This window comes from Variovorax sp. GW822-FHT04A09, assembly GCF_058801005.1.
The window spans coordinates 1-56,219 of sequence record NZ_JBXAMV010000006.1 but is presented as its reverse complement, the minus strand read 5'-3'; the positions used below and the strand labels follow the sequence as shown (position 1 = coordinate 56,219).

Here is a 56,219-nt window from a genome sequence, read left to right as displayed (position 1 = left end):
GACACGGTGAAGGCCCCGAGTTCTTCCGGCGTGCTGCCGAACGCATCGAAGCCCAGCTTCGTCACGCGCTCGCGGAAGGCAGCGCCGTTCGCCATCTCCGACAGCGCCTTGTTGAGCTTGAGCACGACATCGCGCGGCGTGCCGGCCGGCGCGAACACGCCGTTCCACGAGGTGATGTCGAAGCCCTTGAGCTCGGGCGTGTCGGCCAGCGGCGGCAGTTCGGGAAAGAGCTTGGTGCGCTCCTGCGTGGTGACCGCAATGGCGCGCATCTTGCCGGCCTTGACCGTGGCGAGCCCCGCGGCGAGGTCGACCACCATCATCGACACCTGTCCGCCGATGAGGTCGGCGATGGCCGGCGGCGTGCTCTTGTAGGGCACGTGCAGCATCGGGATACCGCTCATGCGCGACAGCGTGGCGCCGCTCACGATGCCGGTGCTGTTGCCGCTCGCATAGGTGAGCTTGCCGGGATGCGCGCGGCCCCAGGCCAGCAGCTCGGCCACGCTCTTCACCGGCAGGTCGTTGTTCACCACCAGCATGAACGGCAGGTTGCCCATGCGGCTGACGGGCGCGAAGTCTTTCACCGGGTCGTAGGGCAGCGACTTCATCAGGCTCGGGTTGGCCGAGTGCGTGGTGTTGGTCGTCATGAAGAGCGTGTAGCCGTCGGGCGGCGCCTTGGCCACCAACTCGGCCGCGATCACGCCGCTGGCGCCGGCCCGGTTGTCGACGATCACCGAGGCCTTGAGCGCCTCGCCCAGCATCTGCGCGGTGATGCGCGCCACCGCGTCGGTGCCGCTGCCGGCGGCGAAGGGTACGACGAGCTTGATCGGCTGCTTCGGATAGCCGCCGTCCTGCGCGAAGGCCCAGGGCGCGGCGCCCACGAGGCCCGCCGCAGCGCCGATGGAAATGAAACGGCGGCGGCTTTCCACCGCGACTGTTTTTGTCGCGTTCTTCGTCTGCATGGTTGTGTCTCCGGGGTTGTCGTTCAGGGCCGGATCACGCGCTCCGGCGATTCCTCGTACGGCGGGCTGTAGATCACCAGCACGCGCACCGGCTCGTCGCTCACCACCGTGAAGGTGTGCATCGCGTCGGCCGGAAAAAAGCAGCTGTCGCCAGGATGCAGCTCCTGCCGCTGGCCGCCCACCTCGGCGACCGCGCGGCCTTCGAGCATGTAGCAGACCTGTTCGATGCCCGGGTGCGCATGCGGCAGCGCACCCTTGCCCTTCTGGATGTGCCCCACCAGCACCTCGAGCTGCTTCGCACCCACCGTCTCGGGACCGATCAGGCGCTTGTTCAGCGTGCCGGTGTGGTTGGCGGGGTGGTAGCCGGTGATCTCGTCCTCGCGGACGAAGTAGCGCGCGGCAGCAGCGGTGGTGGGTGCGGTCATCGGGGGCTCTCTGTCTTGGGTTCGATCGCCAGGCAGGCCGAGCGCAGCATCGCGGCGATGTCGTCGATGCGCGCTTCCATGCGGTAGCGCGGGCCGGCCACCGAGATTGCGTAGGCCTCGCCACCGATGCGCAGCGGCCAGGCCAGGCCGATCAGGTCGGGAATGCTTTCGCCGAGGTTGCCGTACCAGCCGCGCGCGGCGCCGCGCTGCAGCTCGGCCTCGATGGCGTCGGCGGTGGTGAGCGTGGCGTCGGTCAGCGGCGCGAGCGTCATGCCCTCGAGCAGCTTGCGGCGCGCTTCGGGCGCGAGCGTGGACAGCAGCGCGCGGCCCAGCGAGTTGGCGTACGCGGGGCGCGTTTCGCCCGACTCGGCCGTGTAGCGGATGCGCTGCGGCGCGCTCAGCACGTCGAGATAGACGACGTTTTCCGCATCACGAAACTTGCCGAACACCACCGTTTCGCAGGCGGCGTCGCGCAGTTCCTCGAGCGTGGCCTTCACCCGGTCGAGCACCGGGTCGTGCGCGGCAATGACCTGCGCCATGGCGAGCAGCCGGCCCGTCGGGTAGTAGCCCTGGCGGCGGCCGGTCTCGTACATGTAGCCCTGCTCTTCGAGCGTGCGGATCAGGCCCAGGCAGCTGGACACCGGCATGTCGAGCAGCCGCGCCATCTCGGACAGGGCCAGCGGCTGCTTCTCCCGGGCAAAGAGCTCGACGATCTCGATCACGCGGAACGCTGTTTTCACAACCATGAAAAAATTTTCTCTTATGTGAAAAACAAAAGCGTCGGGGTTTTCCCCCGCCGGCCGCATGTCAGCCGGACCGTCGTCGTCGGCGCAGGGCCGTCAGTAGCCGCGGACGGGATCGACGATGCCGGCGATCGGCAGGCCCTGCTCCATCGCGCGGATCTTCCCGGCGATCTGGGCGATGGACTCCTCGCGCAGCGTGCGCGCCGAGCCGTGCGGCGTGACGGTGATCTTGGGGTGCCGCCAGAAGGCATGGTCGGCCGGCAGCGGCTCGACCTGGAACACGTCGAGCGTGGCGCCCGCGAGTTGGCCGGCGTCGAGCATCGGGATCAGGTCGTCTTCGACCAGGTGGCCGCCGCGCGCGATGCTGATGAGGTAGCCCTCGGGCTTGAGCTTGCCCAGCGTGGTGCGGTTCAGGATGCCGCGCGTGGCCTCGGTCAGCGGCAGCAGGTTGACCAGCACGCGCGTGGAGGCCAGGAACTCGTCGAACTGCGCCTCGCCGCTGAACACCTGCACGCCGTCAATGGCCTTGGCAGAGCGGCTCCAGCCGAGCACCGGAAATTCGAACTGCGCCACCGCCTTGGCCACGCGCTCGCCGAGCACGCCCAGGCCCATGATGCCGACCGGAAAGTCGCGCCGCAGCTTCGGCTTGCGGTAGCTCCACTTGCCCTCGCGCGCATCCGCTTCGTACACGTCGAACTCGCGGAAGTGGCGGATGAGCGTGTGGCACACGTACTCGGCCATCTGCACCGACATGCCCGCGTCGTCGAGGCGCACGATGCGCGTGTGCGCCGGCACCTTGAGCTTGAGCAGCGCATCGACGCCCGCGCCGATGTTGAACAGGCCGCGCAGGTCGGGCTGCTCGTCGAGGAACTGCTGGGGCGGCGCCCACACCACGCCGTGGTCGGCCTGCGGCGCGCCGGGCGTCCAGGCTTCGATGGTGGCTTCGGGGAGTTCGGCCTTCAGGCCATCGATCCAGGGATCGGGACGGTTGTCGGTGAGGTAGACAGAGATTCGCATGGGCGCCATCTTAGAAGGCACCGGCTTGTTGCGCCGCGCGCCATCTCCTATGCTCGACCGCATTCAGCCACCCAGGAGACACCTTCCATGATCAAAGTCAGCGTGATGTACCCCCACACCCCCGGCGCGCGGTTCGACCACGACTACTACCGCGACCAGCACATGCCGATGCTCAAGGCCCGCATGGGCGACGCCTGCCTCTCGTACACCATCGACAAGGGCCTGGGCGGCGGCGCCCCGGGCTCACCGCCCACGTATGTCGGCATGTGCCACGTGTTCGCCGAGTCGGTCGAGTCCTTCCAGAAGGCCTTCGGCCCGCACGTGAAGGAGATCATGGGCGACGTGAAGAACTACACCGACATCGCGCCGGTGATGCAGATCAGCGAAGTGGTGGTGGGCTGACGGGCTCCTGCCCCAGGTCCGTCGGAACACGCGCCATCAATCCCACGCCCGGCGCGTAACCCCGGTCCGGTTCGTCGAACTGCGTCGGGTCGACACTCCACGCACCGGCGAGCGCCGTGACGTCCTCTTCGCCGGGCACGACGCTGCGGCCACTCGGGCGGACCTGCCGGTCGGCGTCGCGGTGCGACATGCCTGAGGCGACCAGCGCGTCCTTCCGCGCCCACTCTTCCTCGAGCAGTTCCGAGAGCCGATCGCGCGCATCGACCGGCGACAGTCCGCTGAGCACGGCAAAGCCCAGTGCGGCTTCCTCGGCGCTCTGTGCGCCCACGTTCGCATACACCTCGCCGCTGCTGCCTGCATAGCAGAACTGCCGCCCGGGCTCGCCGCGGCGTGCGCGCGCCCAGGTGACGAAGTCGGCGACACGGTGGCTGCCAAAGAATTGCGCTTCGCCGAAGTGGTCCTTCAGGCGCGTGAAGATCACATCGAAGGCCTGCCCGATGCCTTCGAGGCGGTCCTCCGGGTACACGGCGGGATACGGCAGGCCGTCTCCCACGAGAAGCACCCAGCCCTCGACGGGCGGTGATGCGAACACCCAGGGGGCCTGTCCGCCAGACGTCCGGCGGTAGGCCGCCGCGATGCCGGTGTGCCAGTTGGCCGGCCCTTCGGACGCCCATCCGAGGGCATCGAGCACTTGTGCGGGGTCCGAGGCTCGCACGGCAAACCAGCAGACCTTGTAGCCGAAGGGCTCCGGCAGGTCCGGTGTCGCGTCGAACTGCGGCGGAGGTGCCTCGACGGGTGGCGCGGGCGGGTTCCGTGGTGGACGCGTCAAGGGCTTCGGCGGCGTCGGGGGCGCCGAGGCCCATGGGGCGGCGATCAACCGCGCCATGGGCTGGGCGGTTTTGACGTCGAAGGTGTAGCGCAGTGCAGGGGGCGCTGCGGGCGGTGGCGCCGGTTCAGGCGCAGCCGGCACAGAGGCAGGCACCGCCCCATCGTCCTGCGCCTTCCCCAGGCCCAGTCCCGCAAGAAACTTCCGAAATCGACCCGCCATGCGGCCCCTCCTTCTTGTCGTGCGGCCGCGCTGTGTCGGGCGCGGCCGGCGCGCAGTGTCTCACGCCACCTTGGCGCGGCGACGACGCCACAGCACCCGCACCAGCCACCCCACGGGCAGCACCACCAGCAGCAGCCACGGCAGGGCAGCGGCCACGAAGGTGATGAGCGCGCCCACGCTTTCGGCCAGCACGTCGCCGGCGTTGCGCAGCGCGTGCGCCATCGGGCTGTAGCCGTCGCTGCCGCTCACCAGCGCGCGCTTGGGCGTGAACTGGATCTGGATGTGCTGCTTGCTGGTCTGCTGCGCCAGCACCTTGCGCTGGGTGGCGATGGCGTCGAGCTCGGCCTGGGTGTCCGACAGCGTGCGCTGGATCGCCAGCAGGTCGGCCATGGTGCGCTTGGTGACGGTGTCGCGCAGCATGACGCGCAGGCTGTCGCGGAACTCGGTGCGGTTCTTGATGCGGGCCTCGACGTCGATCACCTCGGAGGTCTTGTCCTCGCTGGTGGTGGTGTGCGAGACCACGTTCGCCACGCCGGCCAGGCCGCCGAGCAGCTTGTCGACGTCGGCGGGTTCCACGCGCATCTCGAGCAGGGCGTTGCCGGGCTGCTGCGGCGTCTCGCGCAGCAGCGACGACGACAGCAGCTCGCACTTCAGCGTGCCGCACAGGTCGCGCACCTTGCCCCAGGCGTCGGCCAGCTGTTCAGCCGGGACTTCGACGTTCAGGTCCTGACGCACGGCGAGGAAGCGTTGCAGCGCGGTCTCGCCGCTGCCCTGCCGCGCTTCGTCGGACTGCGACGCGGCGATCTCGGCCTGCGGCGCGCGTGCCCGCTGCTGTTCCTTCAGGGCCATGCCGCCGCCGTAGCCCATCGGAGGTGCCGGCATGGACGCGGAGGCCGGCGCGGCCGACTCGGCCCCGCGCTCGCGGCCGCAGCCGGCCAGCGACAGGGCGGCCGCCAGGGCCAGCAGGACAGCGCCCGCGCGGTGGCGCACGGCGGCGCGAGGTGTCGACAGGGAAAGGGTGCGGCGGCTCATCAGGACTCCTTGAAAAGAATGACTACCACCGCTGATACGGGCGAGCGCCCGGATCGGGGTTAAGCGGCAGCCGCCATTCGCAACAATTCGTCGCCCTCCGCCACCTGCTCGCCCGGCGAGAACATCAGTTCTTCCACCGTGCCGTCGGCCGGCGCGGCGATGGTGTGCTCCATCTTCATGGCTTCCATCACGGCCAGCGGCTGGCCGCGGCTGACCTTGTCGCCGGCCTTGACCGCGAAGGACACGACCTTGCCGGGCATCGGCGCCGTGAGGCGGCCGCCTTCGGCGTGGGTGTCGCCCGCGTGGGCGAGGCGGTCGATGGCCGTGAGGCGCGTGGCGCCCTTCGCCGCGAACACGTGGGCGGTGGCGCCGTCCAGGTGCACGTCGAGGGTCTGGCGCGTGCCGGCGAACTCGAGCTCGAATTCGCCCGTGGGAAAGCGGCCGATGGTGAGCGGGCCTTCGACACCGCCCACGGCGAGGTGCAGGCCGCCGTCGCGGCGGTAGGTCAACAGTGCGTTGTGCTCGGCGCCGCGGAATTCGAAGTCGAAGCGGCGCTTGTACTCGCCATGCGCGCGCCAGCCGTCGCGGCGTTCGAAGGGGTCGGGCAGCTGCGTCGGCCACTCGGTGACCAGCGTGCGCGTGATGGCGGCGGCCGCGGCCAGCGGCAGGCCCAGCGGCTCGCGGTCGAACAGCACGGCGCGCTCGCGCTCGATGAGCGCGGTGTCGAGGTTGGCCTTCGAGAACGACTCGGTCGCCAGGATGCCGCGCAGGAACTGCACGTTGGTCGACACGCCCACGATCTGCACCTGGGCCAGCGCGGCATCGAGCCGGGCCAGCGCCTCGGCGCGCGTGCTGCCGTGCACGATGAGCTTGGCGATCATCGAGTCGTAGAAGGGCGAGATCTCGCCGCCTTCGCGCACGCCGTCGTCGATGCGCACGCGGCTGCGCTGGAAGGCGGTGGCCTGCGGCTTGCGGTACACGCGCAGCGTGCCGGTGGCGGGCAGGAAGTTGTTGTCGGGGTTCTCGGCGCAGATGCGCGCCTCGATGGCGTGGCCGTGGATCTGCAGCTCCGATTGCTTGGCAGGCAACGGCTCGCCCGACGCCACGCGCAATTGCCATTCGACGAGGTCGAGGCCCGTGATCGCTTCGGTCACCGGGTGTTCGACCTGCAGGCGCGTGTTCATCTCCATGAAGAAGAAGTTCATCTCGCCGCCTTCGCGCTGCTCGACGATGAACTCCACCGTGCCCGCACCGACGTAGTTCACGGCGCGCGCCGCGGCCACGGCGGCCTCGCCCATCTGCTTGCGCATCGCCTCGGTCATGCCGGGCGCGGGCGCTTCTTCGAGCACCTTCTGGTGACGGCGCTGCACCGAGCAGTCGCGCTCGAACAGGTAGACGTAGTTGCCTTGCGTGTCGCCGAACACCTGGATCTCGATGTGGCGCGGGCGCTGCACGTACTTCTCGATCAGCACCGCGTCGTCGCCGAAGCTGTTGATGGCTTCGCGCTTGCACGAGGCCAGTGCGGCTTCGAAGTCGGCGGCCTTGTCGACCGCGCGCATGCCCTTGCCACCGCCGCCGGCGCTGGCCTTGATGAGCACCGGGTAGCCGATGCGGTCGGCTTCGCGCTGCAGCAGCGCCGGGTCCTGGTCGCTGCCGTGGTAGCCGGGCACGAGCGGCACGCCGGCCTTTTCCATCAGCTGCTTCGACTCGGCCTTGAGGCCCATGGCCTTGATCGCCGAGGGCGGCGGGCCGATGAAGGCCAGGCCGGCGTCGGCGCAGGCCTGCGCGAACTCTTCGTTCTCGCTGAGGAAGCCGTAGCCCGGGTGCACGGCTTCGGCGCCCGTGGCCTTGGCGGCCTCGAGGATCTTTTCCCAGCGCAGGTAGCTGTCCTTCGGGGCGCTGCCGCCGAGGTACACCGACTCGTCGCAGGCGCGCACGTGGTTGGCGTGCGCGTCGGCATCGGAGTACACCGCCACGGTGCGAACGGCCATGCGGCGAGCGGTTGCTGCGACACGGCAGGCGATCTCGCCACGGTTGGCGATGAGGATCTTCTTAAACATTCGGAGTGTCTCCCGGAGGATTCTTTTTCAGTTGAAAGGCGGACGTGACGCCCGGATCGGGCCGGCCACTGAAGATGCGTGCCACGCGGCTGAACAGCGCGCGCAAGAAACGCCAGCTCTTGCGGATGAGCCACACGCTGAGCACGAGCACGAAGACGAACAGCACGAGAAAGACCAGCGGATGCGCCACCGCGAGCCACAGCCCGGCCGGCACCATCGAGTCCTCGACCAGCGACGCACCCACGTTCGAGAACGGCTCGGGCGAGGTGTTGATGGCCGCGCGCGTGGTGGCCTTGGCCGCATGCGCGGTGGCCGCGAAGCCGCCGCCCAGCAGCGCCGCGACGACGGCCATGGTGCCATGGTCGGCACCGAACACGCTGGCCGCGAGCGCCGCGCCGGCGGGGATGCGGATGGCGGTGTGCACCACATCCCAGAGCGAATCGAGGCCCGGGATCTTGTCGGCGAAGAACTCGACGAACACCATGAAGCCGCTGACCGCGAGCACGATCGGATGCGCGAGCATCTGCAGCCCCGAAGGCAGCGGCACCCAGCCGAAGTAGCCGACCAGGCCGGTCAGCAGCACGACGAGGTACAGACGCACGCCGCTGGCCCAGCCGATGGCGGCGGCCAGTGCGAGCAGTTGCGGCATGTCGAGCGTGTTCATGGCGTGCGGCGGTGGATCAGCCGGCCAGCCAGCTCGGCTTGCGCTTCTGCAGGAAGGCCTGCACGCCCTCGCGGCCTTCGTCGCTCGCGCGGATGTCGGCGATGCCTTCGACCGTCTTGGCGATGAGCGCGCTGTCGATCTCGCGGCCCGCCACGTCGGCGATCAGCTGCTTGCAGGCGCGCACGGCGGCGGGGCTGGCGCCGGTGAGGGCCTTCAGCAGCTCGTCGACCTTGGCGTCGAGCGCGTCGGCGACCACCACTTCATGCACGAAGCCGATGCGGTGCGCCTCGGCGGCGGTGAAGCGCTCGGCCGTGAGAAAGTAGCGCTGCGACGCGCGCGGGCCCATGGCACGCAGCACGTACGGGCTGATGGTCGCGGGCACGAGGCCGATCTTCACTTCGCTGAGGCAGTACCACGCGGTGTCCACGCTCACGGCCATGTCGCACGCGGCCACGAGCCCCATGCCGCCCGCGTACACGTCGCCCTGCACGCGCGCGATGGTGGGCTTGGGGCACTCGGCGATGGTGCGCAGCATGTCGGCCAGCTTGCCCGCGTCGGCGAGGTTCTCGTCGCGCGTGTAGTCGGCCATGCGGCGCATCCAGTTGAGGTTGGCGCCCGCGCAGAAGGCCGGGCCGTTCGCGCCGAGCACGACGGCCTTGACCTGCGGCGCGGCACCGGCTTCGAGGAAGGCCTGCGTCAGCTCGGCGATCACGACGTCGTCGAAGGCGTTGCGCGCGTCGGGCTGGTCGAGCCAGATGCGGGCCACCGCGCCGTCGATGGCGAGGTTCAGCTTGGTGAAGGTGCTGCTCATGCGGTGCCCCTGGTCACATGCGGAAGATACCGAACTTCGGCTCGGGAATGGGCGCGTTGCGCGATGCGGCCAGGCCCAGGGCGAGCACGCGGCGCGTGTCGGCCGGGTCGATGATGCCGTCGTCCCACAGGCGCGCGGTGGCGTAGTAGGGGTGGCCCTGGTCTTCGTACTGCTGGCGGATCGGGGCCTTGAAGGCCTCTTCTTCGTCGGCGCTCCAGCTGCCGCCCTTCAGTTCGATGCCGTCACGCTTCACGGTGGCCAGCACGCTCGCGGCCTGCTCGCCGCCCATCACGCTGATGCGCGCGTTGGGCCACATCCAGAGGAAGCGCGGGCTGTACGCACGGCCGCACATGCCGTAGTTGCCGGCGCCGAAGCTGCCGCCGATGATGATCGTGAACTTGGGCACGTTGGCCGTGGCCACGGCCGTCACCATCTTGGCGCCGTGGCGCGCGATGCCTTCGTTCTCGTACTTGCGGCCCACCATGAAGCCGGTGATGTTCTGCAGGAACACCAGCGGGATCTTGCGCTGGCAGCACAGCTCGATGAAGTGCGCGCCCTTCTGCGCCGACTCGCTGAACAGGATGCCGTTGTTGGCGATGATGCCGACCGGCATGCCCTCGATCTCGGCGAAGCCGCACACCAGCGTGGCGCCGAAGCGGGCCTTGAACTCGTGGAACTCGCTGCCGTCGACGATGCGCGCAATGATCTCGCGCACGTCGAAGGGCTTGCGCGTGTCGGTGGGGATCACGCCGTACAGCTCTTCGCGCGGAAAGTCGGGTGCGCGCACCGCGGTGCCTTGCGGCGCGTCGGCGGCCTTTGCGTTGAGGTTGGCCACTGCCGAGCGCGCCAGCGCCAGCGCGTGCAGGTCGTTCTGTGCCAGGTGGTCGACCACGCCCGACAGGCGCGTGTGCACGTCGCCGCCGCCCAGGTCTTCGGCCGACACGACCTCGCCGGTGGCCGCCTTCACGAGCGGCGGGCCGCCCAGGAAGATGGTGCCCTGGTTCTTCACGATGATCGATTCGTCGCTCATCGCCGGCACGTACGCGCCGCCGGCCGTGCACGAGCCCATGACCACCGCGATCTGCGGAATGCCCTGGGCGCTCATGTTGGCCTGGTTGTAGAAGATGCGGCCGAAGTGATCGCGGTCGGGGAACACCTCGTCCTGGTTCGGCAGGTTGGCGCCGCCCGAGTCCACGAGGTAGATGCAGGGCAGGCGATTCTGCTCGGCGATCTCCTGCGCGCGCAGGTGCTTCTTCACCGTCATCGGGTAGTAGGTGCCGCCCTTCACGGTGGCGTCGTTGCACACGATCATGCAGTCGACACCGTTCACGCGGCCGATGCCCGCGATGATGCCAGCGCCCGGTGCCGACTCGGCGCCCTTGGCGTCGAGGTACATCGCATGCGCGGCCAGCGGCGCGATTTCGAGGAAGGGCGTGCCCGGGTCGAGCAGCTCGGCCACGCGGTCGCGCGGCAGCAGCTTGCCGCGCGCCGTGTGCTTGGCGCGCGCGGCCTCGCCGCCGCCCTGCTCCACCTTCGCGAACTGCTGCTGCAGGTCGTCGACCAGCGCGCGCATCGCGGCCGCATTGGCCTGGAAGTCGGCCGACCGTGCGTTGAGTTTGGTTTCGAGTTTGCTCATGCTGTCTTTTCTTGGCTGAGACCGAGCTGCTCGGTCATGGCGTCGCGGATCTTGAATTTCTGGATCTTGCCGGTCACCGTCATCGGGAACTCGGAGACGAACTGGATGTACTTGGGCACCTTGTAGTGCGCGATCTGCCCTTTGCAGAAATCGCGGATCTCGGCGTCGGTGGCGCTCTGGCCGGGCTTGACGATGATCCAGGCGCACAGCTCTTCGCCGTACTTCTTGTCGGGCAGGCCGACCACCTGCACGTCCTGCACCTTCGGGTGGCGGTACAGAAACTCTTCGATCTCTCGCGGGTAGATGTTCTCGCCACCGCGGATCACGAGGTCCTTGATGCGCCCGACGATGTTCACGTAGCCCTCGGCGTCCATCGTGGCGAGGTCGCCGGTGTGCATCCAGCGCTCGGCGTCGATGGCTTCGCGCGTCTTGGGCTCGTCTTCCCAGTAGCCGTGCATCACCGAGTAGCCGCGCGTGCACAGCTCGCCCGACTGGCCCGGCGGCATGATCGCGCCGGTCTCGGGGTCGATGATCTTCACCTCGAGGTGCGGCTGCACCGTGCCCACGGTCGACACGCGGCGATCGAGCGGCGTGTCGGTGCTGCTCTGGCAGCTCACGGGGCTGGTTTCGGTCATGCCGTAGGCGATGGTGATCTCGCCCAGGTGCATCTCGTTCACCACGCGCTTCATCACCTCGATGGGGCACGGCGAGCCGGCCATGATGCCGGTGCGCAAGGTCGACAGGTCGAACTCCTTGAAGCGCGGATGGTCCAGCTCGGCGATGAACATCGTGGGCACGCCGTGCAGGCCCGTGCACTTCTCGGCCTGCACGGTCTCGAGCACCGTGAGCGGGTCGAAACCGTCGTTCGGATACACGATGGCCGAGCCGTGCGTGAGGCAGGCCAGGTTGCCCAGCACCATGCCGAAGCAGTGGTACAGCGGCACCGGAATGCACAGGCGGTCGGCCGGCGTGAGCTTCATGCACTCGCCGATGAAGAAGCCGTTGTTCAGGATGTTGCGGTGCGTGAGCGTCGCGCCCTTGGGAAAGCCCGTGGTGCCGCTGGTGAACTGGATGTTGATCGGGTCGGTGGCCTTCAGCGTCTTCTGCGTGGCGGCCACGCGCGCATCGGCCGCATCGCCGCCGGCCAGCAGTTCGCTGAAGCGGCGCATGCCGGGCTGCTCGTCGCCCTGGCCGGGCTTGTCGATCCAGAAGGTGTGCTGCAGCAGCGGCAGCTTGGCCGGGCCCAGCTCGCGCAGCATGCCCAGGTAGTCGCTGGTCTTGAACTGCGCCATCGTCACCAGCGCCTTGCAGCCGACCTTGTTGAGCGCGTACTCAAGCTCCGAAGTGCGATACGCCGGGTTGATGTTGACGAGGATCAGGCCGACCTTGGCGGTGGCAATCTGCATCAGCACCCAGGGCACGTTGTTGTGCGACCAGATGCCCACGCGGTCGCCGGGCACGAGCCCCAGGCCCAGCAGTGCGCTGGCCAGCTTGTTCGACGCGGTCTGCAGTTCGCGGTAGGTGAAGCGCTGGCCTTCGTGGCGGCTGACGAGGGCTTCGCGTTCAGGCTGCTTCTCGACCATGTCGTCGAAGAAGTCGCCGATGGCTTGCTCGATGAGGGGGACGTCCGTGGCGCCTTGGGCCAGGCTCTGCGTCAGTGGCATCGTCTTGTCTCCTTGTCTGGCGCCCTCTCCCTGCGGGGAGAGGGTGGGGTGAGGGTGTGCAGCGCGGCTTATGCCGTTTCGGAGAACAGCTCGCGGCCGATGAGCATGCGGCGCACTTCGCTCGTGCCCGCGCCGATCTCGTACAGCTTGGCGTCGCGCCACAGCCGCTCGACCGGGAAGTCCTTGGTGTAGCCCACGCCGCCCAGCGTCTGGATCGCCTCGCCGGCCATCCAGGTCGCCTTCTCGGCCGAGTACAGGATGGCGCCGGCCGCGTCCTTGCGGAAGGTGCGCGCATGGTCGTTGCGGTCGCAGGCCTTGCCCACGGCGTACACGTAGGCGCGGGTGGCCTGCCAGGTCGAGTACATGTCGGCGATCTTGCCCTGCATCAGCTGGAACTCGCCGATGCTCTGGCCGAACTGCTGGCGCTCGTGGATGTAGGGGATCACGGCGTCCATGCAGGCGGCCATGATGCCCAGCGGGCCGCCCGAGAGCACGGCGCGCTCGTAGTCCAGGCCGCTCATCAGCACCTTGGCGCCCATGCCTTCGCCGCCGAGCACGTTCTCTTCGGGCACTTCGCAGTTGTCGAAGAACAGCGGGAAGGTGTTGGAGCCGCGCATGCCGAGCTTGTCGAGCTTGGTGCCGGCCGAGAAGCCCTTGAAGTTCTTCTCGACGATGAAGGCGGTCATGCCGCGCGCGCCCATTTCGGGTTCGGTCTTGGCGTAGATGACCAGCGTGTCGGCGTCGCCGCCGTTGGTGATCCACATCTTGCCGCCGTTGAGCACGTAGTAGCCGTCCTTCTTGTCGGCCTTGAGCTTCATGCTCACCACGTCGGAGCCGGCGTTGGGCTCGCTCATGGCCAGCGCGCCGACGTGCTCGCCGCTCACCAGCTTGGGCAGGTACTTCTTCTTCTGCGCTTCGCTGCCGTTGCGGTGGATCTGGTTCACGCACAGGTTGGAGTGCGCGCCGTACGACAGGCCCACCGAGGCCGAGGCGCGCGAGACTTCTTCCATGGCCACGATGTGGGCCAGGTAGCCCAGCTCGGTGCCGCCGAATTCTTCCTTCACCGTCATGCCGTGCAGGCCCAGCTCGCCGAGCTTTTGCCACAGGTCGTGCGGGAACAGGTTGTCGCGGTCGATCTCGGCGGCGCGGGGCGCGATTTCGTTGGCGGCGAAGTCCTGGATCGCGCTGCGCAGCGCGTCGATGTCGTCGCCCAGGTCGAAGTTGAGGCCGAAATCGTGCATGAGTCTTGTCTCCTCTGAAGGGGTCGGCGCGCAGGGCTGCCCGCGCGGATGGCGCTTGAAAAAACGCAGCTTACGCCTCGTGGCGCCGCAATTGGCGCCACAATGGTTGCAAATTGCGCCACGACCGATGCCCTCCACCACGTCGTCCCCCGCCTTCCTGCGACCCGCCCGCGCCGTCACGCCGATGGCCTTCGTGCGAGCCATCGTGCAAGGGTATGCCCGCTACGGCAAGGACCCGGCGCAGGCCCTGCAGGCGGCACAGATCGCGCCGCGCGAGCTGGCCCGCCCGGGTGCGCGGGTGACGGCCGCGCAGTTCGAGGCGCTGTCGGGCCACGCCATGCAGGAGCTGGACGACGAGGCGCTGGGCTGGTTCTCGCGCCGCCTGCCCTGGGGCAGCTACGGCATGCTGTGCCGCGCCTCGCTCACCTCGCCCGACCTGGGCGTGGCCATGAAACGCTGGTGCCGCCACCACCGCCTGCTGACCGAAGACATCACGCTCGCGCTGGAGGTGACGAGCGGCGTGGCCACGCTGCGCATCACCGAGAACCGCCCGCTCGACCCCGCGTTCCGCGAGTTCTGCCTGGTGACCAGCCTGCGCTTCATGCACGGCTACGTGTGCTGGGCCATCGACTCACGCATCTCGCTGCGCCAGGCCACCTTTCCGTTCGCGGCACCGCCGCACCGCGACGCCTACCCGCTGATGTTCACGCCCGACGTGCACTTCGACGCGCCGCAGGCCAGCATCAGCTTCGACGAACGCTACCTCGCGCTGCCGCTGCTGCGCGACGAGCGCGCGCTGCGCACCATGCTCAAGCGCGCCCTGCCGCTCACAGTGCTGCAGTACCGCCGCGACCGCCTGCTGGGCCAGCGCGTGCGCGAACTGCTGCGCGCGCGCGCCGGCGAGGCGACCACGGCGGAGGCACTGGCGGGGCTGCTGAATGTGTCGGGGCGCACGCTGCACCGGCAGCTGCATGAGGAAGGCACCTCGCTGCAGGTGCTGAAGAACGAGGTGCGGCACGAACTCGCGGTGGAGCAGCTGCGCCGGACCACGCGGCCGATCAAGCAGGTGGCGCTGGCAGTGGGCTTTCGCAACGAGAAGAGCTTTTCGCGTGCGTTCCTGCAGTGGACGGGGCACGCGCCCAGGGACTTTCGGCAGCTGGGGTTGTAGGGCTCCCGTTCAGGGCGCGTGCACAGGCCACCGGGTACTTCCCTCCGCGAATGTCCTCCGGCCTGCGGCCTCCCCCTTAATTTCGCTGCGGGAAGCACCCAGTGTCCTGCGCACGGGAAACAGCGCTGGTGTGCGGCCGATCAACAACCGCACTGCCCCACGCTCACGCCGATGGGGTGCCTTGCGCAGCGAAATCAAGGAGGAGGCCGCAGGCCGGGGGACATTCGCGGAGCAAGGTGCCCCGTCGGCGGGAGCGTCGCCCTGAACTCAGGCTGGCGAATCGATCAGAGCCAGCGCATCGGCGATCGACTGGCTGTCTTCCGGCCGCACCAGCTTCGCGACCTGTTGCCCGTCGCGCAGGAACACCAGCGTGGGCCACAGCCGCACATTGAACGAACGCCCCAGCGGGCGGCCGCTGCCGTCTTCCACCTTGATGCGGCGCACGTTCGGGTACTTGGCGAAGGCCTCGGCAATGTTCGGCTGCGCGGCCTTGCAGATGCCGCACCAGTTGGTGCCGAACTCCACCACAGCCGGGCCCTGGAGCGCGTCGATCTCGCTGCGGTCGGGTTGCTCGGTCTGGTACTCGGAGGTCATGGGCGGGGTCCTTGCGAATTCGTGGGAAGGAGCGCGTGCAGGCGACGGGCGCGCCACACGCTGACGGGCGTCATTGCACCAGAAACTCAGGCCGCCTGCAGGCCGTAGCCGGCCAGCAATGCGGGCAGCCCGGTCATGTCGCTGAACACGGCCACGGCGCCCGCGGCGCGCAGCGCGCCCGGGCCGCTGTGGCCCGACTCGCCCGTGCTGTAGCCGAACACCGTGGCACCCGCGGCCACGCCGGCCATCGCGCCGGTGACCGTGTCTTCGACCACCGCGCAGCGCGTCGGATCGACACCGAGCGCTTCCGCCGCGGCCAGGTACACGTCGGGATGCGGCTTGGAGCGCGGCATCTCGTGGCCGCTGAAGATGCGGCCCTCGAAGCAGTCGAGCAGGCCGACCTTGGCCAGTTGCAGCTCGACCTTGTGGCGGTCGGCGCCCGAGGCGCAGGCGATGCGGCCCTTGAGCCGCGCATGGATCTCGCGGATGGCGGCGGGCGCATGGGGAATGGCGACGAGGTCACGGTCCAGCGCCTCGTTGCGGCGGGCGCGGAAGCCGCGCAGCCAGTCGTCGGTGATCTTGAAGCCCGTCTTGGCCTCGATGAGCGCCGTCTCGTCCTTCACGGCCTTGCCGGTGAAGATGTTCATCGATTCCTCGGCCGTGAGCTGCCAGCCGAGTTCGCCGAGCATGTCGGCGAGCACGCGGTTGGTGATGGGTTCGGAATCGACGAGCACGCCGTCGCAATCGAAGAGAACGGCGGAAAAGGGGAAAGGGGTCATTGCGAGGCTGGAGTTCGGGGTCTGGCCCCATGGTAGCAACGCACCCTTTCCGCACGGGCAGACTCAGGCTATCGGGTCATCTCAAACGACTGGGCGGATCGGAATGTAGATCTCGCCGCCGCCGGCCATGAATTCTTTCGACTTCTCTTCCATGCCCTCGGCCATGGCAGCCGCCTCGGCCACGCCCTTCTTGGCCGCGTACTCACGCACCTCCTGCGTGATCTTCATCGAGCAGAACTTGGGGCCGCACATCGAGCAGAAATGCGCCACCTTGCTCGAATCTTTCGGCAGCGTCTCGTCGTGGAATTCGCGCGCCGTGTCGGGGTCCAGGCCCAGGTTGAACTGGTCTTGCCAGCGGAACTCGAAGCGCGCCTTGCTCAGCGCGTCGTCGCGCGAGCGCGCACCCGGGTGGCCCTTGGCCACGTCGGCCGCGTGCGCGGCGATCTTGTAGGCAATGATCCCCTGCTTCACGTCGTCGCGGTCGGGCAGGCCCAGGTGCTCCTTGGGCGTCACGTAGCAGAGCATTGCCGTGCCGGCCCAGCCGATCATCGCGGCGCCGATGGCGCTGGAGATGTGGTCGTAGCCCGGTGCGATGTCGATGGTCAGCGGGCCGAGCGTGTAGAACGGCGCTTCGTGGCAGTGCTTGATCTGCTCGTCCATGTTGGCCTGGATCATGTGCATCGGCACGTGGCCCGGGCCTTCGATCATGGTCTGCACGTCGTGCTTCCAGGCGATCTGCGTGAGCTCGCCCAGCGTGCGCAGTTCGGCAAACTGTGCTTCGTCGTTCGCATCGGCACCGCTGCCGGGGCGCAGGCCGTCGCCGAGCGAGAAGCTCACGTCGTAGGCCTTCATGATGTCGCAGATGTCCTCGAAGTGCGTGTAGAGGAAGCTCTCCTTGTGGTGCGCGATGCACCACTTGGCCATGATCGAGCCGCCGCGCGACACGATGCCCGTCATGCGGTTGGCCGTGAGGTGGATGAACGGCAGGCGCAGGCCGGCGTGGATGGTGAAGTAGTCGACGCCCTGCTCCGCCTGCTCGATGAGCGTGTCCCGGTAGATCTCCCAGGTGAGGTCTTCGGCCACGCCGCCCACCTTCTCGAGCGCCTGGTAGATCGGCACCGTGCCGATGGGCACCGGCGAGTTGCGCACGATCCAGTCGCGCGTGGTGTGGATGTTCTTGCCGGTCGACAGGTCCATCACGTTGTCGGCGCCCCAGCGGATGGCCCACACCAGCTTCTCGACCTCTTCCTCGATGCTCGAGGTGACAGCCGAGTTGCCGATGTTGGCGTTGATCTTCACCTTGAAGTTGCGCCCGATGGCCATCGGCTCGACCTCGGGGTGGTTGATGTTCGCCGGAATGATCGCGCGGCCGCGGGCCACTTCGTCGCGCACGAACTCGGGCGTGATGATGCGCGGAATGCTCGCGCCCATCGGGTTGCCCGCCACGCGCTTGGCGCGCTCTTCGTTGGCCAGGTACTCGGCCATCCATTCACGCTTGCCGTTCTCGCGCAGGGCCACGTATTCCATCTCGGGCGTGACGATGCCGCGGCGCGCGTAGTGCATCTGCGTGACGTTGGCGCCCGACTTGGCGCGGCGCGGCGTGCGTTGCAGCGCCGAGGCACCGGCGCGCAGCTCGGCCAGGCGCTGCGCGTCGCGGTCTTCGTTCTTGGCGCCGTCGTCCAGCGCGTGGTGCGTGCGGCCTTCGTAGCTTTCGGTGTCGCCGCGCTCGATGACCCAGGCGCTGCGCACGTCGGGCAGGCCACGGCGCACGTCGATCTCGACCTTCGGGTCGGTGTAGGGGCCCGAGGTGTCGTACAGGGAGACGGTTTCGCCGTTGGTCAGCGCCACGTCGCGCACGGGCACGAACAGGTCGGGCCGGCTGCCCGGAATGACGCACTTGTGCGAGGCGGGAAAGGGTTCGCGCGTCAGCGACAGCAGCGAAGTGAACTTGTCGGGGGCATTCATCGGGAGGCACTCCTTGTTGAGGGAAAGGGTGCTCCGCAATCGCTCGATGGACCTCGGGAGGCCCGCCACCAGAAAAGGGAGTGACGGACCGAAGTCAGGGAGTGCAGCTCTTCTTACGCCGGTATGACCCGGATCAAGTTCGCGGGTCGGCAGCTTTGCCATCTCAGCACACCACATGTGTGCACCCCGGAGCGGGGCCGATTGTGCGGGCCGAAGCCCGCCGCCGTCAACCCGGGGGCTGGTGCAGGTCGCCGTCGACGTAGAACCAGCGCTCGTCCTCGCGCACGAAACGGCTGCGCTCGTGCAGGCGGAACGCCACGCCCGTCGCGCCGCGCTGGCGGGCGACGAACTCGACCTCGGCGTGGTCGGCATCGAGCACCGAGCGCGAGCGGATGTCCAGCCCCAGCCATTTGACGCCCGGCTCGAACTCGACCGACGCCGGCCGCTTCGACGCATGCCAGGTGGCGAGCAGGTAGTCGGCACGCGCCAGCACGAAGGCCGAGTAGCGCGAACGCATCAGAGATTCGGCGTCGGGCGCCGGCGTGTTCTCGAAATCGTCGAGGTAGCGCCCACAGCACAGGGCGTAGCCGATGGGCTTGTCGCGACGGTCGGTACGGCCGCAGGGGCAGGGGCCGGGAGTGGGGTCGGTGGCGCTCATGAAGGGCTCTATTGGAACACTTGGCGCGGCGGAGGCTGAAGGTGGGGTGTGGGGGGGCTTCAGGGCATGCCCGGCTGACTTGAGGACGAGCTTGGGCTCGCATGGGTCTGCAGGCGCTGGACGCCCACCCACACGTTGCCGCAGAGAGCGAGTCGGGAGTAGAAAGCGCGTTGATATCGCAAAGGAGTGCATCGCCATGGCGAACGAAACCTCACCCAACCCGATTCAATCGGCGGCGCGAGAGCTGTTCGACCGCTATGAGCGCGAATTCAATGCGGGACTGACGGGTGAAGCCGACCTGGAAGCCGTCGCTGCGCTGTACGCGGAGGCTTTCATTGCGGCCTCGCCCGCCGGTGTCTTCGCGGGCAAGAACGACGACGACCTCAGGAAAGTGTCCGCGCAGGGTTTCAAGCACTACCGCGAGACTGGCGTGCAACGGATGAACGTGCGCAAGCTCGACGTCTCGGCGATCGACGAACTCCACGGGCTCGCCCGCGTGGAGTGGCGAGCGATCTACAAGTTCGATGGCGCGCAGAAGGTGATCGACTTCACCAATGTCTATCTGGTGCGGCTTGAAGGCGCCAGCGCGAAGGTGTTCGGGTGGATCACTGGCGATGAAGCTGAGGCGCTACGGCAGCATGGCATTGGGTAAGAGACGGCCGAGGAACTGCCATGCTGGTATTTCGATGGACTTCTTCGGTCCGCGCAGCAACCCTGGCAGAGCCCCGCCCATGCGCAAGTCAAGCCTGCCAGGGCCATGACTTGTCAGCACACGCACGGCGCGACGCTGAAAGCGAGGACGGCTCCAAAGCGCAGGCCGTCCGCACCATGCGCCGAGAGCACCGCCTTAGAACAGGAATGCCGCTCCAACGCCGATGTCCGAGCCCTTGGATTCGTCGCCTCCAATCCCGTTTCCTAGGCTCTGCTCGCCAGGCGCACCGACACCCAATGTCTTGCCGTTCCCAGAAAGAGAAACGGCTTGTCCAAGGTGCGCGTCCGTGCGCATGGGCGCAGTGGTCACCCATGCGGTCGGAGTCCAGGTCCCACTCTTGTTCGCGAACAGGAAGGCAACGCCTGAATAGGCAGGTGCCCCGAACTGCAGGAGGGGATTGATGCCCGTGCCGAGGGCGCTCATCAGCGGGGCCCCCACCGCCAAGACCATGCCGTCAGAGGACAACGAAACGGAGCGCCCAAAGTCCACGCCCGCAACTGGTCCGCCGGCTGGCGTGGTCATGTTGACGTCCGGGCCCCTCGAATAGTCAACTCCACTGAACGTGAACAAGGTGACAGCACCCGCCTTTGCAAGCCCCGTCACCGTCTTGAGTGGTGAGCCAGCCGCGACAACTCGCCCATCGGCGGACACGGCGACGGAAGCGCCAAAATTCGCACCGGCTTCCGGGGTTGCCGCCTTCAGGTAGTACATCGCAGTGATCGTCGGGATGGTCCACTTCATGACGAGCACAGCGCCAGCGCCGGGCGCCGTGGAGTCATTGGGCGAGTTGTTGAGCGCACTAGGGTCGTTGGGCAGACCTACGACAAGGGTGAGTCCATCGGCCGACACGGCCAACGAGCGAGCCGCGCCCGATGTCGCATAGCTGCCGGAGTTAAAACGACTCCACGCGCCTGCACTCTTCTGATAGCCCTGCAGTGCAAGGCCGTTTCCGGAAACCCACGCGATCGATCCGTCCGCCGAGAGCGCAACGTTCAAGCCGAAGTTTTCGTTCATCAATGCGAATCCAGACTTCAGATAGGCGGCTTCAGTCCAAGTGGATCCCGAGCGTTCGAAGACATATGCAGCTCCGGCCCCGGCTATCAGGTTGTCGAACTTGTTGCCGCCGACATTCACGGCCGAACTCGACTCGCCCGTCGCCCCAACGAGAACAGCGCTGCCGTCCTCCGAGATCGCCACAGACGTACCAAAAGCATCGCCCATGTCGGCATTGGAAGCCGTGAGGCGCGTCTCGAAAGCCCACTGGCCACTGCGGCGCGAGTAAAGCTCGACGAAACCAGCGCCCGTCCCTGCTGCACCCACCACCATCCAGTTTCCATCGCGGGACACGGCCATCGCCCGGCCGAACTCCATGTGTCCGACGGCACCGGACGAAGGCTTGAAGTACCCGATGGCTTCTTGTACGGAGGGGACCGCAAGCGTATGCGAATAGGCACTGCATCCACTTTCATTACAGGCCTGGAGCCCATACCGCTCGGCGCGAGGGGGATTCGTTAGCTCGATGTTCTGCAGCGAAAAGGCCGTCGCCTTGATGTTGTCTGCAATCAGATCGAAAGTACTCGTCCCCGTGGAATCCAAGCTGATGCGGTAGTACGTCGCTCCTGGTACGGCAGTCCACGTAAAGTTATAGGCCTTCACCGAAGCCGTGTAGCTGAGTTGATCGGGCGTCGCAGGCACGGGCACAGGAGGAATATCGCTGCAGGTAGCCACAATCGATGAAACGACTCCGGCAACAGTTCCTGTTCCATTCGAGACAATACAGGTCTGTCCCGCGGGCATGGTCTTGACGCTCACAGCGTAAGTCGCCCCATGCGGGAAGGGATCACGGAATGCAAACGGCCCGTTTGCGTTGACCGTCAGGTCGGGTTGGCCACTGCTTTGCAGCACCAGGCTACCCGTCAGACCGGTGACGTTGCCGCCGACCGCATAGGCCAGCGCAGAGCAGACCACCTGAACGTTGGTCACCGGCGCAGTGATCGTGCCTGAGCCATTGATGACCGCGCATTGCGAACCCACCGGCTGAGCAACGACAGTAATTTCGTACGGGTTGTTTGCAGCAATAGACACAGGGGCCGTGAACGCGCCATCGGCCTTGACCGTGAACTCATCAGCACCATTGAGGCGCAGATTCAGTGGTGCCTTGAGCCCGGAGGCTTTGCCGCTGATCGAGTACGACGGCGCAGGTGCCGGAGGAGGAGGTGCGGGCGGCGCCGGAGCCGGTGCTGGGGCGACAGGGAGTCCCACAAGGGGAAAACCGCTACCACTACCACCACCGCCACCACCGCCGCAGGCGGTCAGGACAGCAGCAAGGCCGATGCTCAATGCGAAGGTCACGCGAGAAAGCGCAGATGGGGTCAGCCGGCCACGGTTCATGTGTCTTAGTACAGTATTAGGTCGCGAGATATTACAGACGCGTTTTGCGGGCGAGGCAGAGAAATTTGAAGTCGTGGCGCCCTCGCGTCATTCGGCTCATATCCAAACTACGGCGTACTTGACTTGGGCGAGATTCAAATCAAGGCGACCGCCTGAGCGGCCCCTTGATGAGGGATTGCGAAGCTTGGTCTTTGAGCAACATGCAGTCGGCCTTGGATCAAGGCGAAAAAGCGGCATACAAGCGTTCTGCTATTCGTCCAACGCCTCGCACTGCATTTCAATCCGCGCATGCAGAAGCCCCAGCGAAACCGCAAGAAACCGCTGCAGCGAACTGCGCTGACATGCATCGAAAAGCGGCGCGGCGTCAGCATCAGAAGTAGCGACGTCGCGTCGATCCTCATCCCAGCCCAGCAGCTGTACCAACGTCTGAGCGCCCTGCACTAAATCACGCGCATCGTTGAGGAAAGCAGCATGGCCTTGCAGTGAAGGAGAGAGCCCTTCGCCTTCAACCCATTCAAAGGGCTTGAACAAGGCAGTGGGTCGTTGAGACGCGCAAGGGCAACCGGCGTCGGTACCCGCATTTGGAGCAGTGGCCATAGGCCTCCAAGGATGTCGATTTGCAACAACCGACGCACCCGCTGCTAAACGAGGGCGGCGGCTCGAACGGGTTAGCAGACCGGGACATCCTTGCGGAAACCGGCAGGGCGCGAGCCCTCCCATTCGAGCCGCCTAAAAAGGAGCACGAACGAAAAAGCCGCAGACCCTGTGCGGTAACTGCGGCTTTCGTCGCAGGATGTCAGCGGGCTGCTAAACCCGGCCCCGCTCATCACGAGGCGAAGGCAATGTAAGCGGTCTCGAAGAGCCTCGTCAAGCTCCAGCGATTGGCACCACCCTACCGAAACATCACCCACTCAGGCCGCATGTTGAACCGCACCGGCAGGATGCTCACGCCAAGCCCGCTGGTCACGTACATGCGCTTGTTGTCCCCGTGCGCGATCCAGCCGTAGGCCCATTCGCGCGGCGCACGCCCAGGCACCACGAGCGCGCCGTAGCCCGGCACGCTGATCTGCCCGCCATGCGTGTGCCCCGCCACCACGAGCCCCTGCGTGCGCGGCATGCCGGCGAAGCTGAAGGGGTCGTGCATCATGACCAGCGTGGCGGCGCCGGGCGGCACGCCGGCCAGGGCCTTGTCGGGCTGCGAATGGCCGGTGGAGTCGTCGCCGATGCCGACCACCCAGAGCGCGTGCCCGGGCAGGCGCACCGAGGCGTTCTCCAGCACGCGGATGCCCTGTGCGGACAGGGCCTTGGCGGTGCGTTCGCCGTCGTGCCACCAGTCGTGGTTGCCGAGCACCGCGTACACGCCCTGCGGTGCCTTCAGGCGGCCGAGCACGGCGGCCATGGCTTCGATGGAAAAGTCTTCGTCGTCGCCGGAGCCCGCAAGAAAGTCGCCGGGCAGCAGGATCACGTCGGGCTGCGCCGCGTTGATCTGGTCGACGATGGCCGCGGCGCGGTCGGCGCTGGTCACGCGCCACAGCGAGCGCGTGCTGAGGTGCCAGTCGCTGGCCACGGCGACCTTCAGGCCGGCCGGGGGTTGCCACTGCGTCGAGCCCAGGGGCTCGACACGCGCGGCCACCCAGCGCGGCTCGATGACGACGCTCCAGGCGGCCAGCGCCGCGAGCACGAGTGCCGCGGCGATCGAGCCCCAGGGTCGGCCGCGGCGTCGGCTCACGTGATCGATCAGGCGAGCGCGCGTTGAATCAGCAGCTTCTGGATGTCCGACGTGCCTTCGTAGATCTGGCACACGCGCACGTCGCGGTAGATACGCTCCAGCGGAAAGTCGTTCACGTAGCCGTAGCCGCCCAGGGTCTGGATGGCGGCGCTGCACACGCGCTCGGCCATTTCGCTGGCGAAGAGCTTGGCCATGGCGGCTTCTTTCAGGCAGGGCCGGCCGGCGTCGCGCAGGCTGGCAGCGTGCCAGATGAGCTGGCGCGCGGCTTCGATCTGCGTGGCGCATTCGGCCAGGCGAAAGCCCACGGCCTGCTGGTCGAAGATGGCGCCGCCGAAGGCTTGGCGCTCCTTGGCGTAGGCCACGGCCACGTCGAAGGCGCTGCGGGCCATGCCCACGCTTTGCGCGGCGATGCCGATGCGCCCACCTTCGAGCGCGCCGAGCGCGATCTTGTAGCCCTCGCCTTCGGCGCCGATGAGGTTCTCGGCCGGGATGCGGCAGCTGTCGAAGTTGATCTGCGCGGTGTCGCTGCTGTGCTGGCCGAGCTTGTCTTCCAAACGCGCGACGTTGTAGCCGGGCGCGTCGGTGGGCACGATGAACGCGCTCATGCCGCGCTTGCCGGCGCCCTTGTCGGTCACCGCGATGACGATGGCGACCTGACCGTTCTTGCCGCTGGTGATGAACTGCTTGACGCCGTCGATCACGTAGCCGTCGCCGTCCTTGCGCGCTGTGGTGCGCAGGCTCGAGGCATCGCTGCCGGCCTGCGGTTCGGTGAGGCAGAAGGCACCGAGCATCTGGCCTTGGGCCAGCGGCTCGAGCCACTTCTTTTTCTGCTGCGCGTTGCCGTAGCGCATGAGGATGGCGTTGACGGGGCAGTTGGTGACGCTGATGGCGGTGCTGGTGCCGCCGTCGCCGGCCGCAATCTCTTCGAGCACGAGTGCGAGCGTGAGGTAGTCGAGGCCCGCGCCGCCATGCTCTTCGGGCACGCAGATGCCGTAGGCGCCCAGTGCGGCGAGGCCCTGGTGCACTTCCTTCGGGAAGCTGTGGTCGCGGTCCCACTTCGGGGCGTTGGGCCAGAGCTCGGCCTGCGCAAAATCGCGCACGGCGTCGCGGATGGCTTCCTGGTCTGCGCTGAGCAGCATGGCGTTGTCTCCAGTTCTTTCTTGTCGGTGGGTGCGAGGCTTACTTGCCGGCGCCCAGGTCCATGATGAGACGCGCGGCCATGTACAGGCGGCGCGGAATGGCACTGATGTCGACGTACTCGGCCTTGTCGCTGTGGTAGCCGAAGCCGGGCAGGCCCAGGCTTTCGATCACGGGCTTGCCCGAGAGCGCTGCGTAGGCCGCGTCGGTGCCGCCACCGGTGCGCTCTTCGACGCCCACGCTGCCGCCGGCTTCCTTGTAGAAGCCCACGGCCTTGTCGACCAGCTTCTTGCCGCCCTCGCCCGCGTTGAAGGCTGGACGGCCGCGCGTGACGAGCACCTTGACGTCGGCCTCGGGCAGTTTTTTCTGCTGCGCCTTTTCTTCGAGGGTCTTCATGGCGGCGTCGAAGTCTTCGTTGCGTGCGTAGCGCACGTCGGCGTTCAGCGTGGCGCTGGCCGGGATGATGTTCGACACGTTGCCGGCCTTGGCGATGGTCCAGTTGAAGCGCAGGTTCTTCGACTTGTCGTCGATGCTCATGGTGCGCAGCACGAGGTCGGAGGCCTCGACCAATGCATTCACGCCCAGCTCGGGCGCGGCGCCCGCGTGCGAGGCCTTGCCGGTGATATTGACCTGCACGTAGGCGATGCCCGAGGTGCCGAGCGACATCTTTTCGTCGCCGGCGCTGGTGGGCTCGAACGAGAGCACGTAGTCGGCCAGCTTGGCTTCTTCCTGGATCAGGTCGCGCGAGCCGAAGGAGCCTTTTTCTTCGTCGGTGTTGAACAGCACGGTGATGGTGCCGTAGTCGCGCACGCCGTAGTCCTTGAGCAGCTTGAGCGTGTGCAGGATGACGGCGTTGCCGCCCTTGTCGTCGGCGATACCGGGGCCGTAAGCCTTGTCGCCTTCGATGCGGAACGGCGCCTTGGCGAGCGTGCCCTTGGTGTACACGGTGTCCATGTGCGACATGAGCAGCAGGTTCTTGCCGCCGCGGCCCTTGAGCTTGCCCACGATGTTGTCGCCGACCACGAGGCCGACCGACTTGCTGCGCGTGACGGTGAAGCCGAGGTTCTTCAGTTCGCCTTCGAGGTACGCGCCGGCGGCGGCCATGCCTTCGGCGTCACCGGTGCCGGTCTCGATGTTGACGAGCTTCTCGAGCGTCTTGATCACCGCCGGCTGCTCGTCGGTGGCGGCCTGGAACAGCACGTTGTCGCGCTTCTGGGCCCAGGCGCCACCTGCCACGAAGGCGGTAGCGAGCACGGCGGCAACGGCGGTACGGTGAATGGATGGGCGCATGAAATCTCCTGCTCTACGCATGGTTTTGTTTGAACTGTCCGGGGTGGAAACCGGCCGGCGCCCTCTCCCGGACGCCGGCGGCTCCTGGCGTTATAGCAATTCGAGCGCGACCGCGGTGCCTTCGCCGCCGCCGATGCACAGCGTGGCGACGCCGCGCTTCTTGCCGCGCGCCTTCAGCGCGTGCAGCAGCGTGACCATGATGCGCGCACCGCTGGCGCCGATGGGGTGGCCCAGCGCGCAGGCGCCGCCGTTCACGTTGACGATGTCGTGCGACACGTCGAGCTCGTGCATGAGGGCCATGGGCACGACGGCGAAGGCTTCGTTCACCTCCCACAGGTCGACGTCCTTCACGCTCCAGCCGGTCTTGGCGAAGAGCTTCTGCACGGCGCCGACCGGCGCGGTGGAGAACCACTCGGGCTGCTGTGCGTGCGTGGCGTGGCCGACGATGCGCGCCAGCGGCTTGGCGCCGATCTTCTTGGCGTGCGACTCGGTCATCATGACCAGCGCGGCGGCGCCGTCGTTGATGGACGAGCTCGAGGCGGCGGTGATGGTGCCGTTTTCTTTCTTGAACGCAGGCTTGAGCGTGGGGATCTTGTCGAGCTTGACCTTGCCCGGGCCTTCGTCGATGGAGATGACGGTGTCGCCGCCGCGGCCCTTCACGGTGACGGGCGTGATCTCGTCCTTGAAGGCGCCCGATTCGGTCGCGGCCTTGGCGCGCTGCACGCTGGCGATGGCGAAGGCGTCCTGCTGCTCGCGCGTGAAGTTGTACTTGGCGGCGCAGTCTTCGCCGAAGGTGCCCATGGAGCGGCCGGGCTGGTAGGCGTCTTCGAGGCCGTCGAGCATCATGTGGTCGTAGATCTTGTCGTGGCCCATGCGGTAGCCGCCGCGGCCCTTGAGCATGAGGTAGGGCGCGTTGGTCATGCTTTCCATGCCGCCCGCCACGATGACGTCGTGCGTGCCGGCCAGCAGCAGGTCGTGCGCGAGCATCGCGGCCTTCATGGCCGAGCCGCACATCTTGCTGAGCGTGACGGCGCCCGCGCTGTCGGGCAGACCGCCCTTGTAGGCCGCCTGGCGCGCCGGGGCCTGGCCCTGGCCGGCCATGAGGCAGTTGCCGAACAGCACTTCACCCACGCTCTCGGGCGCGATGCCGGCGCGCTCGACGGCCGCCTTGATGGCCGCGCCGCCCAGGTCGTGCGCGGAGAGGGACGAAAAGTCGCCCTGGAAGCCACCCATGGGGGTGCGGGCGGCGCCGACGATGACGATGGATTCGGACATGGGGGTCTCCTTCAGGAATGTGAAAGTGAAATCAAAGACAAAACGAAAACAGGAATCGGGAACGGGCGGTCAGAAATGCGTCGCGTGGCCTTCGTGCTGGAAGCGTTGCGACTCTTCGTACGGGAACACATCGAGCATCTGGCCGGCCTGGATGCGTTCCTTGTGGTGCTGCCAGAAGGCGGCATCGAGCAGGTCGGCGTGGTGCGCCATGAAGGCGGCGCGCACGTCCTTGTTGCCCAGCAGAAAGGGTTCGAAGGTCTCGGGGAACACGTCCTTCGGGCCGACCGAATACCAGACCTCGCCGCTCATCTCGTCTTCTTCGTTGCGCGGCGTGGGCACCTTGCGGAACTTGCAGTCGGTGACGTATTCGATTTCGTCGTAGTCGTAGAACACGACCTTGCCGCCGCGCGTGACGCCGAAGTTCTTCCACAGCATGTCGCCGGGGAAGATGTTGGCGGCCACCATGTCCTTGATGGCGTTGCCGTACTCGATGACCGCATGCTCGAGCTGGTCCTTGGCTCGCCGGGCCTGGGCCGGGCTCTCGGGGTGGGCCAGCGTGTCGAAGGCTTCCTGCAGGTAGATGTTCAGCGGAATCATGCGGCGCTCGATGTAGACGTGCTTGAGCACGACCTCCATCTCCCCGTTGCCGTCGCGGTCGCCGATCTCGAGCTGGCTGGGCGCGAACTTGCGGATCTCTTCGATGAGCTCGGGCTCGAAGCGGTCGAGCGGAAAACCGACGTTGCTGTACTCGAGCGTGTCGGCCATGCGGCCCACGCGGTCGTGCTGTTTCACGAGCATGTACTTGCCCTTGATCTGCTCGCGCGTGGTGTCCTTCTGCGGCGGGTAGAAGTCCTTGATGACCTTGAACACGAAGGGGAACGAGGGCAGGTCGAACACCAGCATGACCATGCCCTTGATGCCGGGCGCGATGCGAAAGCGGTCGCTCGAGTAGTTCAGGTGCGACAGGAAGTCGCGGTAGAACAGCGTCTTGCCCTGCTTGGCCAGGCCGAGCGCGTTGTAGATTTCGGCGCGCGGCTTGCGCGGCATGAGCGAGCGCAAAAACTGCACCCAGGCCGAGGGCACTTCCATGTCGACCATGAAGTAGGCGCGCGCAAAGCTGAACAGCATCTGCAGGTCGTCTTCGCCGAACAGCGCCGCGTCAATGTAGAACTTGCCGTGGGTGTCGTGCAGGATGGGCAGCGAGAACGGGATCTCGGTGAAGCCGTTCATGATCTTGCCGACCACGTACGCGCCCTTGTTCCGGTAGAACAGGCCCGACAGCACCTGCAGCTGGAAGTTGGCCCGCAACTTGACCTGGTGAAAGCGGTTCAGGATGACGTGCGCCACGCGCTCGGCATCGCGCCGCTTGTTGGCGTAGCTGCCCTGCAATGCGAAGTCGTCGAGCATCTGCTCGATGATGTCGGGCAGCGTGGCCTGCGAGGGGTAGTACGGCCGGTAGGTGGGTGCGCCGCGCGGCTCGATGTACTCGGTGCTGATGGCCGGGCGCACGAAGATGAAGTCGTTCTGGAAGTAGGCCCGGTGCAGGATCTTCGTGGTGACCGAGTTGAAGAAACTCTCGGCCAGCTCGGGCTGGTGGTGGTTCACCAAGAGGCCGATGAAGTGCAGCTTGACCTGGTGCCAGACCTCCATGGGCTGGTCGCCGGCCTTGAACTCTTTTTCGAGCCGGGCCACGGCCTCGTTCACGCGCAGGTCGTAGAACTCGATGCGCTCGCGCTGCGCCCGCTGCTGGCCGTGCCAGTCGGCGGTCTCGAAGCGGTGCTTGGCGCGCGCCGATTCGGCCCGGAACAGCCGGTAGTGCCGGTTGAACCCGTCGATCATCGCCTTCGCGATGTCGTAGGCCAGCGGTGAATCGAGGCGCTGCGGGAACATGGCGGCAATACCGACGGGGGCGGCGATGGCAGCGGCAGCGAACTCAGGCGGCTGGCGGCGTCTCGGTGCCTTCGGTGCCGTCGGCACCCGCCTGCGCCGACGGCGAGGCGCCTGCCGGCTTGCTCCACTTGTAGCGGATGCGCTGCACGGCGGCCTTGTAGATGGCGTCGAGCGGCTTGTCGCCCTCGACACTCAGGCCGAGGTCTTGCAGCAGGCCGTCGTGCACGCCGAAGGTCCAGCCGTGGATGCGCACCTTCTGGCCGCGCGCCCAGGCGTCGACCATGACGGTGCTGACGGCCACGTTGACCACCTGCTCGGCCACGTTGAGCTCGCACAGCGCATCGACGCGCACGTCTTCGGGCAGGCTGTCGAGCATCACGCTGTGACGGTCGCGCACGTCCTGGATGTGGCGGATCCAGTTGTCGGCCAGGCCGATGCGCTTGCCGCTGAGCGCAGCTTTCACGCCGGCGCAGCCGTAGTGGCCGACGACCATGATGTGCTCGACCTTCAGGTGCTCGACCGCGAACTGGATCGCCGAGAGCGCGTTGAGGTCGGAGTGCACCACGATGTTGGCGACGTTGCGGTGCACAAACACTTCACCCGGCTCCAGGCCGGTGATCTGGTTGGCGGGCACGCGGCTGTCGGAACAGCCGATCCACATGTAGCGCGGCGTCTGCTGCTTGACAAGGCCGGTGAAGAAGCCGGGCCGGTCACGCTCCATCTGGGCGGACCAGGCACGGTTGTGGGCAAAGAGGTCGTCGAGGTTGTCGGAGGGCATGGTGGTCTATTGTCAGTGAGTCGTCGTGTCGGGCGTGTTTTCGCCACCTCGGGCGTCCTGGACGGCCTTGGCGGCCTTCTGCGCCCTGGTCAGGGTGGCGCGACCCTTTTTCTCGTGCTCACGCACTTCGGCGAGGTTGGCCTGCAGTTCGGCCAACTGCGCCTCGAGCTGCGCGCGGTGGGCGCCGAGCACGCCCAGGAATTTTTCCAGCTGCGGCACGGTGTCGCGCGGGCTGTCGTACATGTCCAGGATGTCTTTCGCCTCGACCAGCGTCAGGCCCAGGCGCTTGGCGCGCAGCGTGAGCGTGAGCCGCGCCCGGTCGCGCGCGCTGTACACGCGCTGCAGGCCGGCCCGCTCAGGCGACAGCAGGCCCATGTCTTCATAGAAGCGGATGGCGCGCGTCGTGAGGTCGAACTCCTTGGCGAGCTGGCTGATGGTGAAGGTCTGCGCGGGCATGGGCGGCAAGGGTTGCGGGGGCGACAGCAGGTTGGCGGCGCATTCTCTACAATGTTGCCTCAACCCATGACGTTTACGTAAACGTCAATCATACATGAACCTCCTCGAACGCGAACTCCACTACCCCCTGGGCGACACCCTGCCCGCCGCTGGCGAAGCACTGGAAGTCGCGCCCGGCGTGCGCTGGATCCGCATGCGGCTGCCTTTTGCGCTGGACCACATCAACCTCTGGCTGCTGCGCGACGCGATCGACGGCGTCGAGGGCTGGACGGTGGTCGACTGCTGCATCGCGCACGACGAGGCCCGCGCGCAGTGGGAGCAGATTTTCGAGACCCAGCTGCAGGGCCTGCCGATCCTGCGCGTGATCGTGACCCACATGCACCCCGACCACATCGGCCTGGCCGACTGGCTGTGCCAGCGCTGGAACGCGCCGCTGTGGATCAGCGCCACCGACTACCACGTGGCGCGCGTGCTGTGCAGCGCCGGCGACACGCTCGCGGGCGGCGACGCGGCGGCCGACTTCTTCACCTCGCACGGCCTCACCAACCCCGAGTCGATCGCCAAGATCCGCGCGCGCACCAGCTACTACACCAACATGGTGCCCAGCGTGCCCGCCCGCTACGTGCGCATGATGGACGGCGACATCGTCCGCATCGGCGGACGCGACTGGCGCTGCATCAGCGGCTACGGCCATGCGCCCGAGCACATCGCGCTGTACTGCGCCGAGCCGAAGCTGCTGCTGGGCGGCGACATGATGCTGCCGCGCATCTCGACCAACGTGAGCGTGCACGCGGGCGAGCCCGAGGCCAATTCGCTGCGCCTGTTCCTGGACAGCATCAACAAGTTCAAGGCCCTGCCGGCCGACACGCTGGGCCTGCCCTCGCACGGCAAGCCCTTCACCGGCATCCACCGCCGCGTCGACCAGCTGCAGGAGCACCACCGCGACCGCCTGGCCGAGCTGCTCGAAGCCTGCCTCGCGCGCCCCATCACGGCGTCGGAGGGCCTGCCGATCCTGTTCAAGCGCGAGCTCGACCTGCACCAGATCACCTTCGCCATGGGCGAGACCGTGGCCCACCTGCACCTGCTGTGGTTCTCGGGGCAGGTGAAGCGCACGCTCGATGCCGACGGCATCTACCGCTTCGGCGCAGCCTGAGGCCCCCCGGCTTTTCACTTCGCTTCGCTGCGTGTAACTCCACCCCCCGAGGGGGAGGCGCGGCTCGCCTTGGGGCGGCCCGGCGGCGGCCGCATAGACTCTGGGAATGACAATGTCGAACACGCTGGCTGAGCTGCGCGCCGGCCGGCTGGCCGGCGCACGACGACTGGACCTCTCGTGCGGACTCACCGAGTTCCCGCGCGAGATCTTTGCGCTCGCCGACACCCTCGAAACGCTGAACCTCACGGGCAATGCGCTCAGCGCGCTGCCCGACGACCTTGGTCGGCTGCACCGGCTGCGCGTGCTGTTCTGCTCCGACAACCGCTTCACCGAACTGCCGGCCTCCATCGGCCAGTGCCGCCAGCTCGACATCGTGGGCTTCAAGGCCAACCGCATCGCCCACGTGCCCGCCGAGGCGCTGCCGCCCTCGCTGCGCTGGCTGATCCTGACCGACAACGCGATCGAGGCACTGCCCGACACCCTCGGCGACTGCACCCGCATGCAGAAGCTGATGCTGGCCGGCAACCGCCTGCGCGCCCTGCCGCCGTCGGTGGCCGGCTGCCGGCAGATCGAGCTGCTGCGCCTGTCGGCCAACCGCTTCGAGGCGCTGCCCGACTGGCTGTCCACCCTGCCGCGTCTGGCCTGGCTGGCCTGCGCGGGCAACCCGTTCGACACCCAGGCCGAAGACGCCGCCATCGACGCGCCCACCGTGCCGCACGTCGACTGGCGCAACCTGACGCTCGGCCCGAAGCTCGGTGAAGGCGCCTCGGGCGTGATCCACCGCGCCACGCTGGCCACACCCGATGCCGCCGCGCAGCCCGTGGCGGTGAAGCTGTTCAAGGGCGCCGTCACCAGCGACGGCTGGCCGCACAGCGAGATGGCCGCCTGCATCGCGGCCGGCGCGCACCCGACGCTGATCGCCGCGCAGGGCCGCATCGACGGCCACCCCGATGGCACCGAAGGCCTGGTGATGGCGCTGGTGCCACCCTCGTTCCGCACCCTGGCCGGTCCGCCGAGCCTGGCCTCGTGCACCCGCGATGTCTACGCCAACGACGCGCGCTGGACCACCCGCACCGCCCTGCGCATCGCGCGCGACATCGCGGCGGCCATGGCGCACCTGCATGCGCGCGGACTGCTGCACGGCGACCTGTACGCCCACAACATCCTGTGGCACGCGCAGGACGGCGGGCGGCTCGGCGACTTCGGCGCGGGCTGGATGACCGGCGCGCTCGACCCGGCACTGGCGAAGGCCCTGCAGAGCGTGGAAATGCGCGCCTTCGGCTGCCTGCTCGAAGAGCTGGCGGAGCGCTGCGACGATGCGGCTTCTTCGCCCTTGACCACGCTCGCGGCGCGCTGCCTGCAAGCCGACGTGGCGGCACGGCCATCGTTCGCCGAGGTGCTGCCGGTGCTGGACGCCGCCGAACCATGACGCGCCCCCGCTTCCCCGTTCCGATGCCCACGCGCGACGGCGTGAGCCCGAGCTGCGTTTCGCTGCCTCACGGCCCCTGGCCCACCATCGCCGACTTTCTCGTCGAGCGCTTTCCCGCCATCTCGCGCGAGGCCTGGTTGTCGCGCATTGAAGCGAACGACGTGTGCGACGAGCACGGCGTGTCCATCACCGCCACGCGGCGCTACGAGTCGCCGCTGCGCGTGTACTACTACCGCGCGCTCGACGCCGAGACGCCCATCCCTTTCGAAGAATTGGTGCTGCACCAGGACGACGACCTCGTGGTGGTCGACAAGCCGCCCTTCGTGCCTGTCACGCCCACCGGCAAGTACGTGCAGCAGAGCCTGCTGGTGCGCCTGAAGCGCAAGCTCGGGCTGGACGACCTCGTGCCGCTGCACCGCATCGACCGCAACACCTCGGGGCTGGTGCTGTTCTCGGTGCGCCGCGAGACGCGCGGCGCCTACCAGGCGATGTTTCCCGAGCGGCGCATCGACAAGCACTACGAGGCCGTCGTGCCGTGGCACGAGGGCGTGTCGTCGGTACCCGCCGTGTACCGCAGCCGGCTGGTGGACGACGACCATTTCATGCGGATGCGCGAAGCGCCTGGCGAGCCGAATTCCGAGACCCGCATCGTGCTGCGCGAGGCCCGCGACGGCCATGCGCTGCTGGAACTCTCGCCCGTCACCGGCCGCAAGCACCAGCTGCGGGTGCACTGCCAGGCGCTGGGTTTGCCGATCGTGAACGACCCGTTCTATCCCACGCTGCAGCCCGCGGGGAATGACGACTTCGACAGGCCGCTGCAGCTGCTGGCCCGGTCGCTGTCTTTTATCGACCCGCTGAATGGCGCCTTGCGCACCTTCGAGAGCCCGCGCCGGCTGGCGCTGCCTTCTGCTCCTGCTGCCGCCTAGGTGACGCGGCGCGGGCGCGTCGCGGACTAAGCTTTCTCCTGACGGGAATTGAATTTCCTCTCTTCCACCACTCAGGAGACAACCGCACATGGACACCACCCAACTCTTCTCGCTGAAGGGCCGCAGCGCCTTGATTACCGGCGGCTCGCGCGGCATCGGCCGCATGATTGCCGAAGGCTTCCTGGCGCAGGGCGCACGCGTGTACATCTCGGCGCGCAAGGCGGCGGCTTGCGATCAGACGGCGAAGGAGCTGTCGGCTTTTGGGCATTGTGTGTCGCTGCCTGCTGATGTGTCGACTGTGGAGGGGGCGCAGGCGCTGGTCGATGCTTATGCGAAGCATGAAGGGTCGCTCGATATCCTGGTCAACAACGCGGGGGCTGCTTGGGGGGCGCCGTATGAGGAGTTTCCGGAGAGTGGATGGGACAAGGTCGTCGACCTGAACCTGAAGACGCCCTTCTTCCTGACCAAGGCGCTGACGCCGATGCTCAAGAAGGCGGCTACGGATCATCTGTCGAAGGTGATCAACATTGCTTCTATCGACGGGATTTCTGTGAATCCGCAGGAGACTTATTCGTATGCGGCGAGCAAGGCTGGGTTGATTCAGCTGACGCGGCGGATGGCGCTGCGGTTGGCGCAGGATCGGATCGTGGTGAGTGCGATTGCTCCTGGGGCGTTTGCTTCGGATATGAACAAGGATGCGCGGGATCATGGGGATGAGGTCAAAGGACGGATTCCTGCTGGGCGCATTGGTACGCCTGAGGACATGGCTGGTGCCGCCATCTACCTGGCTTCGCGGGCTGGGGACTATGTGATGGGGTCTACGCTGGTGGTGGACGGTGGGGTTACGCACGCTCGCTAGGTTTTGGACTGCGTTGTGAGGTTGCTTCCCGGGGCCGGGTCTCGCCCCGGCGGGCGACCTACTTTTCTTTGCTTCGCCAAAGAAACGTAGGCAAAAGAAAGGCGACCCTGCTGTCTGCGTCCCTCCGCTTCGCTTCGGGCAACCTGCGGTGCTCACGTTTCGCGGGGTCTCGCCCAAACTCGCTTCGCTCAAACAAGGGCGAGCCCTGATCCGCGAAACGCTGCGCTCCTCGGCGCATACAGAAGGGGTTGGGATACCAACGGGCCATCGCTTCGCTCGGCCAGTGGGCCGCAGCAGGCGCTGCGCGCCTGCTGCGGCGGGGATTGGTCATAGCGCTGCTCCTTGCATGAGCGCATGCGCGTGCGTTCATACAGATGCGGGTGTGCCCACCACCACCACCACCACCACGAGCACGAGCACGAGCACGAGCACAAACGCAGGCTTCGGCTGTTGGCAGTTCCCGGGCCGAGCGAAGCGACGGCCCGCGGTCCCCTCCCCTCTGGCTGCGCCGAGGAGCGCAGCGTTTCGCGGATCAGGGCTCGCAGCTGTTTGAGCGAAGCGAGTTCTGCGAGACCCCGCGAAACGCGAGCACCGCAGGTTGCCCGTAGCGAAGCGCAGGGTCGCAGACAGTGGGGTCGCCTTTTCTTTGCTTACTTTCTTTTGGCGAAGCAAAAGAAAGTGAGTCGCCCGCCGGGGCGAGACCCGGCCTCGGGAAGCAAAAGAAAGCAGTCAGCCCCACCGAGGCACAGCCTCATCCTTCAACTGCTGCCTAAGCACCCCATAGTCAGGCACCACGCTTTCAACGGTCTCCCAGAACCGATGCGAGTGATCCATCACCCGCAGATGCGCCAACTCATGCGCCACAACGTAGTCGATCACCGGCAGGCGAAAGTGAATCAACCGCCAGTTCAGCCGAATCGACCCATCCGCACTCGCACTCCCCCACCGCGTAGCAGCGTTAGAGAGCGACAGCTTCTGCCATGACACCCCCAGCAGCGGCGCAAAGTGATCCAGCCGCTCGATAAACAGCTTGCGCGCCTGCCGCATCAACCAGGCCTGCGCCGCATCCCGAATCTGCGAAGGCGCAGCGTTCTGCGCCACAGCCAACCGCAGAGTCCGCGGCCCACCGCCTTCGACAGCAGGATCGAGCGTCCCTCCCACACTGGCAAACCCGTGCTTCGGATCGAGCCGGATCACCACCAGCTCGCCAAGAAAAGGAAACTCCGCCCCGTCTTCCCAAGCAATCCGCGTCGCCTCGACCCGTGCATTGCGTTGCTGCGTCTCCGCCAGCTTGCGCAAAATCCAGTCAGCCTTCTCACGCACCGCCGCATCGACATCGCGCAACGTGACCCACCGCGGCGCCCGCACCGACAGTCCTTCGGCACCAACCAGAAAACCGATGGTCTTGCGCTGCCCCCGCTTGAACTCGTAGGCCACCCGCGCCGACCCCAACACCACTTCACGCGTGGCCTGCGGATGTGTGAAATTCGCCAGCGTCAGTGTGTCAGCCAACGGCACCGCAGGACGCGGATCAACGGGTCCGACAGGTGAAGGCGCGACAGCCACCACCGGCGCGGGAGCAGCAGGTGGCACAGGCGCTGGCGCCTTCTTCCGCGGCCGCCGCGGCGGCGCAGCAGCAGGCGCCGGCGTGCTCCCCAGCCCCTCGAAGAGGTCCATCGTGAACTGCAGCATTCCCCGCATGTCGGGCCCGGGTCTGAGGGTGGCGCGTCAGCCCGCTTCGCGCGGCAACGTCTGCTGCGGCTGCGCCGGGGTGTCGCTGTAGGCCTCGGGGTCGAGGCGGCGCATCTCGGCCTCGATCCAGGCTTCGACTTCACGCATCAGCTCGTCGGGCTTGCGGCCCACGCTCGAGATCGCCGGGCCGATCGACACGTCGACCACGCCAGGGCGCTTGATGAAGGCCTTGCGCGGCCAGACCTTGGCCGAGGTGACGGCAATGGGGATCACGGGCACGCCGGTCTCGCAGGCCAGGCGCGTGCCGCCGCTCTTGTAGGTGCCCTTCTGGCCACGCGGAATGCGCGTGCCTTCGGGGAACATGATGATCCAGATGCCCTGCGCGAGCAGCTTGCGGCCCTGGTTCACCACCTTGTTGAACGCCTGCGCGCGCTGGCTGCGGTCGATGTGGATCATGTCCAACCGCGCCATCGCCCAGCCGAAAAACGGCACGTAGATCAGTTCCTTCTTGAAAACGAAGGCCAGCGGATGCGGCATCAGCGTGGGCATGAGGAAAGTCTCGAGCGTGGACTGGTGCTTCACCAGCAGCACCGCGCCGGCGAGTTGGTCGGTCGGCAGGTTTTCCATGCCGGTCACGCGGGTCTTGATGCCCAGCAGCACGCGCGCGCCACCGATGGCCCAGCTGAGCCATTGCTCGGCCATCCAGTACAGCGGAATGCCACGCTTCCAGAGCGAGCTGACGCACATGATGATGCCCCAGGGCACCACGGTGACAAGCATCCACAGGGCGTGGAGAACAGAACGGAGAAACGCCATCAGACAGCCACCTGCAGTGCAGCCCGCGCTTCGCGCGCGAGCAGAAAGTCGACAAAGGCGGCGAGGTCTTCATGCACCCTCGTGTCCGCCGGATATTCGGGAGGCAGCGGGTGAACCCCGCGGCACGCCGCGCCCATGCCCGTGAGCAGGAGGTGCGGTTCGCAGCCGGCCGCGGCGCCGGCCTGCAGGTCGCGCAGGCTGTCGCCCGCGGTGGGCACGCCCTTCAGGTCGATGCCGAAGCGGTCGCCGATCTGAAGGAACAGCCCTTCCTTGGGCTTGCGGCAGTCACAGCCTTCGTCGGGACTGTGCGGGCAATAGAACACCGCATCCACCTTGCCGCCCACGGCCGCGAGCATCTTGTGCATCTTGGCGTGCATGGCATTGAGCGAAGCCATGTCGAACAGCCCGCGGCCCAGGCCCGACTGGTTCGACGCCACCACCACGTGCCAGCCCGCATGGTTCAGGCGCGCCACGGCCTCGAGCGCACCGGGCAGCGGCGTCCACTCGATGTCGCTCTTGACGAAATCTTCGCGGTGCACGTTGATCGTGCCGTTGCGGTCGAGGATGACGAGCTTCATGGCGGAACCGCTCCTGGTGGAGGGATGGGGCACGGGGTCAGACAGCCAGCCGCTCGAGCTGCGCCACGCGGTTCATCGCGCTGTGCAGCGACATCAGCAGGCCCAGGCGGTTCAGCCGCAGGTCGGCCTGCTCGGCATTCACCATCACGTCCGTGAAGAACGCATCGACCGGTTCGCGCAGCGCGGCCAGCGTCTGCAGCGAGCCGGTGTAGTCGCCCGCGTCGAACTGGGCGTTGGCGGCGGGCACGACCTGCGCCATGGCGGCGTGCAGCGCCTTCTCGGCGGGCTCCTGCAGCAGCAGTTCGCTCACGTGCGCGTCGGCCTCGGGTGCCTTCTTCAGGATGTTGCCGATGCGCTTGTTAGCGGCGGCCAGCGCGGCGGCGGCGGGCAGTGCGGCAAAGGCGCGCACTGCCGCCAGCAGCTTGGGCACTTCGCCCAGGCGCTGCGGCAGCGGGGCCAGCACGGCGTCGACTTCCTGGGCGCTGGCGCCCTGCTCGCGCAGGCTGCCGGCGAGGCGGTCGAGGATGAAGTCGCGCAGCTCGACCGTGGCCTTGCTGCCGTCGAAGCCGTCGATGGCGCTGAACTGCGCGGCGGCGTCCTGCAGCAGGGCGTCGAGCCCCAGCGCGAGGTCTTTCTCGATCAGCATGCGGATCACGCCCAGCGCGTGGCGGCGCAGCGCGAACGGGTCGCGGTCGCCGGTGGGCAGGTTGCCGATGCCGAACATGCCGACCAGCGTCTCGAGCTTGTCGGCCAGCGCGACCACGAGGCCCACGCTGTTGCGCGGCAGCTCGTCGCCGGCGAAGCGCGGCTTGTAGTGGTCTTCGATGGCGTCGGCCACCGCGGCGTCGAGGCCGTCGTGCAGCGCGTAGTAGCGGCCCATGGTGCCCTGCAGCTCGGGGAACTCGCCGACCATGTCGGTCACGAGGTCGGCCTTGGCCAGTTGGGCGGCCTGGGTGGCTTGCGCGGCGAGCGTCGCGTCGCCGAGCTTCTCGGCAATGCCGCGCGCGATGTGCATCACGCGCTGCACGCGTTCGCCCTGCGTGCCGAGCTTGTTGTGATAGACCACCTTGCCCAGCGATTCGACGCGCGAGGCCAGCGATTTCTTGCGGTCCTGGTCGAAGAAGAACTTGGCGTCGGCCAGGCGCGGGCGCACCACGCGCTCGTTGCCGCCGGTCACGGCGCTCGCGTCGTCGGGGCTGATGTTGCTGACGACGAGGAACTTGTTGGTGAGCTTGGCTTGCGCGTCGAGCAGCGGGAAGTACTTCTGGTTGGCCTTCATCGTGAGGATGAGGCACTCCTGCGGCACTTCGAGGAACTCGCGCTCGAAGCTGCAGACCAGCACGTTGGGGCGTTCGACCAGCGCCGTGACTTCGTCGAGCAGCGCGTCGTCGTGGATCGGCACGGAGCCGCCGCCCACCGTCACGGCGGCGGCCGCGAGCTGGCGTGCGATTTCGGCGCGGCGCGCTTCAAAGCTGGCGATGACGGCGCCGTCGTCCTGCAGCTGCAGGGCGTAGCTGTTGGCATCGCGCAGCACCACGGGGTCGACCGCCGCTTCGAAGCGGTGGCCGTGCGTCTCGCGGCCGGCCTTCAGGCCCAGCGCCTCGATGGGCACCACGGTGTCGGCATGCAGCGCCACCAGGCCGTGCGCGGGGCGCACGAAGCTCACGCTGCTCCAGCCGGGCAGTTCGCAGCCGCTTTCGAGCTGGTAGCTCATGACCTTCGGAATCGGCAGCTTGGCGATGGCTTCGGCCAGCGCCTTCTGCAGGCCTTCGGCCAGCGTGGCGCCCTTGGCGGTGCTTTCGTAGAACAGGGCTTCGGCCTTGCCGTCCATGGCGCGCTTGAGGCCGGGCACGGCCGAGGCGTCGGCGCCGAGCGCGGCCAGGCGCTTGAGCAGCGCGGGCGTCGGTTGGCCCGAGGCGTCGAGCCCCACGGCCACGGGCATGAGCTTTTGCGACACGGCCTTGTCGGCGGCGCGCTCGGCCACGTGCGTGAGGTGGGCGGCCAGGCGGCGCGGCGAAGCGTAGGGCGTGAGCACCGAGCCGGCTTCGGCCAGGCCTTGGGCCACGAGCTGGTCGCGCAGCACGCCCGCGAAAGCCTCACCGAGCTTCTTCAGCGCCTTGGGCGGCAGCTCTTCGACAAACAGTTCAACCAGCAGGGAGTTCTTGTTGTTCATGGGGGTCGTCATCGCTCAGGCGGCTTTCTTCGGGGGCATCTGCGCGACCCATTCGCGCGGGGCCATCGGGAAGCCCAGGCGCTCGCGGCTGTCGTAGTAGCTCTGCGCCACGCTGCGCGCGAGGTTGCGGATGCGGCCGATGTAGGCCGCGCGCTCGGTCACGCTGATCGCGCCGCGCGCGTCGAGCAGGTTGAAGCTGTGCGCGGCCTTGAGCACCTGCTCGTAGGCCGGCAGCGCGAGCTGCTCGGTCATGAGGTGCTTGGCCTGCTTCTCGTGCGCGGCGAAGGCGGTGAAGAGGAATTCGGCGTCGCTGTGCTCGAAGTTGTAGGTCGACTGCTCGACCTCGTTCTGCTTGTAGACGTCGCCATAGCTCAGGCCGTCGGTCCAGGTCAGGTTGTAGACGTTGTCCACGCCCTGCAGGTACATGGCCAGACGCTCCAGGCCGTAGGTGATCTCGCCGGTGATGGGCTTGCAGTCGATGCCGCCGACCTGCTGGAAGTAGGTGAACTGGGTCACCTCCATGCCGTTGAGCCAGACCTCCCAGCCCAGGCCCCAGGCGCCGAGCGTGGGGTTCTCCCAGTCGTCTTCGACGAAGCGGATGTCGTTCTTCTTCAGGTCGAAGCCCAGGGCCTCGAGGCTGCCGAGGTAGAGCTCGAGGATGTTGCTGGGCGCGGGCTTGAGCACGACCTGGTACTGGTAGTAGTGCTGCAGGCGGTTGGGGTTCTCGCCGTAGCGGCCGTCCTTGGGGCGGCGGCTGGGCTGCACGTAGGCGGCCTTCCAGGGCTCGGGACCGAGCGCGCGCAGGAAGGTGGCGGTGTGCGAGGTGCCCGCGCCCACTTCCATGTCGTACGGTTGCAGCAGCGCACAGCCCTTGTCGGCCCAGTACGACTGCAGTTTGAGAATGATTTGCTGGAAGGTCAACATGAAGCTGGCCGGCGTCGAGGGCCGGACATTGGACGGGACGGTGGCGCGGCACACGCCGCGAAAGGCGACGATTTTACGTTCGCGGGAGGGCATCTCTCCCACAGCCGCTCGGGATGCCGGCTGCCGCGACAGCTCGCGCGGCTGTGGGACAAAGCCCGGCCCCGCACGCTTTTTTTGCGTTTCCCGCCGCTTTCGGCACTTTCCTGCGCTTTCCCCCTCTCTCACTGCATGGCATCGCCCCACATCGGCCCCGACACCCCGTTTTTCATCGTGCTCAACGCCGGCTCCGGCAGCGACGACGCCGCGCAGGCCCGGCAGGTCATCGACGACGCCTTTGCCGCGGACGGCCGCCGGCACCGCGTGTTCCTCGTGGACGGCCCCGGCCGCGTGCAGGCGCTGGCGCGCGAAGCGGTCGAACGGGCCCGGGCCGTGGGCGGCGTGGTGGTGGCCGCGGGCGGCGACGGCACCATCAACGCCGTGGCCCAGGCCACGCTGGGCAGCGGCTGCCCCTTCGGCGTGCTGCCGCAGGGCACCTTCAACTACTTCAGCCGCACCCACGGCATCCCGCGCGACACGGCGCAGGCGCTGCAGGTGCTGCTCGCGCAGCAGCCCCGGGCCGTGCAGGTGGGGCTGGTGAACGACCGCGTGTTTCTGGTGAATGCCAGCATGGGCCTGTATGCCGACCTGCTGGAGGAGCGCGAAAGCCACAAGGCACGCTTCGGCCGTCACCGCTGGATCGCCTTCTACTCGGGCCTGCTGACGGTGCTGCGCGGGCGCCATCGCCACTGGCAGCTGCGCATCGCCTCGCACGGCCACGAGCGCGACATCCGCACGCCCACGCTGTTCGTGGGCAACAACCCGTTGCAGCTGATGCAGGCGGGCGTCGACCACGCCGAGGCGCCCGAGCAGGGCCGGCTGACGGCGGTGGCGCTCAAGCCGGTCGGCCTGCTGTCGATGCCGGGGCTGCTGGTGCGCGGCGCGCTCGGGCGGCTGGGCGATGCCGACGAGGTGCTGAGTTTCCCCTTCGAGTCGATGACGGTGAAGGCCGGCCGGCTGCGCACGCCGCGCCGCGTGAAGATCGCCACCGACGGCGAGATCGACTGGGTCGACATGCCCCTGCTGTTCCGCGTGGCGCCCGACCCGCTGTGGCTGGTGCGGCCCGACAGCGCGCCCGAGCTGGAGGCGGCGCGGCCATGACCTGCCTGCTGCAAGTGTCCGACCCGCACTTCGGCACCGAACAACCCGAGGTGCTGCAGGCGCTCGAACGCCTGGCGCACGCGCTGGCGCCGCAGGCGGTGCTGCTGTCGGGCGACATCACGCAGCGCGCCACGCGCCGCCAGTTCGCGGCGGCGCGCGCCTTTGCCGAGCGGCTGACGGCGCCAGTGGTCGCGATTCCGGGCAACCACGACATCCCGCTGTTCCAGCTGGCGGCGCGCGTCTTTGCGCCCTACGGCCGCTACACGGAGGCCTTCGGCCCCGACCTGGAGCCAGTGTTCGCCTGCGACGACTGGCTGGTGGTCACGGTCAACACGACGCGCTGGTACCGGCACGAGGACGGCGAGGTGTCGCCCGCTCAGATTGAGCGTGTGGCGGCGCGGCTGGCACAGGCTTCGCCCCGGCAGGTGCGCGTGGTCGTGACGCACCAGCCGGTGCTGGTGACGCGGCCCGAAGACCGGCAGAACCGCCTGCACGGGCGCGCGGCGGCGGTGGCGCGCTGGACGGCGGCGGGCGCCGACCTGATCGTCGGCGGCCACATCCACCTGCCTTTCGTGCGCCCGCTGGACGAGCGCTTTCCGGGCTGCCCGCCCACGGCCTGGGCGGTGCAGGCCGGCACCGCCGTGTCGACGCGCGTGCGCTGGGATGCGCCGAACTCGGTGAACGTGCTGCGCGCGGAGGCGTCCGGCGACGGCGCGCAGCGCGTGTGCGTGGTCGAGCGCTGGGACCATTCGGCGGCAGACAAAGCCTTCACGCGCGTCGACCTATTGCGGCTTCCGCTTGCCAGCCGCGCGACGGCCCCTTAGGGTTGCGCCGCATGCCTCCTGCGGACACCCTTCTTCTTTCTTCTTCAGCCCCCTTGGTTCTTCTTGCACAACAGCTGGGCGAACACGCCCTGGCCTGGTTCGCGCTCGCGCTGACCGTGTCGGTGCTCGGTGCCGGCCTCGCCTGCCGGATGCTGCAACGGCGCCATCCGCTGCCCGACACCGGCGAGCCTGACGAATCGCGCCTGGCGTTCGGACTGGGACTGGGCTTCGTGCTGATCCTCGCAGCGGCTTTTCTGGTTGCATGGATCGCCTCGCACCTGGGCGACGGCCGCACCATGGGCCGCGCCGACCAGGCGCTGGCCGACGCCATCGCCGCCCATGTGCCGTGGGGCGCGCTCGTGAGCTTCAGCTGGCTCACGCACCTGGGCGACGCGCAGCTGCTCGCGCCCGTGTGCGGGCTGGTCGCGCTGCTGCTGTGGCGCAACGCGCATCGTGGGCTGGCGCTGGGCTGGGTGACCGCGCTCGGCGGCATCGTGGTGCTGAACCCCGCGCTCAAGCACATCTTTGCGCGGGCCCGGCCGGTGCACGACCACGGGCTGGCGCTGGAGACGAGCTTCAGCTTTCCCAGCGGCCACAGCGCGGGCGCGATCGTGAGCTACGGGATGCTGCTGTACCTGGCGCTGCGGCTGCTGCCGGCGCGCTGGCATGTGCCGGCTGCCATGGCCGCGGTGGCGGCCATCGTCACCATCGCCTGCAGCCGGATCTTCCTGCAGGTGCACTTCGCGAGCGATGTCGCGGCCGGCCTGCTGACCGGCCTGGGCTGGCTGCTGGTGTGCGTAAGCAGCCTGGAATACGCGCGGCACCGCAAGCGCCGCACCGCGCGCTGACCGTCGATCAGTATTCCCAGAAGATGCGCTGAAGCTCTTTGGTGTTGTTGGTCTTGGTCAAGGCCACCATCGCCAGGATGCGTGCCTTCTGCGGGCGCAGGTCGTGCGCCACCACCCAGTCGTACTTGTCGTCGGGCTGCTCGGCGTTGCGGATCACGAAGCCGTCGGGCACGCGCGAGCTGCGAATGACGATCACGCCGTCGGTGCGAGCCTTCTGCAGGTTCGGCACGATGCGGTCGGCCACCGAACCATTGCCCGTGCCGCCGTGGATCAGCGCCTTGGCGCCGCTCTTGGCGATCGCGTCGATGGCCACCGACGACACGCCTTCGTAGCCCATCGCGATCTCGACCGGCGGCAGCGCGGTGATGGTGTCGATGTTGAACTCGGAGTTGGTGGTGTGGCGCTTGACCGGCGCGCGGAACCAGTAGTTCTTGCCCTCGACGATCATGCCCAGCGGACCCCACTGGCTGGAGAACGCGCTGGTCTTGATGTTGACGTTCTTGCTCACGTCGCGGCCGGTGTCGATGTTGTCGCCCATCGTCACCAGCACACCCTTGCCCATCGCGTCCTTGCTGCCCGCCACGTTCACGGCGTCGTACAGGTTGAGCGCGCCGTCGGCCGACAGGGCCGTGCCCGGGCGCATCGAGCCGACCACCACGATCGGCTTGTTGGTGTGCACGGTGAGCGTCAGGAAGTAGGCAGTTTCTTCCAGCGTGTCGGTGCCATGGGTGATGACGATGCCGTCGACGTCCGACTGCTTGGACAGCGCCGAGACGCGCTTGGCCAGCGTCATCAGGTTGTCGTTGGTGAGGCTTTCCGATGCGACCTGGAACACCTGCTCGCCGCGCACGTTGGCGACCTTGGCCAGCTCGGGCAGGCCGGCGATCAGCTTCTCGACGCCAACCTTGGCGGCCGCATAGGTGGCGCTGTTGACGGCCGAGGCGCCAGCGCCGGCGATGGTGCCGCCGGTCGCCAGGATCACCACGTTGGGCAGCGCCTGCTGGGCCTGCGCGAGCGCGCTGGCCGCGAGCAGTGCGGCACCGGCCGCAAAGGCACGGAAATGGGTAGAAAAGTACATACGGGCTCCTTGGTTTGAGGATGATTTCTCGAGGCGGCGAGGAAGATACATGAACCATGCCCGCATGCCATGCCGCTGCATGCCGGCATGGCATGCGGTCATGCGCCGGCCTTAGAGGGCCAGCAGCCAGCCCGCCACCGCCGCCAGCCCGACGACCCACACCGGCGACAGGCGCGCGTAGACCAGCAAGCCGAACGCCGCCAGCGCCAGCCCGAAATCGGCCTTCGAGTGGATGGCGCTCGTCCACACCGGGTCGTAAAGCGCGGCGAGCAGCACGCCGACGACCGCCGCGTTGACGCCCGCCATCGCGCGCTGGACTGCATCGCGCTGGCGCAGCGTCTCCCAGAACGGCAGCGCGCCCGCCACCAGCAGGAAGGCCGGCAGGAAGATGGCCAGCAGCAGCGCCCCGCCGCCCAGCCAGCCGCCGAACGGCCCCTGCATGGCGGCGCCGAGGAAGGCCGCGAAGGTGAACAAGGGCCCCGGCACCGCCTGCGCTGCGCCGTAGCCCGCCAGGAACACGTCGTTCGAGACCAGGCCCGTCGGCACCACGCCCGCCTGCAGCAAGGGCAGCACGACGTGGCCGCCGCCGAACACCAGCGCGCCCGACCGGTAGAACGACGCAATGACGGAGAGCGGCGGCCAATCAGCCGCCGCAGCCAGCATCGGCAGTGCGACGAGCAGCGCGGCGAACAGGCCCAGCAGCGCGGCACCGGTCGCCCTGCTCACGCCGTGGTCGCGGTGCTGCGCGGCGGGCAGGTGGCCGGGCGGCAGCGCCCACCGGCCGACGACGCCCCCGGCGACGATGGCGGCGATCTGCCCCATGGCCGAAGGCACCGCGAGCACCAGCAGCGCCGCGACGATGGCCACACCCGCGCGCAGCCGATCAGGGCACAGCGACTTCGCCATGCCCCACACCGCCTGCGCGACGACGGCCACCGCGACGACCTTCAGCCCGTGCACCGCGCCCGATTGGGCCAGCCCCGCCCAGTGCGTGACGCCGGCTGCAAAGAGGATGAGCGCCACGGCGGACGGCAGCGTGAACCCGAGCCACGCCGCCAGCGCCCCGCCCCAGCCCGCGCGGCCGAGCCCCAGCGCGATGCCGACCTGGCTGCTCGCGGGTCCGGGCAGGAACTGGCACAGCGCCACGAGGTCGGAATAGCGCTTGTCGTCGAGCCACTTGCGGCGCTCCACGAACTCCGTGCGGAAGTAGCCCAGGTGCGCCACCGGCCCGCCGAAGGAGGTCAGGCCCAGCTTCAGGAAAGCGAGGAAGACTTCGAGCACCGAGCCCCTGGCGCGAAGGTCGCCTGCGCCATCAACAGCGGATGGCGCGGCGGGCTTGGGGCGGTGGTGGTGCTTCATGAACGACGACGTCGAATGTGCATCCGCCGGTGCGGCTCAGCCCTGGTTGCGCCCGGGCCGGAGGACGACAGCGCCGAGCGCGACGATCGCCAGCGCCGCGATCCACAGCGGCCACAGGCCGAAGGGCGCGACCCAGCGCGCGAAGGGCGTGAGCCCGCGCCGACCCTCGACCGGCGCTTCGAGCACGCCGCGCGTGAGGCGCGGCAGCTGGTGCGTGACGCGGCCCGCGGCGTCGATCACCACCGTGGCGCCGGTGTTGGTGGACCGCACCATCGGCCGCGCGAACTCGAGCGCGCGCATGCGCGAGATGGCCAGGTGCTGGTCGATGGCGACCGAGTCGCCGAACCAGGCGATGTTGCTGACGTTGAGCAGGACGGTCGGCGCCGTGGCCTCGTCGCGGAAGTTCGCGCCGATCTCGTCGCCGAACAAATCTTCGTAGCAGATGTTGGGTGCGATGCGCTGGCCCTGCCAGACGAAGGGCGCCTGCGCGAGGCCGCCGCGCTCGAAGTCGCCCAGCGGGATGCTCATCATGCGGATGAACCAGCGAAAGCCCGGCGGAATGAATTCGCCGAAGGGCACGAGGTGGTGCTTGCTGTAGGCGTAGGGCTGCGCCGCGCCACCGGGCATGAAGCCGAGCACGGCGTTGCGGTAGGTGCCCGGCCCGTCGCCGAGCGGCAGGCCGACGATGGCGGCCTGCTGCGAGCCCGGCTGGCCGTAGCGTTCCTGGATGCTGTCGAGGTAGCCGGCGGGCAGCTGGCGCGGCAGCAGCGGCAGCGCCGTTTCGGGCGTGACCACGAGTTGGGCCTTGGCGTCGCGCAGCTGTTCGGCGTACCAGCGCAAGGCGGTTTCGATGCCGCCGCCCGGAATGAATTTCTCGTCCTGCGGGATGTTGCCCTGCAGCAGTGCGACCTGCAGCGTGCCGGCAGTGCCCTGCGCGCCGCGCGCATCGGCAGGCAGCGGCGAGACAACGTTGGGCAGCACGAAAACCGCGGCGAGCAGCATCGCGGCCAGCGCCGTCGGCACCACGCCACGCAGCGGCAGCCGCCGCGCGACCAGCGCCACGGCCAGTGCTGCGGCGGCGCCGATGCCGTACACGCCGACCCACGGTGCCAGCGCGGCCAGCGGGCCGTCGACATGGGCGTAGCCACCCGCGCCCCAGGGAAAGCCGGTGAACCAGCTGCCGCGCACGAGCTCGGCCAGCGTCCACAGCGCGGCGAACACGAAGGCGCCCGCGACGCGCCCCGCCGGCCCGCGCACCACGAACCAGGCGCAGGCCACGGCGTAGTAGAGCCCGAGCGCCGCCGCCAGCGCGAGCACGGCGATCACCGCCAGCGGCGCCGGCAGCCCGCCGTAGGTGTGCATCGAGATGAAGAGCCACCAGAAGCTGCCGGTGAGCCAGGCGGTCGCGAACACCCAACCAAGCAGGCCGGCGCGGCGCCAGCCCGCGCCCTGCGCGCGCAGGCCGTCGAGCAGCCAGACCAGCCCGGCCAGCGACAGCAGCTGCAGCCACCACAGCGGACGGCCGTCGCCCGGCCAGGCGATGGACAGGGCCTGCGCCACGCCCGCCAGGCCGAAGCCGAGCAGGCGAAGCAGCCCGGAGGCGGCGGAGGAAGGGGGAGAGGTGGGCGAGACGCGGGCCGGGGCCGCTGCTGCGGGCGCCGGCATCAGTCGGCCGCGTCGCCGCCGCGCGCCGGCGACACCCGGAACCAGCGCACCGCGCCGCCCTTGGTGTGCAGCACGACGAAGTCGAAGCCGCCGATGGCGTGGTGCTCGCCGCGCTTGGGCACGTGGCCCATCTCGTGCGCGATGAGTCCGCCGATGGTGTCGAAGTCTTCGCTCAGCTGTTCTTCATTGAAGACGATGCCGAAGGCCTCGGCCACGCGCTCGATGGGCGTGTCGCCCGAGACGCGGTAGGTGTGGTCGGCCAGGCCGAAGATGTCGCCCTCGTCCTCGGCGATGTCGAACTCGTCCTCGATCTCGCCGACGATCTGCTCGAGCACGTCCTCGATGGTGATGAGGCCGGCCACGCGGCCGAACTCGTCGATGACGATGGCCAGGTGGTTGCGGTTGCCGCGGAACTCGCGCAGCAGGTCGTTCAGGCCCTTGCTCTCGGGCACGAAGGTGGCCGGGCGCAGCAAGGCGCGGATGTTCAGGCCCGGCGCGCGCTGCAGCTTGAGCAGGTCCTTCGCGAGCAGGATGCCGATGATGTTTTCTTTTTCGCCCTCGTAGACCGGAAAGCGCGAGTGCGCGGTCTGGATCACGGCGTGCAGCAGCGCGTCGAAGGGCGCGTCGATGTTCACGAGGTCCATGCGCGGCGCCGCGACCATCACGTCACCGGCCGTCATGTCGGCCATGCGCAGCACGCCTTCGAGCATCACGCGCGATTCGGCGCCGATCACCTCGTTGTCCTCGGCATCGGCGAGGGTTTCGATCAGCTCGTCGCGCGAATCGGGGCCGGGGTGGATGAATTCGGCGAGCTTCTGGAGAAAGCCACGCTTGTCTTCCCGTTCAACGGGAGCGCGTTCAGGGTGAGGGTCGGCCACTGCGGGAGGGCGGAGTTGAAGAGAGACAAGGATAACGGATTGCGCATGACAGGCTCTACCGTCCGGCCGGCATAGGCCGCCCTCGCCCGCTCAGGGGGCCGATTTGCTTCTTGCGTCGCGCATGCCGCTGCGCACTTCCTGCAGGCTCGCCAGGAAGGCCCAGAACTGCTTGGCGCGGCTCTTGAGCGCGAAATCGACCGCGGCGTAATGCTCCAGCGCGATCTCGCTCATGCGGCTGTCGAAGGTGGCGGTGGGCAGCTGCAGGTGGGCTTCGGACTCCGAGCCGCTGCGCACCACGGTGGCGCCGGCGTTGCGGGCGATCTTGAGCATGGCGGCGTTTTCGCTCAGCGCATGGATGAAGAGCATGCCCACGCCTTCGTTGCGCGCGGCGACCACGGCGCGCTCGAACAGGCGCGCGCCATAGCCGCGGCCGCGGGCGTGCGACGACACGGACACGCCGAACTCGGCGCAGTCGCTGTGCTGGTCGCCGGGTGCGTAGGCCACGTGCGCCATCGCGATCAGGTCGAGGCGGCGGTTGTAGATGCCGAACAGTTCGTCACGGTCGAAGTCCAGGCCTTCGACATAGCGCAGGACCTGCTCGTCGGCCGCGGCATAGCCGAAGCGCAGGTAGCGATCGTGCGGCGTCAGGTCCAGCAGGTGGCGCGCGATGCGTTCGCGCTCGCGCGGGCCGATCGAGCGGATCGGCACCATGACGGGTGGGGGCGCGCTGACGGCGCGCGGTTGCGCCTCAACCATCGGCGCCTTCAGGAAAGAGCCGAGGCCGAGAGACGCTTTGAGGAGGGTCTTGGCGGTAAGCATGGCTCCAATGTAAGGGTTTTCCCTTAATCACCAAGCCTGCAAGGACACTTTCTGGACGCATTCGTGACTCGATACCAGAGTCCGTGGTGTTTACGCAACCAATTTGTGGTTAAACGGGCACAGATGTTGTGGCTTTGACACGATCGAGCACAAAGCTGGTCTTGCAGTCTTCGACGCTGGGGTGCTTCAACAGGGTGTCCATGATGAAGCGGCTGTAGTGCGCCATGTCGGCCACCACCACGCGCAGCAGGTAGTCCATGTCGCCGGTGAGGGCCGCGCACTCGACCACCTCGGGCCAGGTCTGCACACTGGCGCGGAACAGGTCCATGGGGTTGCGCTTGTGGGTTTCGGTGTGCTTTTCGAGCCGCACGTTCAGGTAGGCCGTGAGGCCCAGGCCGACCGCCTCGGGCTGGACCAGGGCCACGTAGCGGTCGATGACCTTGTGCTCCTCGAGCCGCTTGACCCGGCGCAGCACGGCGCTGGGCGACAGGCTGACCTGCTCCGCGATCTGGTCGTAGGTGGCGCGACCGTCTGCTTGCAGCATGCGCAAAATGAGTCGATCTATCTTGTCGAGTGCTTCCATTTCGTCATTTTTGCAGTTTTACTGCGTCATGGCCACCCAGGGCGCCCAGAAACGCAGAAAACCTGAACGCCTTCCGCCCTACAGTGCAGCACGGCCCGGATCCGGGCCTTTGTTTTCCTTTCTGCACAACTTCCCCACTTTCCGGAGACAGCACCCATGAGCCACGCCGACGCCCCCGCCTTCACGCCCTGGGAGAACCCGATGGGCACCGACGGCTTCGAATTCATCGAGTACGCGGCACCCGATCCGGTCGCGATGGGCAAGGTGTTCGAGCGCATGGGCTTCGTGGCCATCGCCAAGCACCGTCACAAGAACGTGCTGCTGTACCGCCAGGGCACGATCAACTTCATCCTGAATGCCGAGCCCGATTCGTTCGCCCAGCGTTTTGCGCGCGAGCACGGCCCGAGCGTGTGCGCCATCGCCTTCCGCGTGCAGGACGCCAAGCAGGCCTACGAACGCGCCACCGCGCTGGGCGCCTGGGGCTTCGCTGACAAGGCCGGCCCGGGCGAGCTGAACATCCCCGCCATCAAGGGCATCGGCGACAGCCTGATCTACCTGGTGGACCGCTGGCCGGGCAAGAACGGCGCGCAGCCGGGCGACATCGGCAACATCGGCTTCTACGACGTGGACTTCGAGGCGCTGCCGGGCGTGTCGTCGCAGGACGCGCTGGCGCGCAAGGGCAACGGCCTGACCTACATCGACCACCTGACGCACAACGTGTACCGCGGCCGCATGGACGTGTGGGCCAATTTCTACGAGAAGCTCTTCAACTTCCGCGAAGTGAAGTACTTCGACATCGAGGGCCAGGTGACGGGCGTGAAGAGCAAGGCCATGACCAGCCCCTGCGGCAAGATCCGCATCCCGATCAACGAAGAGGGCAAGGAACAGGCCGGCCAGATCCAGGAGTACCTGGACATGTACAAGGGCGAGGGCATCCAGCACATCGCCATGGGTTCGGACAACCTGTACGAGAGCGTCGACGCGCTGCGCGCCAACGGCGTGACGCTGCTGGACACCATCGACACCTACTACGAGCTGATCGACAAGCGCATTCCCGAGCACGGCGAAAGCGTGGCCGAGCTGAAGAAGCGCAAGATCCTGATCGACGGCAAGAAGGACGCGCTGCTGCTGCAGATCTTCAGCGAGAACCAGCTGGGCCCGATCTTCTTCGAGTTCATCCAGCGCAAGGGCGACGACGGTTTCGGCAACGGCAACTTCAAGGCGCTGTTCGAGAGCATCGAGCTCGACCAGATGCGCCGGGGCGTGCTGAGCGCCGCAAAATAAGGCGCTTCACCACTGCCCTGGAGCCCGGCATGCGCCACGCGTCTTCTTCGACTGTCGTCACTTCCTTCGTCGCGGCAGCCGCCGCTGCTGTCGTGCTCTCGGGCTGCGCCTCGGCGCCGCCCGCGGCCGGCCCGGGTGCCTCGCACCTGGACACGGTGCAGAAGGCGGCCGTGCTGCGCATCTGCACGCCGGGCGACTACCGGCCCTTCAGCTTCCAGAAGGCCGACGCCTCGTTCGAAGGCATCGACGTCGACCTGATGGCGGGCTTCAGCGCCAGCCTCGGCGCCAAGCCCGAGTGGGTCAAGACGACGTGGGCCAATCTGCTGCCCGACCTGGCCGCGGGCAAGTGCGACATCGCCGTGGGCGGCGTGTCGGTGACCACCGACCGCCAGAAGCGCGCCTTCTTCAGCGCGCCCTACATGGTCAACGGCAAGACGCCCATCGCGCGCTGCGCCGACGTGGCCAAGTACCAGAGCGTGGCGGCCATCGACCAGCCGTCGACCCGCGTGATCTTCAACCCGGGCGGCAGCAACGAACGCTTCGCCCGCACCAACTTCAAGCAGGCCAGGCTCACGCTGCATGGCGAGAACGTCACGATCTTCGACGAGATCCTGGCCAACCGCGCCGACGTGTTCGTCACCGAATCGGCCGAGGCCATCACGCAGCAGAAGCTCAAGCCCGGGCTGTGCGCGGTGAACCCCGACAAGCCGCTGCAGTACGGCGAAATGGCCTGGATGCTGCCGCGCGACGACGTGGCTTTCAAATCGTATGTCGACCAATGGCTGCACTTGCAGCAAGCCGGCGGCGACTTCCAGCGCGTGATGGACCGCTGGCTCAAGTAACCCGAGAAACCGAACGCCCCATGGATTCCCCTGCCGCCGTTGTCACCCCCGCCGTCTATGGCGCCTCCGATCGCCCGCCGCGCGGCGACTACTCGCGCGGCGGTTCGGTGCAAGCCGACTACACCTGCCCGCAGGACTGGGCCAGCTACACGGCGGCCGACCATGACACCTACAAGCGGCTGTACGAACGCCAGGCCGCGCAGCTGACGGGCCTGGCCTGCGATGCCTTCATCAAGGCGCTGCCGCTGCTCGGCGTGAAGGACCGCATCCCGCGCTTCGAGGAACTCAACGAGCGCCTGCACCGCGCCACCGGCTGGGAGATCGTCGCGGTGCCGGGGCTGATTCCCGAGCTGCCCTTCTTCACGCTGCTGGCAAACCGCAAGTTCCCGGTGACCGACTGGATCCGCAAGCCCGAGGAGTTCGACTACATCGTCGAGCCGGACGTGTTCCACGACCTGTTCGGCCATGTGCCGATGCTGTTCGACCCCACCTTCGCCGACTACGTGCAGCGCTACGGCCAGGGCGGCATCAAGGCGCACGAGCTGGGCGCGGGCGAGAAGCTGGCGCGGCTGTACTGGTACACGGTCGAATTCGGCCTGATCCGCCAGCCCGAGGGCCTGCGCGCCTACGGCGCCGGCATCCTGAGCTCGGTCGGCGAACTGCAGCACGCGGTGCGCAGCCCCGAGCCGCACCGCCTCCCGCTCGACCTGCTGCGCACCATGCGCACGCAGTACAAGATCGACACCTACCAAGCCAACTACTTCGTGATCGAGAACTTCGCGCAGCTCTTCGATCTCACGGCACCCGACTTCACGCCGCTGTACCGCGCGCTCGAGGTCGAGCCCGACATCCCGGCCGGCGTGCTGCTGCCGGGCGAATCCGGCAACGCCTGATCGCATTGCAGCGACCCGGGCGCGCACGGCGGCTATCGCCTGCGCGACACCGGGCACACGCCCCTAGGACAAGCCCGCTGGCGGGTGGGAGGCATTGGCTCCCACAATCCGCGCCAAAGGAGCTTGCATGCAGACATCCGCGCGACAGAACTACCCGGCCGGCGTGCCGCACGAGATTCATCCGGAGCAGTACCGCTCCCTGCCTCACATGTTCGACGAGGCCTTCGGCCGCTACAAGGACCGGCCGTTCTCGGTCTGCATGGAGCGCTGGATGTCGTATGGCGAGCTCGACACGCTCTCGAAGGCGATGGGTGCCTGGCTGCAATCGCAGGGCCTCGCGCCCGGTGCGCGGGTGGCGATCATGCTGCCCAACGTGCCGCAGTTCGCGGTCACGATGTGCGCCGTGCTGCGCGCGGGCTACACCTGCGTCAACGTCAATCCGCTGTACACGGCGCGCGAGCTGGAGCACCAGCTCAAGGACTCCGGCGCCACCGCCATCGTCATCCTCGAGAACTTTGCCGCCACGCTCGAACAGGTGATCGAGCGCACGCCGGTCAAGCACGTGGTGATGACCGCGATGGGCGACCTGCTCGGCGGTCTGTACGGCGCCTGGATCACGGTGGCCGTGCGCCATCTGGCCAAGATGGTGCCGCCCTACAAGCTGCCGCTGAGCGACGGTCGCACGGTCACGCCGTTCAAGCAGGCGATTGCCGAAGGCCGCGGGCGCACGCTTGGGCCTGACCAGAGCACGCTCGATTCGATCGCCTTCCTGCAGTACACGGGCGGCACCACCGGCCTGTCGAAGGGCGCGGTGCTGACCCACCGCAACATCGTGGCCGCCACGCTGCAGGCCGAGGCCTGGTTCACGCCTGCGCTGGCGCGGGCCGGCGACCTGGCGAAGGTCAACAGCATCGCCGCGCTGCCGCTGTATCACATCTTCGCGCTGACCCTGTGCCTGCTCGTGATCCGCCAGGGCTCGCACATGACGCTGATTCCGAACCCGCGCGACTTCAACAAGTTCGTCGCGGTGCTGAAGAAGCGGCCCTTCCACATGCTGCCGGCAGTGAACACCTTGTTCAATGCGCTGCTGATGCACCCGGAGTTCAAGACGGTCGACTTCTCCACGCTGTTCGTGTCGCAGGCCGGTGGCATGGCCGCTTCCGAAGGCACGGCGCGCAAGTGGTTCGAAGCCACCGGCTGCCCGATGATCGAAGGCTGGGGCATGAGCGAGACCTGCGCGATCGGCACCAACAACCCGGTATCGAACACGAAGTTCACGGGCACCATCGGCTTGCCGTTGCCGAGCATTGAGATCGCGATCAAGGACGATGAAGGCCAATCGCTGCCGATCGGCCAGGCGGGCGAGCTGTGCATCAAGGGGCCGAACGTGATGACCGGTTACTACAACCAGCCCGCCGAAACGGCGGCGGCCTTCACGGCCGACGGCTTCATGCGCACCGGCGACATCGCCGTGATGCAGGAAGACGGCTACAGCCGGATCGTCGACCGCAAGAAGGACATGATCCTCGTGAGCGGTTTCAACGTGTTCCCCAACGAGCTGGAGAACGTGATTTCGCTGTGCCCTGGCGTCGTCGAGTGCGCGGCGGTGGGCGTGCCGGACGAGAAGCAGGGCGAAGCCATCAAGGTCTTCGTGGTCCGCAAGGACCCGACGCTGACGGAAGACGCCGTGCTCCAGTACTGCAACGGACAGCTCACCGGCTACAAGCGGCCGAAGCACATCGAGTTCCGCGAGTCGCTGCCCAAGACCAACGTCGGGAAGATCCTGCGGCGCGAGCTGCGCACCAGCGCCGGTGCCTGAGCGCGTGGGGCACCACGGGGGAGCCAGCGCCGGGCTGCCGGCGAATGTCGTCGTGTTCGAGCGGGGCTGGCTGTCTTCGAACAACATTCTCTTCGTCGGAGTCGAGGAAACGACGCTGGTCGACACCGGCTATGCCACGCATGCCGAGCAAACGTTGGCACTGGTCGAGTCGGTGCTGGGCGAACGTCCGCTTGATCGGGTGCTGAACACGCATCTGCACAGCGACCACTGCGGGGGGAACGCGGCGTTGCAGCAGCGTTATCCATTGTTGCGGACAGACATTCCGCCTGGAGAGGCGGCGCTGGTTGAGCGGTGGGATGCGCAGGGTCTGAGTTTTCTTGCGACGGGGCAAAGTTGTCCGCGTTTTGGTTTCACCGGACTGCTCGAGCCTGGCACTGAATGCCTATTGGGAGACAGTGCGTGGCAAGTGCATGGGGCTCCGGGTCACGATCCGCATTCGGTGATCCTCTTCGACCCGGTGTCGCGGACCCTGATTTCAGCGGATGCGCTCTGGGAGAACGGGTTTGGCATCGCCTTTCCCGAACTGATGGGCGAGCCTTCATTCGGAGATATCGCGGCGACGCTCGATTTGATCGAGAGATTAGCGCCTCGCCAGGTGATTCCAGGTCATGGCGGCGTCTTCACCGATGTGGAGCGTGCGTTGCAGACAGCGCGCAAGCGGCTGTCTGGCTTGGAGCGCGCCCCTGTGAAGCACGCGCGCCATGCGATGAAGGTGTTGATGAAGTTCAAGCTTCTGGAGCTGCACGCGGTGTCGCACGCTGAGTGGGGAGCGTGGCTTGGCGGGACGCCCTATTTCGAGCGGATCCGAGCTCGATTCTTTGCGGATGCTTCGCTTGAGACTTTGACAGGAGATCTGTTGGCAGAGCTGGTTGCAGTTGGCGCGGCGCAGTCCGATGCTTTGGGAGTTCGCAACGCCTGATTGACGGTTGTTTGCTCCAATAAAAAAGCGCTGCTTCTCTCGAGTCAGCGCTTTTTATGCGTTTGGCGTTTGCTGTGCGCAAAGCAAAAAACCCCAGTCATTGCTGACTGGGGTTT

The 56,219-nt window shown here is 67.6% G+C and carries 51 protein-coding genes and 1 riboswitch (1 of these 52 running past the window's edge); of the genes, 15 read left to right on the top strand and 36 right to left on the bottom strand.

All coding sequences use genetic code 11. The features are described 5' to 3' along the window. The 4 genes from AC1RLW_RS25920 to AC1RLW_RS25905 form a co-directional block, all read right to left on the bottom strand. On the bottom strand, positions 1-959 hold the 5' portion of the coding sequence (locus AC1RLW_RS25920; protein WP_493195617.1) for a Bug family tripartite tricarboxylate transporter substrate binding protein. The gene continues 55 nt to the left of window position 1, outside the view; only the first 959 of its 1,014 coding nucleotides appear in the window; it begins with the start codon at positions 957-959; the stop codon falls past the left edge of the window. Between the two features lie 23 nt (positions 960-982). Next, complete coding sequence (locus AC1RLW_RS25915; protein ID WP_493195616.1) at positions 983-1,384, bottom strand: cupin domain-containing protein; 402 nt, start codon at positions 1,382-1,384, stop codon at positions 983-985. Then, a complete protein-coding gene (locus AC1RLW_RS25910) occupies positions 1,381-2,130 on the bottom strand; it encodes an IclR family transcriptional regulator (protein WP_489062497.1) in 750 nt (249 codons plus the stop codon). Before AC1RLW_RS25910 ends, AC1RLW_RS25915 begins: the two co-directional genes overlap by 4 nt. A gap of 93 nt (positions 2,131-2,223) precedes the next feature. Continuing rightward, complete coding sequence (locus AC1RLW_RS25905) at positions 2,224-3,144, bottom strand: 2-hydroxyacid dehydrogenase (RefSeq protein WP_062477390.1); 921 nt, start codon at positions 3,142-3,144, stop codon at positions 2,224-2,226. Positions 3,145-3,231: 87 nt separating this feature from the next. Here AC1RLW_RS25905 and AC1RLW_RS25900 point away from each other — a divergent pair, with 87 nt between their 5' ends. Further along, the gene (locus tag AC1RLW_RS25900; protein WP_062477314.1) at positions 3,232-3,546 is read left to right on the top strand and encodes an EthD family reductase; all 315 of its coding nucleotides are present in this window, start codon (positions 3,232-3,234) and stop codon (positions 3,544-3,546) included. Here AC1RLW_RS25900 and AC1RLW_RS25895 read toward each other — a convergent pair. The 8 genes from AC1RLW_RS25895 to AC1RLW_RS25860 all read right to left on the bottom strand — a co-directional run bounded on the left by AC1RLW_RS25895 (position 3,524) and on the right by AC1RLW_RS25860 (position 13,702). Next, a complete protein-coding gene (locus tag AC1RLW_RS25895; RefSeq protein ID WP_493195615.1) occupies positions 3,524-4,375 on the bottom strand; it encodes a hypothetical protein in 852 nt (283 codons plus the stop codon). The genes AC1RLW_RS25900 and AC1RLW_RS25895 overlap by 23 nt on opposite strands. A 279-nt stretch (positions 4,376-4,654) precedes the next feature. After that, positions 4,655-5,626, bottom strand: coding sequence for a DUF4349 domain-containing protein (locus AC1RLW_RS25890; RefSeq protein ID WP_493195614.1), 972 nt, complete (start codon positions 5,624-5,626; stop codon positions 4,655-4,657). Positions 5,627-5,685: 59 nt separating this feature from the next. Continuing rightward, entirely contained in the window at positions 5,686-7,686 is a 2,001-nt protein-coding gene (locus AC1RLW_RS25885; protein WP_493195613.1) for an acetyl/propionyl/methylcrotonyl-CoA carboxylase subunit alpha, read from the bottom strand. Beyond that, entirely contained in the window at positions 7,679-8,350 is a 672-nt protein-coding gene (locus AC1RLW_RS25880; protein WP_493195612.1) for a DUF4126 domain-containing protein, read from the bottom strand. Before AC1RLW_RS25880 ends, AC1RLW_RS25885 begins: the two co-directional genes overlap by 8 nt. 16 nt (positions 8,351-8,366) lie before the next feature. Next, positions 8,367-9,161: an enoyl-CoA hydratase/isomerase family protein gene (locus AC1RLW_RS25875; protein ID WP_493195611.1), complete on the bottom strand. Its 795-nt coding sequence runs from the start codon at positions 9,159-9,161 to the stop codon at positions 8,367-8,369. Positions 9,162-9,174: 13 nt separating this feature from the next. Then, on the bottom strand, positions 9,175-10,797 hold the full coding sequence (locus tag AC1RLW_RS25870; protein ID WP_493195610.1) for a carboxyl transferase domain-containing protein: 1,623 nt from the start codon (positions 10,795-10,797) through the stop codon (positions 9,175-9,177). Continuing rightward, positions 10,794-12,461 (bottom strand): AMP-binding protein, encoded by a 1,668-nt coding sequence (locus AC1RLW_RS25865; RefSeq protein ID WP_095746924.1) that lies wholly within the window; start codon positions 12,459-12,461, stop codon positions 10,794-10,796. Before AC1RLW_RS25865 ends, AC1RLW_RS25870 begins: the two co-directional genes overlap by 4 nt. A gap of 68 nt (positions 12,462-12,529) precedes the next feature. Next, positions 12,530-13,702, bottom strand: a complete 1,173-nt coding sequence (locus AC1RLW_RS25860; protein ID WP_062478706.1) for an isovaleryl-CoA dehydrogenase — start codon at positions 13,700-13,702, stop codon at positions 12,530-12,532. A 127-nt stretch (positions 13,703-13,829) separates the two neighbouring features. Between AC1RLW_RS25860 and AC1RLW_RS25855 the strand changes: the two genes are divergently transcribed. Then, positions 13,830-14,870, top strand: a complete 1,041-nt coding sequence (locus AC1RLW_RS25855) for an AraC family transcriptional regulator (protein WP_493195609.1) — start codon at positions 13,830-13,832, stop codon at positions 14,868-14,870. A gap of 267 nt (positions 14,871-15,137) precedes the next feature. Here AC1RLW_RS25855 and AC1RLW_RS25850 read toward each other — a convergent pair whose 3' ends face one another. From AC1RLW_RS25850 to AC1RLW_RS25835, 4 genes are all read right to left on the bottom strand, one after another. Continuing rightward, complete coding sequence (locus AC1RLW_RS25850) at positions 15,138-15,464, bottom strand: thioredoxin family protein (RefSeq protein WP_354348244.1); 327 nt, start codon at positions 15,462-15,464, stop codon at positions 15,138-15,140. 86 nt (positions 15,465-15,550) lie between these two features. Continuing rightward, entirely contained in the window at positions 15,551-16,243 is a 693-nt protein-coding gene (locus AC1RLW_RS25845; protein ID WP_307584285.1) for an HAD family hydrolase, read from the bottom strand. An 81-nt stretch (positions 16,244-16,324) separates the two neighbouring features. Then, the gene (thiC, locus tag AC1RLW_RS25840) at positions 16,325-18,208 is read right to left on the bottom strand and encodes a phosphomethylpyrimidine synthase ThiC (RefSeq protein WP_493195608.1); all 1,884 of its coding nucleotides are present in this window, start codon (positions 18,206-18,208) and stop codon (positions 16,325-16,327) included. A gap of 93 nt (positions 18,209-18,301) precedes the next feature. Beyond that, positions 18,302-18,407: riboswitch (TPP riboswitch) on the bottom strand. A gap of 27 nt (positions 18,408-18,434) precedes the next feature. Further along, positions 18,435-18,866 carry a YchJ family protein gene (locus tag AC1RLW_RS25835; protein ID WP_095746929.1) on the bottom strand — a complete coding sequence of 144 codons (432 nt, stop codon included), beginning with the start codon at positions 18,864-18,866 and terminating at the stop codon, positions 18,435-18,437. A gap of 196 nt (positions 18,867-19,062) precedes the next feature. Here AC1RLW_RS25835 and AC1RLW_RS25830 point away from each other — a divergent pair, with 196 nt between their 5' ends. Beyond that, the gene (locus tag AC1RLW_RS25830) at positions 19,063-19,518 is read left to right on the top strand and encodes a DUF6841 family protein (RefSeq protein ID WP_354348246.1); all 456 of its coding nucleotides are present in this window, start codon (positions 19,063-19,065) and stop codon (positions 19,516-19,518) included. A gap of 195 nt (positions 19,519-19,713) precedes the next feature. Here the strand turns inward: AC1RLW_RS25830 and AC1RLW_RS25825 are convergent, their stop codons facing one another. The 9 genes from AC1RLW_RS25825 to AC1RLW_RS25785 form a co-directional block, all read right to left on the bottom strand. Beyond that, complete coding sequence (locus AC1RLW_RS25825) at positions 19,714-21,930, bottom strand: FG-GAP repeat protein (protein WP_493195607.1); 2,217 nt, start codon at positions 21,928-21,930, stop codon at positions 19,714-19,716. A gap of 288 nt (positions 21,931-22,218) precedes the next feature. Then, complete coding sequence (locus AC1RLW_RS25820) at positions 22,219-22,500, bottom strand: hypothetical protein (protein ID WP_354348248.1); 282 nt, start codon at positions 22,498-22,500, stop codon at positions 22,219-22,221. Positions 22,501-22,861: 361 nt separating this feature from the next. Next, positions 22,862-23,698: a metallophosphoesterase gene (locus AC1RLW_RS25815; RefSeq protein WP_493195606.1), complete on the bottom strand. Its 837-nt coding sequence runs from the start codon at positions 23,696-23,698 to the stop codon at positions 22,862-22,864. Positions 23,699-23,706: 8 nt separating this feature from the next. Next, a complete protein-coding gene (locus AC1RLW_RS25810; RefSeq protein ID WP_159272769.1) occupies positions 23,707-24,837 on the bottom strand; it encodes an acyl-CoA dehydrogenase family protein in 1,131 nt (376 codons plus the stop codon). Between the two features lie 40 nt (positions 24,838-24,877). Then, positions 24,878-26,125, bottom strand: a complete 1,248-nt coding sequence (locus AC1RLW_RS25805; protein WP_070062931.1) for a glutamate carboxypeptidase — start codon at positions 26,123-26,125, stop codon at positions 24,878-24,880. Between the two features lie 90 nt (positions 26,126-26,215). After that, the gene (locus AC1RLW_RS25800; RefSeq protein WP_095746933.1) at positions 26,216-27,400 is read right to left on the bottom strand and encodes an acetyl-CoA C-acyltransferase; all 1,185 of its coding nucleotides are present in this window, start codon (positions 27,398-27,400) and stop codon (positions 26,216-26,218) included. A gap of 69 nt (positions 27,401-27,469) precedes the next feature. Continuing rightward, complete coding sequence (gene aceK, locus AC1RLW_RS25795; RefSeq protein ID WP_062478759.1) at positions 27,470-29,290, bottom strand: bifunctional isocitrate dehydrogenase kinase/phosphatase; 1,821 nt, start codon at positions 29,288-29,290, stop codon at positions 27,470-27,472. 43 nt (positions 29,291-29,333) lie between these two features. Beyond that, positions 29,334-30,068 (bottom strand): carbonate dehydratase, encoded by a 735-nt coding sequence (gene can, locus AC1RLW_RS25790; RefSeq protein ID WP_062478745.1) that lies wholly within the window; start codon positions 30,066-30,068, stop codon positions 29,334-29,336. Positions 30,069-30,080: 12 nt separating this feature from the next. Next, positions 30,081-30,524: a MerR family transcriptional regulator gene (locus tag AC1RLW_RS25785; protein ID WP_070062936.1), complete on the bottom strand. Its 444-nt coding sequence runs from the start codon at positions 30,522-30,524 to the stop codon at positions 30,081-30,083. 94 nt (positions 30,525-30,618) lie between these two features. On the opposite strand from AC1RLW_RS25785, the gene AC1RLW_RS25780 reads away from it, so the two are divergent. The 4 genes from AC1RLW_RS25780 to AC1RLW_RS25765 all read left to right on the top strand — a co-directional run bounded on the left by AC1RLW_RS25780 (position 30,619) and on the right by AC1RLW_RS25765 (position 34,891). Beyond that, a complete protein-coding gene (locus AC1RLW_RS25780; protein WP_493195605.1) occupies positions 30,619-31,677 on the top strand; it encodes an MBL fold metallo-hydrolase in 1,059 nt (352 codons plus the stop codon). A 112-nt stretch (positions 31,678-31,789) separates the two neighbouring features. Then, the gene (locus AC1RLW_RS25775) at positions 31,790-33,106 is read left to right on the top strand and encodes a leucine-rich repeat-containing protein kinase family protein (protein WP_493195604.1); all 1,317 of its coding nucleotides are present in this window, start codon (positions 31,790-31,792) and stop codon (positions 33,104-33,106) included. Next, positions 33,103-34,032, top strand: coding sequence for a pseudouridine synthase (locus AC1RLW_RS25770; protein ID WP_493195603.1), 930 nt, complete (start codon positions 33,103-33,105; stop codon positions 34,030-34,032). Before AC1RLW_RS25775 ends, AC1RLW_RS25770 begins: the two co-directional genes overlap by 4 nt. 88 nt (positions 34,033-34,120) lie before the next feature. Further along, positions 34,121-34,891, top strand: coding sequence for an SDR family oxidoreductase (locus tag AC1RLW_RS25765; RefSeq protein ID WP_062478757.1), 771 nt, complete (start codon positions 34,121-34,123; stop codon positions 34,889-34,891). Between the two features lie 729 nt (positions 34,892-35,620). Here the strand turns inward: AC1RLW_RS25765 and AC1RLW_RS25760 are convergent. Genes AC1RLW_RS25760 through glyQ form a run of 5 tightly spaced genes read right to left on the bottom strand, consistent with a single transcriptional unit; the run spans position 35,621 to position 41,074 of the window. Next, positions 35,621-36,592, bottom strand: a complete 972-nt coding sequence (locus tag AC1RLW_RS25760) for a M48 family metallopeptidase (RefSeq protein ID WP_307638745.1) — start codon at positions 36,590-36,592, stop codon at positions 35,621-35,623. A 27-nt stretch (positions 36,593-36,619) separates the two neighbouring features. Continuing rightward, a complete protein-coding gene (locus AC1RLW_RS25755; RefSeq protein ID WP_095947897.1) occupies positions 36,620-37,399 on the bottom strand; it encodes a lysophospholipid acyltransferase family protein in 780 nt (259 codons plus the stop codon). Next, complete coding sequence (gene gmhB / locus AC1RLW_RS25750; RefSeq protein WP_070062939.1) at positions 37,399-37,977, bottom strand: D-glycero-beta-D-manno-heptose 1,7-bisphosphate 7-phosphatase; 579 nt, start codon at positions 37,975-37,977, stop codon at positions 37,399-37,401. Before gmhB ends, AC1RLW_RS25755 begins: the two co-directional genes overlap by 1 nt. A 37-nt stretch (positions 37,978-38,014) precedes the next feature. Continuing rightward, on the bottom strand, positions 38,015-40,150 hold the full coding sequence (gene glyS / locus AC1RLW_RS25745; protein ID WP_493195602.1) for a glycine--tRNA ligase subunit beta: 2,136 nt from the start codon (positions 40,148-40,150) through the stop codon (positions 38,015-38,017). Between the two features lie 15 nt (positions 40,151-40,165). Beyond that, a complete protein-coding gene (gene glyQ, locus AC1RLW_RS25740) occupies positions 40,166-41,074 on the bottom strand; it encodes a glycine--tRNA ligase subunit alpha (RefSeq protein WP_062481784.1) in 909 nt (302 codons plus the stop codon). A 228-nt stretch (positions 41,075-41,302) separates the two neighbouring features. Between glyQ and AC1RLW_RS25735 the strand changes: the two genes are divergently transcribed. Genes AC1RLW_RS25735 through AC1RLW_RS25725 form a run of 3 tightly spaced genes read left to right on the top strand, consistent with a single transcriptional unit; the run spans position 41,303 to position 43,943 of the window. Next, on the top strand, positions 41,303-42,271 hold the full coding sequence (locus tag AC1RLW_RS25735; protein ID WP_493195601.1) for a diacylglycerol/lipid kinase family protein: 969 nt from the start codon (positions 41,303-41,305) through the stop codon (positions 42,269-42,271). Then, a complete protein-coding gene (locus AC1RLW_RS25730; protein WP_493195600.1) occupies positions 42,268-43,095 on the top strand; it encodes a metallophosphoesterase family protein in 828 nt (275 codons plus the stop codon). Before AC1RLW_RS25735 ends, AC1RLW_RS25730 begins: the two co-directional genes overlap by 4 nt. Positions 43,096-43,148: 53 nt before the next feature. Next, positions 43,149-43,943, top strand: coding sequence for a phosphatase PAP2 family protein (locus tag AC1RLW_RS25725; RefSeq protein WP_493195599.1), 795 nt, complete (start codon positions 43,149-43,151; stop codon positions 43,941-43,943). 7 nt (positions 43,944-43,950) lie between these two features. Here AC1RLW_RS25725 and AC1RLW_RS25720 read toward each other — a convergent pair whose 3' ends face one another. From AC1RLW_RS25720 to AC1RLW_RS25695, 6 genes are all read right to left on the bottom strand, one after another. After that, complete coding sequence (locus AC1RLW_RS25720; RefSeq protein WP_062481776.1) at positions 43,951-45,021, bottom strand: asparaginase; 1,071 nt, start codon at positions 45,019-45,021, stop codon at positions 43,951-43,953. A 111-nt stretch (positions 45,022-45,132) separates the two neighbouring features. Further along, positions 45,133-46,380: a chromate efflux transporter gene (gene chrA / locus AC1RLW_RS25715; RefSeq protein ID WP_493195598.1), complete on the bottom strand. Its 1,248-nt coding sequence runs from the start codon at positions 46,378-46,380 to the stop codon at positions 45,133-45,135. Positions 46,381-46,416: 36 nt separating this feature from the next. Continuing rightward, positions 46,417-48,045, bottom strand: coding sequence for an apolipoprotein N-acyltransferase (lnt, locus tag AC1RLW_RS25710; protein WP_493195597.1), 1,629 nt, complete (start codon positions 48,043-48,045; stop codon positions 46,417-46,419). Continuing rightward, entirely contained in the window at positions 48,045-48,923 is an 879-nt protein-coding gene (locus AC1RLW_RS25705; protein ID WP_062482253.1) for a CorC family transporter, read from the bottom strand. The genes lnt and AC1RLW_RS25705 overlap by 1 nt, the downstream gene beginning before the upstream one ends. A gap of 90 nt (positions 48,924-49,013) precedes the next feature. Then, positions 49,014-49,742 (bottom strand): GNAT family N-acetyltransferase, encoded by a 729-nt coding sequence (locus tag AC1RLW_RS25700; RefSeq protein WP_062482250.1) that lies wholly within the window; start codon positions 49,740-49,742, stop codon positions 49,014-49,016. A gap of 109 nt (positions 49,743-49,851) precedes the next feature. Beyond that, positions 49,852-50,325: an Lrp/AsnC family transcriptional regulator gene (locus AC1RLW_RS25695; RefSeq protein WP_062482247.1), complete on the bottom strand. Its 474-nt coding sequence runs from the start codon at positions 50,323-50,325 to the stop codon at positions 49,852-49,854. A gap of 156 nt (positions 50,326-50,481) precedes the next feature. Here AC1RLW_RS25695 and hppD point away from each other — a divergent pair, with 156 nt between their 5' ends. The 5 genes from hppD (at position 50,482) to AC1RLW_RS25670 (ending at position 56,103) form a co-directional block, all read left to right on the top strand. Continuing rightward, the gene (gene hppD / locus AC1RLW_RS25690; RefSeq protein WP_139701335.1) at positions 50,482-51,609 is read left to right on the top strand and encodes a 4-hydroxyphenylpyruvate dioxygenase; all 1,128 of its coding nucleotides are present in this window, start codon (positions 50,482-50,484) and stop codon (positions 51,607-51,609) included. 29 nt (positions 51,610-51,638) lie between these two features. Further along, positions 51,639-52,451 (top strand): transporter substrate-binding domain-containing protein, encoded by an 813-nt coding sequence (locus tag AC1RLW_RS25685; RefSeq protein WP_095947889.1) that lies wholly within the window; start codon positions 51,639-51,641, stop codon positions 52,449-52,451. A gap of 20 nt (positions 52,452-52,471) precedes the next feature. Beyond that, on the top strand, positions 52,472-53,344 hold the full coding sequence (gene phhA, locus AC1RLW_RS25680; RefSeq protein ID WP_095947888.1) for a phenylalanine 4-monooxygenase: 873 nt from the start codon (positions 52,472-52,474) through the stop codon (positions 53,342-53,344). Positions 53,345-53,471: 127 nt separating this feature from the next. Beyond that, complete coding sequence (locus tag AC1RLW_RS25675; protein WP_307697145.1) at positions 53,472-55,163, top strand: AMP-binding protein; 1,692 nt, start codon at positions 53,472-53,474, stop codon at positions 55,161-55,163. Further along, entirely contained in the window at positions 55,156-56,103 is a 948-nt protein-coding gene (locus tag AC1RLW_RS25670; protein ID WP_493195596.1) for an MBL fold metallo-hydrolase, read from the top strand. The genes AC1RLW_RS25675 and AC1RLW_RS25670 overlap by 8 nt, the downstream gene beginning before the upstream one ends. Positions 56,104-56,219: the final 116 nt, after the last annotated feature.

Coding starts and splice junctions, on each gene's coding strand:
- AC1RLW_RS25915 (WP_493195616.1), bottom strand. CDS start 1,384: ATGACCGCACCCACCACCGCTGCTGCCGCGCGCTACTTCGTCCGCGAG.
- AC1RLW_RS25910 (WP_489062497.1), bottom strand. CDS start 2,130: ATGGTTGTGAAAACAGCGTTCCGCGTGATCGAGATCGTCGAGCTCTTT.
- AC1RLW_RS25905 (WP_062477390.1), bottom strand. CDS start 3,144: ATGCGAATCTCTGTCTACCTCACCGACAACCGTCCCGATCCCTGGATC.
- AC1RLW_RS25900 (WP_062477314.1), top strand. CDS start 3,232: ATGATCAAAGTCAGCGTGATGTACCCCCACACCCCCGGCGCGCGGTTC.
- AC1RLW_RS25890 (WP_493195614.1), bottom strand. CDS start 5,626: ATGAGCCGCCGCACCCTTTCCCTGTCGACACCTCGCGCCGCCGTGCGC.
- AC1RLW_RS25885 (WP_493195613.1), bottom strand. CDS start 7,686: ATGTTTAAGAAGATCCTCATCGCCAACCGTGGCGAGATCGCCTGCCGT.
- AC1RLW_RS25880 (WP_493195612.1), bottom strand. CDS start 8,350: ATGAACACGCTCGACATGCCGCAACTGCTCGCACTGGCCGCCGCCATC.
- AC1RLW_RS25875 (WP_493195611.1), bottom strand. CDS start 9,161: ATGAGCAGCACCTTCACCAAGCTGAACCTCGCCATCGACGGCGCGGTG.
- AC1RLW_RS25870 (WP_493195610.1), bottom strand. CDS start 10,797: ATGAGCAAACTCGAAACCAAACTCAACGCACGGTCGGCCGACTTCCAG.
- AC1RLW_RS25865 (WP_095746924.1), bottom strand. CDS start 12,461: ATGCCACTGACGCAGAGCCTGGCCCAAGGCGCCACGGACGTCCCCCTC.
- AC1RLW_RS25860 (WP_062478706.1), bottom strand. CDS start 13,702: ATGCACGATTTCGGCCTCAACTTCGACCTGGGCGACGACATCGACGCG.
- AC1RLW_RS25855 (WP_493195609.1), top strand. CDS start 13,830: ATGCCCTCCACCACGTCGTCCCCCGCCTTCCTGCGACCCGCCCGCGCC.
- AC1RLW_RS25850 (WP_354348244.1), bottom strand. CDS start 15,464: ATGACCTCCGAGTACCAGACCGAGCAACCCGACCGCAGCGAGATCGAC.
- AC1RLW_RS25845 (WP_307584285.1), bottom strand. CDS start 16,243: ATGACCCCTTTCCCCTTTTCCGCCGTTCTCTTCGATTGCGACGGCGTG.
- thiC (WP_493195608.1), bottom strand. CDS start 18,208: ATGAATGCCCCCGACAAGTTCACTTCGCTGCTGTCGCTGACGCGCGAA.
- AC1RLW_RS25835 (WP_095746929.1), bottom strand. CDS start 18,866: ATGAGCGCCACCGACCCCACTCCCGGCCCCTGCCCCTGCGGCCGTACC.
- AC1RLW_RS25830 (WP_354348246.1), top strand. CDS start 19,063: ATGGCGAACGAAACCTCACCCAACCCGATTCAATCGGCGGCGCGAGAG.
- AC1RLW_RS25810 (WP_159272769.1), bottom strand. CDS start 24,837: ATGCTGCTCAGCGCAGACCAGGAAGCCATCCGCGACGCCGTGCGCGAT.
- AC1RLW_RS25805 (WP_070062931.1), bottom strand. CDS start 26,125: ATGCGCCCATCCATTCACCGTACCGCCGTTGCCGCCGTGCTCGCTACC.
- AC1RLW_RS25800 (WP_095746933.1), bottom strand. CDS start 27,400: ATGTCCGAATCCATCGTCATCGTCGGCGCCGCCCGCACCCCCATGGGT.
- aceK (WP_062478759.1), bottom strand. CDS start 29,290: ATGTTCCCGCAGCGCCTCGATTCACCGCTGGCCTACGACATCGCGAAG.
- can (WP_062478745.1), bottom strand. CDS start 30,068: ATGCCCTCCGACAACCTCGACGACCTCTTTGCCCACAACCGTGCCTGG.
- AC1RLW_RS25785 (WP_070062936.1), bottom strand. CDS start 30,524: ATGCCCGCGCAGACCTTCACCATCAGCCAGCTCGCCAAGGAGTTCGAC.
- AC1RLW_RS25780 (WP_493195605.1), top strand. CDS start 30,619: ATGAACCTCCTCGAACGCGAACTCCACTACCCCCTGGGCGACACCCTG.
- AC1RLW_RS25775 (WP_493195604.1), top strand. CDS start 31,790: ATGTCGAACACGCTGGCTGAGCTGCGCGCCGGCCGGCTGGCCGGCGCA.
- AC1RLW_RS25770 (WP_493195603.1), top strand. CDS start 33,103: ATGACGCGCCCCCGCTTCCCCGTTCCGATGCCCACGCGCGACGGCGTG.
- AC1RLW_RS25765 (WP_062478757.1), top strand. CDS start 34,121: ATGGACACCACCCAACTCTTCTCGCTGAAGGGCCGCAGCGCCTTGATT.
- AC1RLW_RS25760 (WP_307638745.1), bottom strand. CDS start 36,592: ATGCGGGGAATGCTGCAGTTCACGATGGACCTCTTCGAGGGGCTGGGG.
- AC1RLW_RS25755 (WP_095947897.1), bottom strand. CDS start 37,399: ATGGCGTTTCTCCGTTCTGTTCTCCACGCCCTGTGGATGCTTGTCACC.
- gmhB (WP_070062939.1), bottom strand. CDS start 37,977: ATGAAGCTCGTCATCCTCGACCGCAACGGCACGATCAACGTGCACCGC.
- glyS (WP_493195602.1), bottom strand. CDS start 40,150: ATGAACAACAAGAACTCCCTGCTGGTTGAACTGTTTGTCGAAGAGCTG.
- glyQ (WP_062481784.1), bottom strand. CDS start 41,074: ATGTTGACCTTCCAGCAAATCATTCTCAAACTGCAGTCGTACTGGGCC.
- AC1RLW_RS25735 (WP_493195601.1), top strand. CDS start 41,303: ATGGCATCGCCCCACATCGGCCCCGACACCCCGTTTTTCATCGTGCTC.
- AC1RLW_RS25730 (WP_493195600.1), top strand. CDS start 42,268: ATGACCTGCCTGCTGCAAGTGTCCGACCCGCACTTCGGCACCGAACAA.
- AC1RLW_RS25720 (WP_062481776.1), bottom strand. CDS start 45,021: ATGTACTTTTCTACCCATTTCCGTGCCTTTGCGGCCGGTGCCGCACTG.
- chrA (WP_493195598.1), bottom strand. CDS start 46,380: ATGAAGCACCACCACCGCCCCAAGCCCGCCGCGCCATCCGCTGTTGAT.
- lnt (WP_493195597.1), bottom strand. CDS start 48,045: ATGCCGGCGCCCGCAGCAGCGGCCCCGGCCCGCGTCTCGCCCACCTCT.
- AC1RLW_RS25700 (WP_062482250.1), bottom strand. CDS start 49,742: ATGCTTACCGCCAAGACCCTCCTCAAAGCGTCTCTCGGCCTCGGCTCT.
- AC1RLW_RS25695 (WP_062482247.1), bottom strand. CDS start 50,325: ATGGAAGCACTCGACAAGATAGATCGACTCATTTTGCGCATGCTGCAA.
- hppD (WP_139701335.1), top strand. CDS start 50,482: ATGAGCCACGCCGACGCCCCCGCCTTCACGCCCTGGGAGAACCCGATG.
- AC1RLW_RS25685 (WP_095947889.1), top strand. CDS start 51,639: ATGCGCCACGCGTCTTCTTCGACTGTCGTCACTTCCTTCGTCGCGGCA.
- phhA (WP_095947888.1), top strand. CDS start 52,472: ATGGATTCCCCTGCCGCCGTTGTCACCCCCGCCGTCTATGGCGCCTCC.
- AC1RLW_RS25675 (WP_307697145.1), top strand. CDS start 53,472: ATGCAGACATCCGCGCGACAGAACTACCCGGCCGGCGTGCCGCACGAG.